At 69.1% G+C, this 57671-nt stretch carries 46 protein-coding genes (1 of these 46 only partly in view); 17 read left to right on the forward strand and 29 right to left on the reverse strand.

What is annotated here, in order from left to right:
- The 14 genes from lepA to K0H49_RS06140 form a co-directional block, all read right to left on the reverse strand.
- A protein-coding gene (gene lepA, locus K0H49_RS06075; RefSeq protein ID WP_219210298.1) for a translation elongation factor 4 crosses the window boundary here: on the reverse strand, positions 1-484 show its beginning. Its footprint begins 1328 nt before the window's first position; 484 of the gene's 1812 nt are visible here — the first part of the coding sequence; the start codon lies at positions 482-484; the stop codon falls past the left edge of the window.
- 522 nt (positions 485-1006) lie between these two features.
- The gene (locus K0H49_RS06080; protein WP_219213057.1) at positions 1007-2494 is read right to left on the reverse strand and encodes a DegQ family serine endoprotease; all 1488 of its coding nucleotides are present in this window, start codon (positions 2492-2494) and stop codon (positions 1007-1009) included.
- A 105-nt stretch (positions 2495-2599) separates the two neighbouring features.
- Complete coding sequence (locus tag K0H49_RS06085; RefSeq protein ID WP_219210300.1) at positions 2600-3628, reverse strand: MucB/RseB C-terminal domain-containing protein; 1029 nt, start codon at positions 3626-3628, stop codon at positions 2600-2602.
- 66 nt (positions 3629-3694) lie between these two features.
- Positions 3695-4402: a sigma-E factor negative regulatory protein gene (locus tag K0H49_RS06090; RefSeq protein WP_219213059.1), complete on the reverse strand. Its 708-nt coding sequence runs from the start codon at positions 4400-4402 to the stop codon at positions 3695-3697.
- A gap of 12 nt (positions 4403-4414) precedes the next feature.
- A complete protein-coding gene (rpoE, locus tag K0H49_RS06095; RefSeq protein WP_257624601.1) occupies positions 4415-5083 on the reverse strand; it encodes an RNA polymerase sigma factor RpoE in 669 nt (222 codons plus the stop codon).
- Complete coding sequence (locus K0H49_RS06100; RefSeq protein ID WP_219210301.1) at positions 5080-5577, reverse strand: hypothetical protein; 498 nt, start codon at positions 5575-5577, stop codon at positions 5080-5082. The genes rpoE and K0H49_RS06100 overlap by 4 nt, the downstream gene beginning before the upstream one ends.
- A 13-nt stretch (positions 5578-5590) precedes the next feature.
- On the reverse strand, positions 5591-6835 hold the full coding sequence (fabF, locus tag K0H49_RS06105) for a beta-ketoacyl-ACP synthase II (RefSeq protein WP_219210303.1): 1245 nt from the start codon (positions 6833-6835) through the stop codon (positions 5591-5593).
- A 96-nt stretch (positions 6836-6931) separates the two neighbouring features.
- Complete coding sequence (acpP, locus tag K0H49_RS06110; RefSeq protein WP_140843300.1) at positions 6932-7171, reverse strand: acyl carrier protein; 240 nt, start codon at positions 7169-7171, stop codon at positions 6932-6934.
- A gap of 100 nt (positions 7172-7271) precedes the next feature.
- A complete protein-coding gene (fabG, locus tag K0H49_RS06115; protein ID WP_219210305.1) occupies positions 7272-8015 on the reverse strand; it encodes a 3-oxoacyl-ACP reductase FabG in 744 nt (247 codons plus the stop codon).
- Positions 8012-8968, reverse strand: a complete 957-nt coding sequence (fabD, locus tag K0H49_RS06120; protein WP_219210307.1) for an ACP S-malonyltransferase — start codon at positions 8966-8968, stop codon at positions 8012-8014. The genes fabG and fabD overlap by 4 nt, the downstream gene beginning before the upstream one ends.
- 58 nt (positions 8969-9026) lie before the next feature.
- Positions 9027-10004, reverse strand: a complete 978-nt coding sequence (locus tag K0H49_RS06125) for a beta-ketoacyl-ACP synthase III (RefSeq protein WP_219210310.1) — start codon at positions 10002-10004, stop codon at positions 9027-9029.
- The gene (gene plsX / locus K0H49_RS06130) at positions 10004-11056 is read right to left on the reverse strand and encodes a phosphate acyltransferase PlsX (protein WP_219210312.1); all 1053 of its coding nucleotides are present in this window, start codon (positions 11054-11056) and stop codon (positions 10004-10006) included. The genes K0H49_RS06125 and plsX overlap by 1 nt, the downstream gene beginning before the upstream one ends.
- 97 nt (positions 11057-11153) lie before the next feature.
- Positions 11154-11336 carry a 50S ribosomal protein L32 gene (rpmF, locus tag K0H49_RS06135; protein ID WP_183024494.1) on the reverse strand — a complete coding sequence of 61 codons (183 nt, stop codon included), beginning with the start codon at positions 11334-11336 and terminating at the stop codon, positions 11154-11156.
- A 177-nt stretch (positions 11337-11513) separates the two neighbouring features.
- On the reverse strand, positions 11514-12062 hold the full coding sequence (locus tag K0H49_RS06140) for a YceD family protein (protein WP_219213062.1): 549 nt from the start codon (positions 12060-12062) through the stop codon (positions 11514-11516).
- Between the two features lie 38 nt (positions 12063-12100).
- Here K0H49_RS06140 and K0H49_RS06145 point away from each other — a divergent pair, with 38 nt between their 5' ends.
- The 3 genes from K0H49_RS06145 to K0H49_RS06155 are packed head-to-tail and all read left to right on the forward strand — an operon-like array spanning position 12101 to position 14602.
- A complete protein-coding gene (locus K0H49_RS06145; protein ID WP_219210314.1) occupies positions 12101-12682 on the forward strand; it encodes a Maf family nucleotide pyrophosphatase in 582 nt (193 codons plus the stop codon).
- Positions 12679-13461: an SAM-dependent methyltransferase gene (locus K0H49_RS06150; protein WP_219210317.1), complete on the forward strand. Its 783-nt coding sequence runs from the start codon at positions 12679-12681 to the stop codon at positions 13459-13461. The genes K0H49_RS06145 and K0H49_RS06150 overlap by 4 nt, the downstream gene beginning before the upstream one ends.
- A 1-nt stretch (position 13462) precedes the next feature.
- On the forward strand, positions 13463-14602 hold the full coding sequence (locus tag K0H49_RS06155; RefSeq protein WP_219210319.1) for an MFS transporter: 1140 nt from the start codon (positions 13463-13465) through the stop codon (positions 14600-14602).
- Positions 14603-14609: 7 nt separating this feature from the next.
- Here K0H49_RS06155 and K0H49_RS06160 read toward each other — a convergent pair whose 3' ends face one another.
- Genes K0H49_RS06160 through K0H49_RS06175 form a run of 4 tightly spaced genes read right to left on the reverse strand, consistent with a single transcriptional unit; the run spans position 14610 to position 17811 of the window.
- On the reverse strand, positions 14610-15650 hold the full coding sequence (locus K0H49_RS06160) for a S49 family peptidase (protein WP_219210321.1): 1041 nt from the start codon (positions 15648-15650) through the stop codon (positions 14610-14612).
- A 60-nt stretch (positions 15651-15710) separates the two neighbouring features.
- The gene (locus K0H49_RS06165) at positions 15711-16076 is read right to left on the reverse strand and encodes a Rieske (2Fe-2S) protein (RefSeq protein WP_219210322.1); all 366 of its coding nucleotides are present in this window, start codon (positions 16074-16076) and stop codon (positions 15711-15713) included.
- A gap of 38 nt (positions 16077-16114) precedes the next feature.
- Entirely contained in the window at positions 16115-16786 is a 672-nt protein-coding gene (locus K0H49_RS06170) for an HAD-IA family hydrolase (protein ID WP_219210323.1), read from the reverse strand.
- Positions 16783-17811, reverse strand: coding sequence for an RluA family pseudouridine synthase (locus K0H49_RS06175; protein ID WP_219210324.1), 1029 nt, complete (start codon positions 17809-17811; stop codon positions 16783-16785). Before K0H49_RS06175 ends, K0H49_RS06170 begins: the two co-directional genes overlap by 4 nt.
- A 543-nt stretch (positions 17812-18354) precedes the next feature.
- Here K0H49_RS06175 and K0H49_RS06180 point away from each other — a divergent pair.
- The 6 genes from K0H49_RS06180 (at position 18355) to K0H49_RS06205 (ending at position 27549) form a co-directional block, all read left to right on the forward strand.
- Positions 18355-21618 carry an Rne/Rng family ribonuclease gene (locus K0H49_RS06180; protein WP_219210326.1) on the forward strand — a complete coding sequence of 1088 codons (3264 nt, stop codon included), beginning with the start codon at positions 18355-18357 and terminating at the stop codon, positions 21616-21618.
- Between the two features lie 497 nt (positions 21619-22115).
- Entirely contained in the window at positions 22116-22730 is a 615-nt protein-coding gene (locus K0H49_RS06185; RefSeq protein WP_257624603.1) for a sugar transferase, read from the forward strand.
- A gap of 200 nt (positions 22731-22930) precedes the next feature.
- Positions 22931-23899 carry a GDP-L-fucose synthase gene (fcl, locus tag K0H49_RS06190; protein ID WP_219210330.1) on the forward strand — a complete coding sequence of 323 codons (969 nt, stop codon included), beginning with the start codon at positions 22931-22933 and terminating at the stop codon, positions 23897-23899.
- Positions 23900-23922: 23 nt separating this feature from the next.
- A complete protein-coding gene (locus K0H49_RS06195; protein WP_219210332.1) occupies positions 23923-24903 on the forward strand; it encodes a hypothetical protein in 981 nt (326 codons plus the stop codon).
- The gene (locus tag K0H49_RS06200; protein WP_219210335.1) at positions 24900-26267 is read left to right on the forward strand and encodes an O-antigen ligase family protein; all 1368 of its coding nucleotides are present in this window, start codon (positions 24900-24902) and stop codon (positions 26265-26267) included. Before K0H49_RS06195 ends, K0H49_RS06200 begins: the two co-directional genes overlap by 4 nt.
- 49 nt (positions 26268-26316) lie before the next feature.
- Positions 26317-27549, forward strand: a complete 1233-nt coding sequence (locus K0H49_RS06205) for a glycosyltransferase WbuB (RefSeq protein WP_219210337.1) — start codon at positions 26317-26319, stop codon at positions 27547-27549.
- Positions 27550-27627: 78 nt separating this feature from the next.
- Here K0H49_RS06205 and K0H49_RS06210 read toward each other — a convergent pair whose 3' ends face one another.
- The 6 genes from K0H49_RS06210 to hemC form a co-directional block, all read right to left on the reverse strand.
- The gene (locus tag K0H49_RS06210; protein ID WP_219210339.1) at positions 27628-29883 is read right to left on the reverse strand and encodes a polysaccharide biosynthesis tyrosine autokinase; all 2256 of its coding nucleotides are present in this window, start codon (positions 29881-29883) and stop codon (positions 27628-27630) included.
- A gap of 19 nt (positions 29884-29902) precedes the next feature.
- Positions 29903-31030: a polysaccharide biosynthesis/export family protein gene (locus K0H49_RS06215; protein ID WP_257624604.1), complete on the reverse strand. Its 1128-nt coding sequence runs from the start codon at positions 31028-31030 to the stop codon at positions 29903-29905.
- Positions 31031-31282: 252 nt separating this feature from the next.
- The gene (locus K0H49_RS06220) at positions 31283-32563 is read right to left on the reverse strand and encodes a heme biosynthesis protein HemY (protein WP_219210340.1); all 1281 of its coding nucleotides are present in this window, start codon (positions 32561-32563) and stop codon (positions 31283-31285) included.
- Between the two features lie 3 nt (positions 32564-32566).
- Positions 32567-33649: a uroporphyrinogen-III C-methyltransferase gene (locus K0H49_RS06225; RefSeq protein ID WP_219210342.1), complete on the reverse strand. Its 1083-nt coding sequence runs from the start codon at positions 33647-33649 to the stop codon at positions 32567-32569.
- Positions 33646-34410, reverse strand: a complete 765-nt coding sequence (locus tag K0H49_RS06230; RefSeq protein ID WP_219210344.1) for a uroporphyrinogen-III synthase — start codon at positions 34408-34410, stop codon at positions 33646-33648. The genes K0H49_RS06225 and K0H49_RS06230 overlap by 4 nt, the downstream gene beginning before the upstream one ends.
- 7 nt (positions 34411-34417) lie before the next feature.
- Positions 34418-35323, reverse strand: a complete 906-nt coding sequence (hemC, locus tag K0H49_RS06235; RefSeq protein ID WP_219210346.1) for a hydroxymethylbilane synthase — start codon at positions 35321-35323, stop codon at positions 34418-34420.
- 97 nt (positions 35324-35420) lie between these two features.
- Here hemC and ppc point away from each other — a divergent pair, with 97 nt between their 5' ends.
- From ppc to K0H49_RS30950, 3 genes are all read left to right on the forward strand, one after another.
- Positions 35421-38279, forward strand: a complete 2859-nt coding sequence (gene ppc, locus K0H49_RS06240) for a phosphoenolpyruvate carboxylase (RefSeq protein WP_219210347.1) — start codon at positions 35421-35423, stop codon at positions 38277-38279.
- A 170-nt stretch (positions 38280-38449) separates the two neighbouring features.
- Entirely contained in the window at positions 38450-38668 is a 219-nt protein-coding gene (locus K0H49_RS06245; protein WP_219210349.1) for a hypothetical protein, read from the forward strand.
- 3 nt (positions 38669-38671) lie between these two features.
- Positions 38672-46858, forward strand: coding sequence for a GH36-type glycosyl hydrolase domain-containing protein (locus K0H49_RS30950; protein WP_219210350.1), 8187 nt, complete (start codon positions 38672-38674; stop codon positions 46856-46858).
- Between the two features lie 43 nt (positions 46859-46901).
- On the opposite strand, the gene K0H49_RS06255 is transcribed toward K0H49_RS30950, so the two are convergent.
- From K0H49_RS06255 to K0H49_RS06275, 5 genes are all read right to left on the reverse strand, one after another.
- Complete coding sequence (locus K0H49_RS06255; RefSeq protein WP_219210352.1) at positions 46902-49082, reverse strand: TonB-dependent receptor; 2181 nt, start codon at positions 49080-49082, stop codon at positions 46902-46904.
- 277 nt (positions 49083-49359) lie between these two features.
- Positions 49360-50097 (reverse strand): tetratricopeptide repeat protein, encoded by a 738-nt coding sequence (locus tag K0H49_RS30895; protein WP_219210354.1) that lies wholly within the window; start codon positions 50095-50097, stop codon positions 49360-49362.
- Positions 50090-51325 carry an AI-2E family transporter gene (locus tag K0H49_RS06265; protein WP_219210356.1) on the reverse strand — a complete coding sequence of 412 codons (1236 nt, stop codon included), beginning with the start codon at positions 51323-51325 and terminating at the stop codon, positions 50090-50092. The genes K0H49_RS30895 and K0H49_RS06265 overlap by 8 nt, the downstream gene beginning before the upstream one ends.
- Positions 51322-52071, reverse strand: coding sequence for a LytR/AlgR family response regulator transcription factor (locus K0H49_RS06270; RefSeq protein WP_219210358.1), 750 nt, complete (start codon positions 52069-52071; stop codon positions 51322-51324). The genes K0H49_RS06265 and K0H49_RS06270 overlap by 4 nt, the downstream gene beginning before the upstream one ends.
- A gap of 33 nt (positions 52072-52104) precedes the next feature.
- On the reverse strand, positions 52105-53172 hold the full coding sequence (locus K0H49_RS06275; RefSeq protein ID WP_219210360.1) for a sensor histidine kinase: 1068 nt from the start codon (positions 53170-53172) through the stop codon (positions 52105-52107).
- Between the two features lie 49 nt (positions 53173-53221).
- Here K0H49_RS06275 and argH point away from each other — a divergent pair, with 49 nt between their 5' ends.
- The 5 genes from argH to K0H49_RS06300 all read left to right on the forward strand — a co-directional run bounded on the left by argH (position 53222) and on the right by K0H49_RS06300 (position 57563).
- Complete coding sequence (gene argH, locus K0H49_RS06280; protein ID WP_219210362.1) at positions 53222-54619, forward strand: argininosuccinate lyase; 1398 nt, start codon at positions 53222-53224, stop codon at positions 54617-54619.
- A gap of 7 nt (positions 54620-54626) precedes the next feature.
- A complete protein-coding gene (locus K0H49_RS06285) occupies positions 54627-55235 on the forward strand; it encodes a putative colanic acid biosynthesis acetyltransferase (RefSeq protein WP_219210364.1) in 609 nt (202 codons plus the stop codon).
- Between the two features lie 76 nt (positions 55236-55311).
- Positions 55312-55887 carry an RNA polymerase sigma factor gene (locus tag K0H49_RS06290; RefSeq protein WP_219210366.1) on the forward strand — a complete coding sequence of 192 codons (576 nt, stop codon included), beginning with the start codon at positions 55312-55314 and terminating at the stop codon, positions 55885-55887.
- A 10-nt stretch (positions 55888-55897) separates the two neighbouring features.
- A complete protein-coding gene (locus K0H49_RS06295) occupies positions 55898-56653 on the forward strand; it encodes an anti-sigma factor (RefSeq protein ID WP_219210367.1) in 756 nt (251 codons plus the stop codon).
- Between the two features lie 91 nt (positions 56654-56744).
- Positions 56745-57563, forward strand: coding sequence for an SGNH/GDSL hydrolase family protein (locus K0H49_RS06300; RefSeq protein ID WP_219210369.1), 819 nt, complete (start codon positions 56745-56747; stop codon positions 57561-57563).
- Positions 57564-57671: the final 108 nt, after the last annotated feature.

The following is a 57671-nucleotide window of genomic DNA, read 5'->3' on the forward strand; positions in this document are numbered from 1 at the left end:
AGCACAGGATCGCCTCGGTGGCATCGATGCCGATCACGTCTTCGATTTCCGACCTGGCGTTGTCGGGATCCGCGTTCGGCAAGTCAATCTTGTTGAGCACCGGCAGCACTTCGACGCCGAGGTCGAGCGCGGTGTAGCAGTTGGCCACCGTCTGCGCTTCCACACCCTGCGATGCATCGACGACGAGCAGCGCGCCTTCGCATGCCGACAGCGAACGACTCACTTCGTAGGAGAAGTCGACGTGGCCCGGCGTGTCGATCAGATTGAGGTTGTAGACCTGCCCATCACGTGCCTTGTAGTGCAGCGCAGCGGTCTGCGCCTTGATGGTTATCCCACGCTCTTTCTCGATGTCCATCGAGTCGAGAACCTGCGCTTCCATCTCGCGTTCCGCAAGGCCGCCGCAACGCTGGATCAGGCGGTCGGCGAGCGTCGACTTGCCGTGGTCGATGTGCGCAATGATCGAAAAATTTCTGATGTGATTCATCAACGGGAACGCTTAAGTACTTGAATTGCCTCGTGCGCAGAAGGCGACAGGCAAGAAAAAAGGGCGCGTCCGAAAGAGACGCGCCCTGAACCAACAAGCAATGGCAACTGCAGTAGTTGGGACTTCATTGTAGGCAAAAAGGGGCGCGCGTACATGTAGTGGCCAGGTCAGGAAGGCTCGTTGCAGGTCAGCAACAGGAAAGTTATGAACAGCTTGTTAACAGATAGGGTGGGCAACTGGCGGGACAACTTGTGGGTGATCTGTGGACCACCAGTGGACTGTCAGGGGACATACCGCATGGTGAACGCGTCCGATGCCTTTATGCCGTCCCAGCGTCTCAATCGCGGCCCATTCTACTAAAACAAGTCGTTAGTCTTACGGAAATGTTGGCTTTCACTAACTTATGAAGCCTCCGAAGCCGCCGAAAAAATCTTCGCGATGGGTCTTCGAAGCCCGTTCAAGCCCGGAAAAAAGGCCCCAAACCCGACTGCCGGGTGGGGCCACTTGACCGGCGTCCGAAGATCAGCGGGTGGGTCGGATCAGCGCGTACTGCGCCCACTCGCCGCGGCGGAACAGCACGCTCACGGGCTTGGACTTGTCGGCCTTGCCCAGGGCAGCGTCGAGTTCCTTGACGCTGGTCACCTCGGCATTGCCGAGCGCCAGGATCACGTCGCCTTCGCGCAGGCCGGCACGTGCGGCCGCGTCGGTGGCGGCGTCGATCTTCACGCCACCGCGCACCTTCAGCGCCTTCTTCTGCACCTCGGTCAGGTCGCTCACGGCGAGGCCCAGCGACTTGGCTGCCGCGGAAGCCGAGGACTTCGGTGCCGGCTCCTCGCGCTCCACGGCCGGGCGCGCCGGCTTGTCGGGCTCGATTTCGGCAATGGTCACATTCAGGTCGCGGAAGGCGCCGCGTCGGTACACGGTGATCGTGCTCTTCGTGCCCGGCTTGGTGTTGCCGACCAGCCGTGGCAGGTCGCGCGAGTTCTCGATGGCCTTGCCGTCGAACTTGGTGATGATGTCACCCGCCTCGACGCCGGCCTTCTCGCCCGGCGAGCCGGCCTCGACGCTGCGCACCAGCGCGCCCTGCGCCTTGCCCAGGCCGATCGACTCGGCGACATCCTTGGTCACCTGGTCGATGCTCACGCCGATCCGGCCGCGCGACACGCGGCCCGTGGCCCGCAGCTGTTCGCTCACGCGGATCGCCTCGTCGATCGGGATCGAGAAGGAGATGCCCATGAAGCCGCCCGAACGCGAGTAGATCTGGCTGTTGATGCCGACCACCTCGCCGCGCATGTTGATCAGCGGGCCGCCGGAGTTGCCGGGGTTGATCGCCACATCGGTCTGGATGAAAGGCAGGTAGTCGCCGGTGTCGCGCTGCTTGGCGCTGACGATGCCCGCGGTCACGGTGTTCTCGAGGCCGAACGGCGAGCCGATGGCCATCACCCATTCGCCCACGCGCAGCTTCGATACGTCGCCGACCTTCAGCGCCGGCAGGCCGGTGGCATCGATCTTCACGACCGCCACGTCGGTGCGCTTGTCGGCACCGATGATCTTGGCCTTGAATTCGCGCTTGTCCGGCAGCGTGACCAGCACTTCGGAGGCGTCTTCGACCACGTGCGCATTGGTCATCACGAAACCGTCGGCGCTCAGGATGAAGCCCGAGCCCACGCCGCGCGGCCGGCTTTCTTCCTGCGGCTCCTGCGGGCGATTGGGACGCGGCGCCGAACGCGGCGCGCCTGGGGCCGGCTGCCCGAAGAAGCGGCGGAAGAACTCCTGCATCTCCTCGTCCATCTCGCCGTTGGCGCCGCCACCGCGCTGGGTCACCTTCTCGACGGTACGGATGTTGACCACCGCCGGACCGACCTGATCGACCAGGTCGGTGAAATCAGGCAGGGTGCGGGTCTGCGCCTGCGCACTGGCCAGCGGCAGCAGGCCGCCGCCCGCCACCAAGACCAGCGCAGAAGCCAGCAGGCAGGCGCGGAGTTTTTTCCCCTCGGCTTTGAGCATCATCATTGGATTTCTTTTCATGGAAGAACAGCGAACAGTATCCAGCTATGAATGGGCAACGCCCATTTGGTTCAGCGCGCGCTGCCGCAGCGCCCCACCGGCCACAGGCTAGCGTGTGCGGACAAGATTCTGCGCAAAAGCCTGCAGCGTCTGAGGCGGTACTTCGCCGACGATCGTGAGCCACCAGTCGCCCCCCTTGTCGGTCATTCGACGGGTCAGCGTGTAGGTGGCACCGAGCGCCATCAGCGCTTCCTTCGACGCGCGCTGCGCGTCATAAGGCTCGACGAACAGCGAGACCGAAGCCAGGCCGTCGGAGAAAGTCCACTGCATGGTGCGCTCGGGCTTCGCGACGCCGTCGAGCGCGCGCCGGTAGCAGTTGACCGGCTTGAATCCGGGCACCGGCTCGCGCAAGGACCAGCCTTCGGCGGCGGCCGTGGTGCGCTCCAGCTCCGACTTCTCCACGCGGTAGCCCGCGGTGTTGCCCATCATCTGGGCCAGGGCCTGCGGCTTGATCGGCGCATCGAACTGAAGCTCGGAAAACGCCGATTGCTCGACCACCCGGCCATCGCCATCCACCGTCTGCAGGGCCACGACCAGGCCCGAGCGACGCTCGCTCCAGACGCGGTAGGCGAAGCGCAATCCGTCGCGGGGTGCGAGTTGCAGCACGTCGGCATCGAAACCGGCGACGCGGCCCTTGCCCAGCAGGTTCACGTCGTAGAAGTCGCCGACCGCCGCATCCGCGGCACCGCCGGGCAGGTTGGGGAAGAAGTCCAGGTTCTCGCGCTTCTCGCTGCGCACGACCTTGTCCTCGGGCAGGAAGGTCATGACGTGGTCGTTGCGACGGAAGGTCGAGCGCGGCGCGCCCGACAGCGCTTCGATGCGCTCCAGCAGCTGCTCGCCATCGGCCACATGCCAGATCCGCGAACTCGAGAGATTGCCGCTGGCCGCGGACACCACGAAGGTGCCGACGTAGGTGCGCTGCCGCGAAGCCGCATGCATGCGGCGCAGCCAGCCCACCGTGCCCAGGGACGACAGCTCGCCGGCCAGCGGCTGAGCCGGGCTCTTGCCGGCGACCGACGGCGCGCGCGTCTGTGCGACCGCCAACTGCCCCAGGCAGAGCACGGAAAGCAGCAGCATGGAGCGGCGAGCGGTCATCGGCATGAATCGGGTGAGGTCAGGGAATTCAACGAACAGTCGGGCGCGTCAACGCGCCGAACTTTCAAAGGTCGCATTGCGAAGGAAGCCCGAGGGCATCTGTGCCCCGCCTGCGGCCTGCCGATGTGCTTCGAGCAATTGGTCCAGGCGCGGATCGCGCAGCATCACCTGCGGGTTGCCGCTGCCACTGCCGACGATCACGCGGGTCGGCCCCATCGGACCGCCGAAGGTCGCTCCCCCCTGCTGGACCGCCGTCAACACCGAGCCTTCGGCCGCCTTCGCGACCTGGACCGAGGGCGCGGACTGCTGCTGCTGGGCCATTTGAGCGCCGGCCGGTGCCGCACCGGGGCCGACACCGACCCAGTTCCAGCCAATGGCCGCAGCCGCGACCAGCGAGGCGGCGCCCGCCACGAGTTTCCAGCGGAAGATCGGCTCGTTCGCGGCCTCCACCTGTCGCTGCACCGACACCGGCACGGCCACGGGCGTTGCCAGCACCGCCGCAGCCGCGACCGACACGACCGGCGCCTCTTCGGCGAGGCGCTGCTGGAACCGCGCCAGAAAGGCCGAGCTGTCGCTGCAGGCCGACGGGCGGCCCGTCCTCAGCACATCGCCGATCAGGTGATAGGCCTGCCATGTGGATTGCGATTCGTCATCGACGGCCAGCCGGTCCATGGCCTGCTTGAACGCATCGCCCTGCAACCGGCCGTCTGCCAAGGCGGAAATCTGTTCGCGCACTGACTCTGGGTTTTGTTTCATTTCATTCACCTCTTACCAACGCTTGCCGGACTGGTTGTCGAGCATCGGCTTGACCCGCGCGGAAATCGCCTCGCGGGCCCGGAAAATCCGGGAGCGAACCGTGCCGATCGGGCAATTCATCAACTCAGCAATCTCTTCGTAGCTCATGCCCTCGATCTCGCGCAACGTCACGGCCTGGCGCAATTCGGCCGGCAAGGCTTCCATCGCAGCTTCGACTGCGGCTGCGATCTCTTGCGCAGCCAGCACGGTTTCGGGGGTTTCGTCGCTGATTGGTTCGTTTCCGGGACGGTAAGTTTCATCGTCGTCCGACGAAGATGGCCGCAAGGCGCTTTCCGAGATCGTCGGATCGCGCTTCATGTCGACCAGCGCCTTCTTGGCGGTGTTCACCGCGATCCGGTAGAGCCAGGTGTAGAACTGGGCCTCGCCGCGGAACTGGTGCAGCGCGCGGTAGGCCCGGATGAAGGTCTCCTGCGCGATGTCCTCGACCAGGTCGACATCCCGCACCATGCGGCCGATCAGGCGTTCGATGCGGCGCTGGTACTTGATGACCAGCAGCTCGAAAGCCTTCTGGTCGCCCGCCACCGTGCGCTGGACCAGCTGGAAATCGACCTCGCCCGGGCGCGGCTCGGCCACGTCGGTCAGGCCGGCGTCCGGTGGCACGGGCGGAGGAGAAGCGGTCATGAAGGAGAAGACGGAGACGCAGCAAGCGCCGCAGCGTCGGCAGGCGCGCCCACCGGGGAGCTCGTCGGGGCGCGCGAATATACCGCACGCCGCAGATCCTGCCAGCGCGACGGATGCGCGCGCCGCTCGAGCCACAGCCATCGGTGCGGACGCCCGGGCTCGACCAGGCGCAGCAGCATCAGGAATTGAAGGTCCAGGCCGACCTCGGCACGCGCCGCGGCGAACGCGGGCGAGGACGTGGCCTCGTCCAGCGACCAATGCCGGCCATCGAAGCGCAATGCGCCGGAAGCGACGCCGCGGTCGAGCCACAGCGCCGCCGCGCCCGCGAACAGCACGCTCAACGCCAGCAGCGCGGCGCGGCCGCCCAGGATGTCGTCGAACTCGAGCATGGCGCCGCCCGCGCAAGCCGCGCCCAGGGCCCACAGCCCGAACAACAGCCGATCCGCATCGCGCGAACGCCCCACCGGATAAATCACCGCTGGGGCGCTGTGCATGGAAGGCTTCGCTTCAAGCGCGCTTGAACACCAGCGTGCCGTTGGTGCCGCCGAAGCCGAAGTTGTTCTTTACTGCAACGTCGATCTTCAGGTCCCGCGCCTCGTTGGCGCAGTAGTCCAGGTCGCATTCCGGATCCTGGTTGAAGATGTTGATGGTCGGCGGGCTCTTCTGGTGATGCAGTGCCAGCACTGTGAAGACCGACTCGATGCCGCCGGCGCCGCCCAGCAGGTGGCCGGTCATCGACTTGGTCGAGTTGACCACCAGCTTCTTCGCGTGCGCGCCGAAGGTGTTCTTGATGGCGTTGGTCTCGTTGATGTCGCCGATCTGCGTCGAGGTGCCATGGGCATTCAGGTACTGCACATCGTCGGCATTGACGCCGGCGTTGGCCAGAGCCGAAGCCATCGAGCGGCGCGGGCCGTCGACGTTGGGCGCCGTCATGTGGTACGCGTCGGCGCTCATGCCGAAGCCCGAGACCTCGGCGTAGATCTTGGCGCCGCGCGCCTTGGCATGCTCGTATTCCTCGAGCACCACCACGCCTGCGCCCTCTCCCAGCACGAAGCCGTCGCGGTCCTTGTCCCAGGGGCGGGACGCGGTCTTGGGGTCTTCGTTGCGGGTGGACAGCGCACGCGCCGCCGCGAAGCCGCCGATGCCCAGTGGCGACACGGTCGACTCGGAGCCGCCCGCGATCATCACGTCGGCGTCGCCGTATTCGATCATGCGTGCCGACAGGCCGATGGCATGCAGGCCGGTCGTGCAGGCGGTGACCACGGCGATGTTCGGGCCCTGGAAGCCGTACTTGATCGACACGTGGCCCGAGATCATGTTGATGATCGAGGCCGGCACGAAGAACGGCGACACGCGGCGCGGGCCACGGGCCACCAGTTCGGCGTGCGTGTTCTCGATCAGCGGCAGGCCGCCGATCCCCGAACCGATGTTGCAGCCGATGCGTGTCGCCTCTTCAGGCGAGAGCGCATCGTTGGTCTTGAGACCGCTGTCCTGCACCGCCTGCATGGCGGCGGCCATCCCGAGATGGATGAAGCGGTCCATGTGGCGCGCTTCCTTCTCGGAAATATATTGGGTGATGTCGAAGCCTTTGACCTCGCCTGCGAATTTGCAGGCGAAGGGGCTGGCATCGAAGGCCTTGATGGTGTCAATGCCCGAATTGCCGGCCAACAGGTTGGACCAGGATTCGGCCACCGTGTTGCCAACAGGGGCGATGCAACCGAGCCCGGTCACGACGACGCGGCGTTTGGTCATGCCGGCAAACCTTTCTGGGGAAGCACAGAAGCCCTCTCGCGAGCCACGCGGCGACGAAGCGCCGCGGACCGGAACGGGTTTTCCACGCGCGGCCGATCAGGCCTTTTGATTCTTGGAAGCGTAGTCGACGGCGTTCTGCACCGTGGTGATCTTCTCTGCGTCTTCGTCAGGGATCTCGATGCCGAACTCGTCTTCGAGTGCCATCACCAGTTCCACCGTGTCCAGGGAGTCGGCACCCAGATCGGCCACGAAAGCCTTTTCGTTGGTGACTTGAGACTCTTCCACGCCGAGCTGCTCGGCGATGATTTTCTTGACACGTGCTTCGATATCGCTCATTTGGTTCCCTCTGAGGGTTTATAAAGAATCGGTTGATTTTAGCCGTCCGGCCCAGGGCATTTGCCTCACGGTCCGTACGGCTGGGGATTGCGCCGGACGGCTACATGTGCATGCCGCCGTTGACGTGGAGCTCCTGCCCCGTCACATAACCGGCCTGCGGCGAAGCCAGGTAGGCTACCGCATGCGCGATGTCCGCGGGCTTGCCAAGGTGGCCCAATGGAATTTGCGACAGCAGCGCCTGCTGCTGTGCTTCGGGCAGGCTGGCCGTCATGTCGGTTTCGATGAAGCCCGGCGCGACGCAGTTGACCGTGATGTTGCGGCTGCCCAGTTCGCGTGCCAGGGCACGGGTCATGCCGGCCACGCCGGCCTTGGCCGCCGCGTAGTTGGCCTGCCCCGCATTGCCCGAGGCACCCACCACGCTGGTGATGCTGATGATGCGGCCGTAGCGCTGCTTCATCATCGGGCGGATCGCGGCGCGCGAGAGCCGGAAGACGGCCTTGAGGTTGGTGTCGAGCACCGCGTCCCAGTCGTCGTCCTTCAGGCGCATGGCCAGCATGTCGCGGGTGATGCCCGCGTTGTTGACCACCACGTGCAGGCCGCCGTAGGCCTTGACGATCTCGTCGACCAGCGCATCGAGCGCCGCGCCGTCGTTGACATTGAGCGCACGGCCGCGGCCGTCGAAGGCGCCGAGCGCGGAGGTGATCTTCTGGGCGCTCTCGTCGGTGGTGCCGGTGCCGATGACCTTGAGACCGCGCTGGGCGAGTTCCAGCGCGATGGCCGCGCCGATGCCGCGCGATGCGCCGGTCACCAGGGCGACCTGGCCTTCGAATTTGGGGATGCTCATGGGGTGTTCAGCAGTTGCCGGGTTTCGGCGAGTGTCGCCGGATCGTAGACCGAGGCCGCGGCCAGATCGGGGGCGATGCGCTTGGCCATGCCGGCCAGCACGCGACCCGGTCCGCATTCGACCAGCGCCGAGATGCCGCGCGCCTGGAGCGCCTGCACGCTCTCGACCCAGCGCACCGGGCCCGCGGCCTGGCGCACCAGGGCGTCGCGGATGCGATCGGCATCGGTCTCGACGGCCACGTCGATGTTGTTCAGCACGGGGATCTGCGGGGCGCCCAGTTCGACCGACGCCAGCTTCTCGCGCAGCGCCTCGGCGGCCGGCCGCATCAGGCTCGAATGGAACGGTGCCGACACGGGCAGCGGCAGCGCGCGCTTGGCGCCCTTGGCCTTGAGCACTTCGCAGGCCTTGTCGACGGCGGCCTTGCTGCCGGCGATCACGGTCTGCATCGGATCGTTGAAGTTCACGGCCTCGACCACTTCGATGCTGTCGGCACCGAAGCCGGCCGTGACCTCGGCGCAGCCGGCGATCACCTGCTCGGCCGCCATGCCCAGCACTGCGGCCATCGCGCCCACACCCACGGGCACGGCCTGCTGCATCGCCTGGGCGCGGAAGCGCACCAGCGGCGCCGCCTGGGCCAGCGTGAGCACGCCCGAAGCCACCAGGGCCGAATATTCGCCGAGCGAATGGCCGGCCACCACCGACGGCTTGGCGCCGCCTTCGGCCAGCCAGGCGCGCCAGGCGGCCACACCGGCCACCAGCATCACGGGCTGGGTGTTGGTGGTCAGCGCCAGCGCTTCCTTGGGGCCGTCGTGGATCAGCGCGGCGACATCTTCACCCAGGGCGTCGGAGGCCTCGCGCAGGGTTTCGGTGACGGCCGGGTGATCGCCCCAGGCGTCGAGCATGCCGACGGCCTGCGAGCCCTGGCCGGGAAAAACGAAAGCAAAGGATGTCATGGGTTTGTCTCTTGTGGTGTCGATGCCGGGCCGCCTCGGGCCCCGCCACATCTGGCAACTACAGGGTCAGGAGTACCGCGCCCCAGGTGAAACCGCCGCCCACGCCTTCGAGCATGACGGTGTCGCCCTTCTTGACCTTGCCACTGCGCACCGATTCGTCGAGCGCCAGCGGAATCGAGGCCGCCGAAGTGTTGCCGTGCTCGTGCACCGTCACCACCAGCTTGTCCAGCGAGAGCTTGAGCTTCTTCGCCGTGCCTTCCATGATCCGGATGTTGGCCTGATGGGGAATCAGCCAGTCGATGTCGGCCTCGGTCTTGCCCGCCTTGGCGAGCGTGGTGCGGGCGGCCTCTTCGAGCACGCGCACCGCCAGCTTGAACACCGCCTGGCCGTCCATGTGCAGCAGCGGCGTGCCCAGCACGTTGCCGCCGGACACGTGCCCGGGCACACAGAGGATGCCGACGTGCTTGCCATCGGCATGCAGGTCGCTGGCCAGGATGCCCGGCTCGTCGCTGGCTTCCAGCACCACGGCGCCGGCGCCATCGCCGAACAGCACGCAGGTGGTGCGATCGTTGAAGTCGAGGATGCGGGAGAACACTTCGGCGCCGACGACCAGCGCGCAGCGGGCGCTGCCGGTCTTGATCAGCGCGTCGGCCACCGTCAGCGCATAGACGAAGCCGCTGCACACCGCCTGCACGTCGAAGGCCGGGCAGCCGGCAATGCCGAGCTTGTGCTGGAGGATCGCCGCCGACGACGGGAACACCATGTCGGGGGTCGAGGTGGCCACCACGATCAGGTCGACTTCGCTGGCCTGGCGGCCCGCGGCTTCCAGCGCCCGCTTGCAGGCCTCGAGACCGAGGTCGCTGCTGGTGACGTCCGGCGCGGCGAAGTGCCGGGCCCGGATGCCGGTGCGCTCGACGATCCACTGGTCGGAGGTTTCGACGCCGCGTTCGGCCAGTTCACGGGCCAGGTCGTCGTTGGTGACTCGGCGCGGCGGCAGATAGCTGCCGGTGCCGGTGATACGAGAAAAGAGGGTCATCAGGCGTGGAGCGAGGGCGCGTCGGCTGGCACCGCCGATTCCGACCGCGCTAGCAGCGGCGCGGCACGGGCGATACGAGCCCGCACACGCTCGAGCAGGTTGTTGCGAGCGGCATCATAAGCGCGATCCAGCGCATAGCCGAAAGCCTCCTCGTCCGCCGAGCCATGGCTCTTGAACACCAGCCCGCGCAGGCCCAGCAACGCCGCACCGTTGTAGCGCCGGTGATCCAGGCGCTTTTTAAGCGCTTTTAGCACCGGATAGGAAACGATCGCAGCAAACTTGCTGAACAGACCGTTCGAATATTCGATCCGCAGGAAGTCCACGATCATCGAAGCCACGCCCTCGGAAGCCTTCAATGTGACGTTCCCGACGAAACCGTCACACACCACGATGTCGGTGGTACCTTTGAAGATATCGTTGCCTTCGACGTTGCCGTAGAAGTTCAGATCCTTGGATTTGGCAGCAGCTCGCAGCAGAACGCTGGCTTTCTTGATGGTTTCGCTGCCTTTGATGGCTTCCTCGCCTACATTGAGCAAGCCCACCGAAGGCGTCTCGTTGCCAGTGAGCGCCGAAACCAGCGCGGAACCCAGCACGGCGAACTGCAGCAGGTCCTCGGCGTCGCAATCGACATTGGCCCCCAGGTCGAGCACGGTGGTGGCGCCGCCGGTCCTGTTGGGCAGTTGCGGCGCAATGGCGGGCCGGTCGATGCCGTCGAGGGTTTTAAGCAGATAGCGCGCGATCGCCATCAATGCACCCGTGTTGCCGGCAGAAACCGCCGCCTGGGCGGAACCGTCCTTGACCTGCTGGATCGCCACCCGCATCGAAGAATCCTTCTTCTTGCGCAGCGCAATCTCGATCGGATCGTCCATCGCGACCACCTCGGTCGCGCCGATGACCTTGGCCCGGGCGTGCGAAAACCCGCTCATTGCGGCCGGCAAACCGACCACGAGCAGATGCGCTTCGGGGTGTCGCTCCAGGAATGCGCGGCACGCCGCGAGCGTGACGCGGGGTCCGTGATCGCCACCCATGCAATCCACGGCAAGCGTGATCACAGAGGGTGCAGGAGCAATGGTGGGAGAGATGACCATCAAAACAAAGGCCCGACGCTACAAGGATAGTAGCTTCGGGCCTCGGCCTTGGGTTCGGAGATCAGGAGTCCGACTTGGTCTTCAGAACCTTGCGGCCACGGTAGAAACCGTTGGGGCTGATGTGGTGGCGCAGGTGGATTTCGCCGGTGGTCGGCTCGACGGCGATACCGGGCACGACGAGTGCGTTGTGCGAACGGTGCATGCCGCGCTTGGAAGGCGACTTCTTGTTTTGCTGAACGGCCATGATGGCTCCTGGAATTCGGTTAGGTGAGCGGGCAAGCGGGGCGGCATCGACCTGGCGTCTTCTGCAAATCTCAAGCAAACCACGAGAAATTCTGCAAAAAGGTCGACGGCGGCGCGCGCGAAGCCCTCGATTATAGCGCGGTCGATCCGGCTGCGCCAGAGCAGCGTGTTCGGGGCACTATCCGCCCTTGGGCTTCTTGAGTCCGCCCAGCACCGCGAAGGGGTTGGGCCGGGCCTCGTTGGCCTCTTCGAAATCGTCATCGGCCGCAGACAGCTGCACCGGCTCGGGGCACACCTCATGGCGCGGGGTGACGGGGATCTCCATGAGCAGTTCGTCCTCGATCAGGCCCTTGAGGTCGAAGTCCCGGGCGGCCACCAGAACGTCTTCGTCCGACTCTTCGTCTTCGATCGCAGCGGCCTCTTCGTCGGCCGCAAAGCGGAACCAGCGATCGACCTCGAGGTCGATCGACACCGGCGCCAGGCAGCGCTGGCAGACGAAGGGCAAGGTCGATTCGGCATGCAGATGCAGCCAGGCGACGGGCTCACCCTCGCTGCCGGGGCGGTTTTCACCCTGCACCGTCCAGCGCACCTGCGCCTCGGATGCAGGCTCGGCGAGTTCGGCGCTCAGGCGGGCGTAATCAGCGACCGGATCGCTGCCACTCAAAGTGGCGGCGGCCTCGGCGAAGCCGGTCACATCGAGGCGGGAAGGCACAAATTCTCTGTTCATCCCGGTCAGTCTAAACCGGTCACGCACAATCACGCCCCATGCAACGCCCGCTGATCCTCGCCTCGACCTCGCGCTATCGCCGCGAGCTGCTCACCCGCCTTCGCCTGCCCTTCAGCGTCGAATCGCCTGAAGTGGACGAAACGCCGCTGCCGGGAGAAAACTCGCTGGACCTGGCGCAACGCCTGGCGCTGGCCAAGGCCCAGGCCGTGGCGGCCCGTTTTCCGAATGCCGTGGTGATCGGCTCCGACCAGGTGGCCGACCTCCATGGCGAGCCGCTTGGCAAGCCCGGCGACCACGCGCGCGCCACCGCGCAGCTGCAGCGCATGCGCGGGCAGACGATGGTGTTCCAGACCGCCGTGGCGGTGGTTTGCCGCGAAAGCGATTTCGTCGCCCACGACGTGGCCCCGGTGCGGGTGGTGTTCCGCGACCTGAGCGACGCGGCCATCGACAGCTATCTGCATGCCGAGCAACCCTATGACTGCGCCGGCAGCGCCAAGAGCGAAGGCCTGGGCATCGCCCTGCTCGAGTCGATCGACAGCGACGACCCGACGGCGCTGGTCGGCCTGCCGCTGATCCGCACCTGCCGCATGCTGCGCGCCGCCGGCGTGGACCTGCTGTGAGCGCCGCGGACGCGCCGGCGAACACCCGCGGCAAGCTCTACCTGATCCCGGCCCCGCTGGATTTCGGCTGCGACACGCAGGCCCCGCTGCAGGACGCGCTGCCGCTGGGCACGCTGCAGACCGCCGCCCGAATCACCCACTGGGTCTGCGAGAACGCCAAGACGGCACGCGCCTACCTCAAGCGCATCGACGCCGTCGTGCCGCTGGCCCAACCGCTGCAGGCCCAGCAGATCCAGGAACTGCCGCGCGAGGTGCACAAGAAGGGCGACCACGCAGGCCAGTTCGACGCCCGCCCGCTGCTGGCGGCGGCACTGGAAGGCCACGACATCGGCCTGATGAGCGAGGCCGGCATGCCGGCCGTGGCCGATCCGGGCTCGTCGGTGGCGCGCGCCGCGCACGATCTCGGACTCGAGGTGGTGCCGCTGATCGGCCCGGTGTCGCTGCTGCTCGCGCTGGCGGCCAGCGGCCTCAACGGCCAGAACTTCGCCTTCGTCGGCTACCTGCCGCAGGACGCCGACGGCCGCGTCCAGCGCATCCGCGAGCTCGAGGCGCTGGCCTTGAGAACCGGCCAGACCCAGCTCTTCATCGAGACGCCCTACCGCAACGCCGCGTTGCTGCAGTCGCTCACGCAGACACTGCAACATCACACCCGCCTCGCCGTGGCACGCGGCCTCACGCTGGCCAACGCCAGCGTGCGCAGCGACACCGTGAAAGCCTGGCGCGCCAAACCGGTGGCCGCGGAGGAGCGGCTGCCGGCCGTGTTCGCCATCGGCCGCTGAAATGGGCGCGACCTCCCGTGGCAATCGCTGGGCGACCCGTACCCAGTTCTTCTGCTCCGGCTTCATTTTCGCGACCTGGGGCGTGCACGTACCGACGATCAAGGCCCACTACGGGCTCGACGAGGCGCAACTGGGCTTCGCGATGCTGGCGGCGGGCGTCGGCGCGCTGCTGGGCATCACGCGCGCCAGCCGCTGGATCGGCCGCCATGGCGCGCGGCAGGTGGCCGGCTGCGCGGGCACGGTCTACGCGTTGCTGATCGCCCTGCTGGTCCTCATGCCCGGCTACCTGGCGCTGCTCGGCCTGCTGGCCGCCTTCGGCCTGGTGACCAGCCTGTTCGATGTGGCCATCAACACCGATGCCGCGCAGTTGGAAGCGCGTGAAGGCACGCACCTGATGAGCGGCATGCACGGCATGTTCAGCCTGGGCGGCATGGTGGGCGCGGTGAGCGGCGGCGCCGCCCTGGCCACCGGCCTGGGCGTGCAGGCGCATCTGCTGGCCGTGGCCGCCGTGATGGCGCTTGCCGTCGGCAGCTCGTCGATCCGCATGCTGCCCAAGCCCGCCAGCGTCGTCGGCGATGCCGACACGCGCTTCCGCCTGCCGCGCGGCGCGCTGGTCGTGATGGGGGTGCTGGCGGCGCTGGGCCTGATCGCCGAAGGTGCGATCTACGACTGGAGCGTGCTCTACCTGAACCAGGAACTGGGGGCACCGCAGCAACAGGCCGCGCTGGCCTACGCGAGCTTCTCCGCCGCCATGGCCGCCGCGCGCTTCGGCGGCGACGCGCTGCGCGCCCGCTTCGCGCCGGCGCAGCTGCTGCGCGCCAGCGCGCTGCTGGCCGCGGCCTCGATGACCCTGGTATTGCTGACCGACTTGCCCTGGCTCGCGCTGGTGGGCTTCGCCGGCGTGGGCGTGGGCTTCGCGAACGTGGTGCCGATCCTGTTCGCGGCCTCGGCCCAGGTGCCGGGCGTGGAACCCTCGCGCGGCATCGCGGCGGTGTCGGCCGCGGCCTACCTGGGTTTCATGGCCGGCCCGCCGGTGATCGGCCTGCTGGCGCGCGTCAGCTCGCTGACGATCGCGCTGTACACGGTGGTGGCCTTCGCGGTCGCGCTGGCCGCCTCGGCACGCTACGCGAACGCGCGCTGAATGCGGTTCAGCGCAGTGCTGGCGCGCTGCGCAGCGCGCTCACCGAGGCATTGCCCATCGCGGCGCCGAACTTCTTGGCCAGCTTTTCCGCCACGTTGTCACGGCGCGTGTAGTCGATGACGTCTTCGGCCTTGATCACTTCACGGGCCACGTAGTCGACGTTGCCGAGGTGGTCGGCCAGCCCCAGGTCCACGGCCTGCTGGCCGCTCCAGAACAGGCCGCTGAACAGGCCCGGCGTGTCGAGCTTGAGGCGGTCGCCGCGGCCGGCCTTGACCACGTTGATGAACTGCGTGTGGATCTGGTCGAGCATCTGCTGCGCATGGGCGCGCTGCGGCTCGCTCATCGGGCTGAACGGATCGAGGAAGCCCTTGTTCTCGCCAGCGGTGAGCAGGCGCCGCTCCACACCGAGCTTTTCCATGGTGCCGGTGAAGCCGAAGCCGTCCATCAGCACGCCGATGCTGCCCACGATGCTGGCCTTGTCGACGTAGATCTGGTCGGCGGCGGCCGCGATGTAGTAGGCGGCCGAGGCACAGGTCTCCTCGACCACGGCATAGACCGGCTTGTTGTGCTTGGCCTTGAGGCGCTTGATCTCGTCGTTGATGATGCCGGCCTGCACCGGACTGCCGCCCGGCGAGTTGATCAGCAACACCACGCCTTTGGCGCCCGCATCCTCGAAGGCCGTCTTCAGAGCCGCGACGACGAATTCCGCGCTGGCGTCGGAACCGTTGGCGATTTCGCCCTTGATCTCGACCACGGCGGTGTGCGCCGTGCTCGCGGTGGTACTCGCCGAGGTGCGCGACATCGCGAACCAGACCAGGAAGATGAAGAAGGCCAGCCAGCTCAGGCGCACGAAGGTTTTCCAGCGGCGCGTGGCCCGCTGCTCGCGCAGCGCCGAGAAAGCGAGCTTCTCGAGCGTGGCACGCTCCCAGCCGGGTTGCGAAGTAGGGTCGTTCTTGGACATGGTGGGGGCCGGTTGCGCGGAGGAAAGCGGCGCGGGCCGCTCGAAGGGCTCGAAACCCTGGGGTTCCGTGCGGGTGGGATCGGTCATTTGAATGTGCGCAGCCCGCGAACGAACGACAGCTGCGAGAGGAAAGGAAGGGAGGGCATCCTAGAAAACGAGCGGCAGCAGGTTCCAGTCAGTATGCCAGTGCACCACGCCGTCGTGCTCGCTCAGGGCGATCTTCACCAGTCCGCCACGGCAAGGGCCGCCGGCACAGTCGCCGGTGTCGGGCTGGTAGGCGGCGCCGTGCGTGGCGCACAGCAGCCATTGCCCGCTGTCGTCGAAAAAGCGGTCGGGCTGGTAGTCCATCTCCATCGCCACGTGGGTGCAACGGTTCAGATAGGCGTGCGGCTGGCCCTCGAAGCGGATGGCGAAGGCGCGCAGGCTCTCGCCCTGGTGCACCACATCGAAGGACACGGCCCGCCCACCCTCGACCAGGTCGGCGGAATTGCACAGGGGAATGATGTCGCTCATGGCTGCTCGTCGATCAATCGATGCGTGGAGGTTGGCGGTCAGGCATTGTCCCGCAGCCAGTCCGACAGTTCGGCGACGGAGTGGGCCACGTGCAACGGCGACAGCGCCTCGAAGCCGGCCACCTCGTGCGCGCCGTAGCCCACGCCCACGCCCGCGCAGCCGGCATTGACGGCCAGCTGCAGGTCGTGCGTGGTGTCGCCGATCATCAGGGTGCGCTCGGCCGGCACGTCGAGTTCCTCCATCAGTTCGAGCAGCATGCGCGGATGGGGCTTGCCGTGCGTTTCGTCGGCGGTGCGCGAGCCGTCGAAACGCCCGCGCATGTCGCGCGCGGCCAGCGCCTCGTTGAGGCCGCGGCGTGATTTGCCGGTGGCAATGGCCAGCAGGTGGCCGCGGGCCTTGAGGGCGTCGAGCATGGGCAGCACGCCGTCGAACAGCATCACGTCGTCCTGGTGCTGCAGGTAGTGGAAGCGGTAGCGGGCGCCGAGCTCGGCGTACTTCTCGCGCGGCACGTCGGGCGCGGCGCGGGCCAGCGCCTCGGCCAGGCCCAGGCCGATGACCCAGGCGGCGTCGCGTTCGTTGGGCCGGGCGCCCCCCACATCGACGACCGCCTCCTGGATGCAGCGTGCGATCAGGCGGGTGGAGTCGTAGAGGGTGCCGTCCCAATCGAAGACGATCAGGTCGAAACGGCGGGCGGAAACAGCATCGGTCATGGGGAAGCGGGCGAAAGAGGGGTGGCGAGGGAAGCCAGGGCTTCGGGTGGCAGGAACGCCAGGAGTTCCGGCGGCAGGTCGGCCTGCAGCGCCATGCGCTGGCCGAGCGCCGGGTGATTGAACTGCAGCCGCCAAGCATGCAGGAACATGCGCTTGAGGCCGCGCTTCTGCAACTGGCGGTTGCGCTCGAAGTCGCCGTACTTGTCGTCGCCGGCGATCGCGTGGCCGGCCGAGGCCAGGTGCACCCGGATCTGGTGCGTGCGGCCGGTCTTGATGGTCACGGCCAGCAAGGAGGCTGGCGCGGCATCGCCGGGCATGGCAAAGCTCGCCAGCACGCGCACCAGCGTCACGGCGTGCATCGCATCGGGATGGTCCTTGGCCACCACCCGGACGCGGCGTTCGCCGTCCGGCAGCAGGTATTTGGCCAGGGGCGCGTCCAGCACCTTGCGGTTGGCGGGCCAGCGGCCTTCGACCAGCGCCAGGTAGGTCTTGCCGGTTTCACGCTCGCGGAACTGGTCCTGCAGCGCCAGCAGCGCGCTGCGCTTCTTGGCCACCAGCAGGATGCCCGAGGTTTCCCGGTCGAGCCGGTGCACCAGTTCGAGGAATTTGGCGCCCGGGCGCGCCGTGCGCAACTGCTCGATCACGCCGAAGCTGACACCGCTGCCGCCGTGCACCGCAGTGCCCGCGGGCTTGTCGATGGCAAGGACGGCATCGTCTTCCAGCAGCACCGGGAACTCGCGCGCCGGCGCGGGCGGGGTGGCGCCCTCCTCCGCGCGCGGCGAAATCCGCACCGGTGGCAGGCGCAGCACGTCCCCCACTTCGATCCGGGTCTCGGCCTGCGCCCGCCCCTTGTTGATGCGCACCTCGCCCGACCGGATGATCCGGTAGACATGCGTCTTGGGAACGCCCTTGAGATGGCGGAACAGGAAATTGTCGAGTCGCTGCCCGGCCGATTCTTCATCGACCGTCAGAAAACGGACTTCGGCCGCTTCGGGGCCCGGCTTCGCACCTATAATGTTTTTCACCAGCGCGGTCTTGTAAGTGCTTGATTAAGCAGAAGTTTAGAGCACCACCGAAAGCGCTGTGAGGTCGATGCCGTTTGGGCGCCGAGTCCGCAAACCCCGCGCTGAAGCGCAAAGTGGCAGACGAGACGCCCCAGCCAAGCCGACGCCCACGAAACACCGATACGGAATACCCAGCCGGCAGGCTCCAAGCTGCCGGCGGATCGAAGCGAGCCCACTTGTGTTGATGCTGCTGATTCAAATTTGCCTGCGCCCGCTGATGCCAGCGGCCTCCGGCATGGAATTGTCCGCAGCGCGCGCCACCCCTGCGCAATCCGCCATGACATCCATGGCGACTCGACACCGTCCCGGGCTCGCCCCCATCCATGCGCCCCCTCGCCTGCTGCCGTTGAGCTGACGCTCGACAACGGCCGGCCGCGTTCGCGCGGCGGCCAGGCAGCCGGAGTGTTAGCGGCAATTCCCCCTCGTTTCGCGAAGCGTCGTCCGTGCATCGTTGGCCCGTCAGGGGCCGGTTCGAACGCATATATCTATTAAGGACAACGCATCATGAAGCGGATGTTGATCAACGCCACGCAGCCGGAAGAGCGCCGCCTGGCCATCGTCGACGGGCAGAAGCTCCTCGACTACGAAATCGAAATCGAAGGGCGCGAACAGCGCAAGGGCAATATCTACAAGGCCGTCGTGACGCGCGTCGAGCCCTCGCTCGAAGCCTGTTTCGTCGACTACGGCGAGGACCGCCACGGCTTCCTGCCCTTCAAGGAAATCTCCAAGCAGTACTTCGCCGAAGGCGTGTCGGCCAGCCAGGCCCGCATCCAGGACGCGATCCGCGAGGGCCAGGAACTGGTCGTGCAGGTCGAGAAGGAAGAGCGCGGCAACAAGGGCGCGGCCCTGACCACCTTCGTCTCGCTGGCCGGCCGCTACGTCGTGCTGATGCCGAACAACCCGCGCGGCGGTGGTGTTTCGCGTCGCATCGAGGGCGACGACCGCGCCGAGCTCAAGGAGGCGATGGACCAGCTCGAGTACCCGAAGGGCATGAGCATCATCGCGCGCACCGCCGGCATCGGCCGCTCGGCGCCCGAACTCCAGTGGGACCTGAACTACCTGCTCAAGCTCTGGACCGCCATCGACGGCGCGGCCAAGGGCGCCAAGGGCGCCTTCCTGATCTACCAGGAATCGAGCCTGGTGATCCGCGCGATCCGTGACTACTTCAATCACGACATCGGCGACATCCTGATCGACACCGACGACATCTACGAGCAGGCCCAGCAGTTCATGGCCCACGTGATGCCGGAGCATGCGGCCCGCGTGAAGCGCTACCGCGACGACGCGGCGCTGTTCAGCCGCTTCCAGATCGAGCACCAGATCGAGTCGGCCTACGCCCGCACCGTGCAGCTGCCCTCGGGCGGCGCCATCGTGATCGACCATACCGAAGCGCTGGTGTCCATCGACGTCAACTCGGCGCGCGCCATCAAGGGCGGCGACATCGAAGAGACCGCCACCCGCACCAACCTCGAAGCCGCCGACGAAGTGGCCCGCCAGATGCGCCTGCGCGACCTGGGCGGCCTGATCGTCATCGACTTCATCGACATGGACGAGTCGAAGAACCGCCGCGAGGTCGAAAGCCGCCTGCGCGACGCGCTGCGCCAAGACCGCGCCCGCGTGCAGTTCGGCTCGATCAGCAAGTTCGGCCTGATGGAAATGAGCCGCCAGCGCCTCAAGCCGGCGCTCAGCGAAGGCTCGTCGATCCCCTGCCCGCGTTGCGGCGGCTCGGGCCACATCCGCGACACCGAATCGAGCGCGCTGCAGATCCTGCGCATCATTCAGGAAGAGTGCCTCAAGGACAACACGGCCGCCGTGCACGTCCAGGTGCCGGTCGAAGTGGCCTCGTTCCTGCTCAACGAGAAGCGCCCCGAGATCGCCAAGATCGAGCTCAAGCAGCGCGTGACCGTGCTGATGGTCCCCAACAAGACCTTCGAGACGCCGCACTACAAGCTCGAGCGCCTCAAGCACGACGACCCGCGCCTCGACCACATCCAGGCCAGCTACAAGATGGCCGAAGAGGTGGAAGACCCGACCTCGGTCACGCGCCGCTCGCAGGAACCCACCAACAAGCAGACGCCGGTGATCAAGGGCGTGCTGCCCGACGCACCGGCCCCGGTCGCCGTGCCCAAGCCCGAACCGGTGCGCCCGCCCGTCGCGGTGCAGCCGCCCGTGGCACCGCCACCCGCAGCCCCGGTGGCCGCGCCGGCCGAACGCGGCTTCTTCGCCTTCATCAAGCGCCTGTTCGGTGCCGAAACGCCCGCGGCCAAGCCCGCACCGGCCTCCAGCAACGGCACCCCCGCCAGCGCCATCCCGGTGGAAGCACCGAAGCCACGCCGCGACGGCCGTGGCGGACGCGACGGCGAAGCCCGCTCGGCACGCGACGGCGAACCACGCCGCGGCGGCCGCGGTGAAGGCCGTGGCGGCCGTGATGGCGAAGGCCGCAACGGTCGCGACGGCGAGCGCCGCGGCGGACGCGGTGGCGAACGTTCGGGCGAACGCGCCGGCGAACGCCAACCGCGTGAAGCCCGGACCGAACTCCGCGCCGACGCACCCGTGCGTGAAGCACGCGAACCGCGCGAACCCCGTGAGCCCCGTGAAGGTGGCCGCGAAGGCCGCGGTCCGCGCGACGGTGAGCGCCGCAACGGCGGCCGTGGCGAACGCCGCGATGCCGACCGTCCAGTGACGCTGGAAGGCACCGAAGGCCAGCAGGAAGCGATTCAAAACCCGGCCCCTGCCGTCGACGAGAACGGTGCCCCGATCGAGCGCGCACCGCGCGCCCGCCGCGAACGCGGCGAGCGTGGCGAACGCGCAGAGCGCGGCGAACGTGGCGGCGAGCGCAACGGCGAGCCGCGCGAACGCAGCACTGCCGATACCCCCGCACGCTTCCTGAACGGCGACGCACCGCCGGCCGACAGCACGACCGAACGCAATGAACGCGCACCGCGTGAAGAGCGTGCACCACGTGAGGAGCGTGCGCCGCGTGAAGACCGTGCACCGCGCGAGGACCGCGAGCCCCGCGGCGAACGCGCCGGCGAAGGCCGCCGTGAACGCCGCGACGGCGCGCCGCGTCCGGCCGAGTCGACTCCTGAGACGGTCACTGCAGCGAACCCCGAAGCCCTGGAAGGTGCAACCGACAACGGCGCACCGACCGAGCAGGCCCCTCGCCAGGACGGCGACGAACGCCGCGGCCGCTCGCGTGACCGTTACGGCCGCGATCGTCGCGAGCGTGCACCGCGCGAAGGTGACGAAACCGCGACCAGCGCGGGCGCCGAGCCGATCGCCGTGGAAGCGGTCGCAGCAGCACCCGTCGTCGCACCGGCCCAGCCGGTGGCCGCAGCGGTCGTGCCCGTCGCGGCGCCTGTCGCGACGCCCGCGCCTGAAGTCCAGACCGTGACGGCAGCAACCGCCCCGGTCCGTACCGAGCGCGCGCCTCGCCCCGCCGCAGCCGCGCCAGCGGTGGCGAACAGCCAGCCGACCAACGGCCGCGGCGCCCTGCCGAAGGTTCAGCCCTTTGAATTGCCCCTGGCACAGCTCGCCCAGGTGGCGGAAGGCTCGGGACTGCATTGGGTGAACTCCGACGCCGAGCGCGTGGCGCAGGTTCGGGATGCCATCGCGGCGGAAATCAAGCCGATCCACGTGCCCCGCGAGCGCCCGCCCGTGCAGGTGCTGAACGAAGGCCCGCTGGTGCTGGTCGAAACGCGTCGGGACCTGGCCGCCACGGTGCTGCCTTTCGAACGCGCCGTGCACGAGGGCGACGCCGCCCGCTGACCGTCGCTTGCAGGGGCACCCGCGTGGGGTGCACCCCTATGCCGACCCGGACGTCGGCCGCCTTCACCGGCGGCCGACGTTTTTTTTTGTTTCGCCGCCAGCCGACGATCGGAACTCACAGCGCCGTCGCCACACCCTTCGGGAAACATGTAGCAACAAGGTACTCAGTACTCTTGATGCGTCTTCGTACAAAAGTTCTACAAACGTATTTAGAATGTTGCATCGCACAACGTGTTGTCGGACGTGAAATAGTGCCGGTCCTCGGTCTCCTTACAAAATGAGTACCGTAGACTTACAGGACATACTAGAACAAATGTGTTCAAATTCTTTCCTGTAGTATTAAAGCGTTACACTGCCACGCCGTAGGCAGAAACCCCAAGGGGATTCACATGTTTCGTACCGATTCGACTGCGCAAGGCCAACTGCTCAGGCACCGCTCCTCCGGGCGCGGGGAGCCTGCACCCACGCCCATCGCCGCACAACCGAAGGGTCTGACGTTGCTGCAACGCGGCGTCAAACGAAGCGTCGACATCCTCGCGGCCCTGACCTTCTTCACCCTGTTCGGACCCATCTATCTGTGCGTGGCCCTGGCCGTCGCCATCAGCATGGGCCGACCGGTGCACTTCTTTCAAACCCGTCTGGGCGAAGGCGGCCAGCGCTTCAAGTTCTACAAGTTCCGTTCCATGGTGCGCAACTCCGAGAACATCCTCGACGAGTACCTGAGCAAGAACGACGTGGCCCGCACCCAGTGGGAGACCTTCCAGAAGCTCGAAGTGGACCCGCGCATCACGCCGCTGGGCCGCCTGATCCGCAAGCTGAGCCTGGACGAGCTGCCGCAGTTCTGGAACGTGCTCAAGGGCGACATGAGCCTGATCGGCCCGCGCCCCTGCATGGAACGCCAGCGCAGCCTCTATGGCAAGCACTGGGATCACTATTGCGCGATGCGTCCCGGCATCACCGGCCTGTGGCAAGTGAGCGGCCGCAACCGGCTGTCCTATGCCCAGCGCGTCGAGCTCGATGCGCAGTACGTGAACAACTGGTCGCTCTGGCTGGACATCAAGATCCTCGCCAAGACCGCAACGGCCGTGATCTCGGGCGAAGGCTCGCGCTGAACGGACCCGGGTCCGAAACTGCGGCTCGGCCAGGGGCCGCAGCGCATATCGCTTCCGGCCTTGCGATAAACGAGGGATGATGCGGCGCAAGGCCCGTACCAACGGGTCGGACGGAGCGGTCGGTGCACTGCCCGGACCCGGTCCTTCCAAACCTTCTTTTTCCGACGACGGCCTCACAGCCAACCTATCTCAGAGACTCCATGAACGCGCTTCGCAAAGGCATCTACGTGGCTGGCCATCGCGGCATGGTCGGGAGCGCCATCGTGCGCGCGCTCGAAGCCCGCGGGCACGAACGCATCATCACGCGCACCCACGCCGAACTCGACCTGACAGACCAGGCTGCGGTGCGCGACTTCTTCGCCACGGAAAAGCCCGACGCGGTGTACCTGGCCGCGGCCAAGGTGGGCGGCATCCATGCCAACGCCACCTACCCCGCGGAGTTCCTCTACACGAACCTGATGCTCGAGGCCAATGTGGTCCACGAGGCCTGGCGCAGCGGCGTGACGCGGCTGCTGTTTCTCGGCTCGAGCTGCATCTATCCGCGGCTGGCGGCCCAGCCGATGGCCGAGGACGCATTGCTCACCGGCAAGCTCGAACCCACCAACGAGCCCTACGCCATCGCCAAGATCGCGGGCATCAAGCTCTGCGAGAGCTACAACCGCCAGTACGGCACCGACTACCGCAGCGTGATGCCGACCAACCTCTACGGGCCCGGCGACAACTACCACCCGGACAACAGCCACGTGCTGCCGGCGCTGATCCGCCGCTTCCACGAGGCACGGGAGGCCGCAGCGCCGTCGGTCGTGATCTGGGGCACCGGCACGCCCAAGCGCGAGTTCCTCTATGTGGACGACATGGCCGCGGCCTGCGTGCACGTCATGGACCTGCCGCAGGACCGCTACGCGGCCTGCACCGAGCCGATGAACAGCCACATCAACGTCGGCAGCGGTGAAGACCTGTCAATCGCCGAGCTGGCGCAACTGGTCGGCGACGTGGTCGGCTACGGCGGCCAGATCCAGTGCGACGCCAGCAAGCCCGACGGCGCGCCGCGCAAGCTGCTGGACATCTCGCGCGTCCGCGCGCTGGGCTGGGCCCCACGCGTCGGCCTGCGCGAAGGCATCGCACGCGCCTACCAGGACTTCCTGGCGCACGAGCGCGTGGCCGCCTGATACAGCCACGCCCCTGCCCGTCCATGCACGCAGCCACCTCGCTCTCCCTGATCCCGCCCGGCACCGGCGGGGTGCGCGACTACGCCGCCATCGTCGGCGGTTCGATCCGTGCACCGGTGCGCGAGCTGTCGGCCCAGACCGACACGCGCGGCTGGTCGGGCGACGTGCTGCTGCTGCACTTCAGCGGCTACGGCTATCACAAGCGGGGCGTTCCCTCCTGGTTGCTCGAGGAGCTGACGAGCCTGCGCGAGCGCTTTCGCGTGTTCGGCGTGGTTTTTCACGAACTCTATGCGTCCGGACCGCCCTGGCGCTCGGCCTTCTGGCTGAGCGGCATGCAGCGGCGCATCGCGCGCGAACTGGCCGGCCAGGCCGACTTCTGGCTCACCAACCGCGAGCTCGCGGGGCAATGGCTGCGCGAACAGGCGCCCGAGGCACCGCACCGCGTGCTGCCCGTGTTCTCGAACGTGGGCGAGCCCGCCGCGGCCGACCATGAACGCGAAGCATCCATTGTGGTCTTCGGCAGCGCCGGCATCCGCGCGCCGGCCTATGCCTGGAACGACGGCGAGATCTTCCGCTTTGCCAAACGACATGGCCTGCGCATCGACGACATCGGCGCCCCGCTGCAGGACGCGGCGCTGTCGAGTCGCCTGGCCCAGGAAGGTGTGCGCGTGCGCGGCATGCTGCCGGCCGCACAGGTCAGCCAGGCGCTCTCGAACGCGCGCCACGGCGTGCTCGCCTATCCGGCCGACTACGTGGGCAAGAGCGGCATCTTCGCCGCCTACGCATCGCATGGCACCTGCCCGATCCTGCTCTGGAAAGGCCTGGCGCCCCACGACGGCATGCAACCCAACGTCGAGTACGCCGCCGGCTTCGACGCGCTGGAGCGCCGCCCGGCGCTCGACCCGCGCGCGATCGGCCGCGCGGCACGCCTCTGGTATGAACCGCACTGCATCGCAGCCCATGCCGCGGCCCTGCAGGCATTGAGCAGCGAGACCCGCGCATGAAACAGGCCGCCCTGCCGTCGATGCCGATGCCGGCCCGCGTGGCCGCTCGCCCTGCGAGCCGGTCGGCCGCGCTCAGCCCCGTCGGCCGGATGTTCATCGCGGTGCTGCTGATCGTCGTGTTCGAAGGCGCGATCCGCAAATGGGTGGCGTCCTCGGCCACGCTGCCGCTGATCCTGTTGCGTGACCTGCTGGCGCTGGCCGTGATCGTCCATGCGACCTGGGCCGGCCATCTGCATCGCTTTGCCAAGGTCACGGTCCCGCTGCTGATCTGGTCCTGCTGCGTGATCGCATGGGGACTGGTGCAGATGGTGGCCGGCGAGAGCTCGCCGATCGTATTCGTGATCGGCATGCGCTTCTGGCTGCTCTACCTCTGGTTCGGCGTGGCCGCCGCCGCGGCGATGAACGCGGCCGACTACCGCGCGGCCGTGCGAATGGCGGTCATGACCCTGCTGATACTCACGCCACTGGCCGTGCTGCAGCACTATTCGCCGCCAGGTGCCACCATCAACCGCCAGCTCGACGGCGACGAGAACTCGGTGTTCGTGGTGATTGCCGGCGTGGTGCGGACCACAGGCACCTTCAGCTTCACCTCCGGCTACGCGACCTACCTGATCATGATCGCGCCGCTGGTCTTCGGCCTGATGGCCGCAACCAAGCGAAACAAGCGGCAACGCCTCTTCAGCCTCGCGGGCTTCGGCGCCTTCCTGGTCTGCAGCATGGTGAGCGGCTCGCGTGCAGCGGTGCTCTCGGCAGGCTTCATGCTGGCCGCCTACCTGGGCGCACGGTTCCTGTTCGCCAAAGGCCGCGACAAGCCCGCGGCGCTGGGCGAGGTGCTGGTGGCCTGCATGCTGACCGCCGTCTTCGTCTTCTTTCTTTCGGATGCGGTGCAGGTGACGCAGCAACGCTTCGAACAGGCCGCCGGCGGCGAGGACTTCTTTGACCGATTGCTGGCGACCTTCGTCGGCGAGCCGAACGTGCTGCGTGCCGGGACTTGGCTGGGCAGTGGCCTGGGCGCGGGCTCGAACCTCGCGGCATCATTGAAGTCCGGTGCGGACAATTTCGGGCTGGCCGAATCGGAGACCGGGCGCATCCTGCTCGAAGGCGGCCTGCTGGGCTTTGCCTTCATTGCCCTCAAGGTGCTGGTGCTGGCGGCCTGTTTCTACCACAGCGTGCGCCTCTCGGCCCGGCGCCACTCACCTTTCCCGGTGCTGCTGTGGCTCACGCTGGTGATCGCGCTCATGACGTGGCAAGCCATCGGCCAGCTCACCGCCAATGCCTTGCTGGGCCTGTTGATCGGTTACTTCCTGCTGGTGTTCCGTTACCCTTCGAACGACTTCTTCCCGATGCGATCGCCCTCCCAGTGAGTTGCTGCCGCGACGGATGCCGACCCGGCCTGTCCCTTCCTTCGCACCGATGAAACTTCTCGTCTACGGCATCAACTTCGCACCCGAACTCACTGGCATCGGCAAATACAGCGGCGAAATGGTGGCGTGGCTGACCGCCCGCGGGCACGACGTGCGCGTGATCACGGCACCGCCCTACTACCCCGAGTGGAAGGTGCGCGAAGGCTACAGCGCGACGCGTTACACCCGCGAGACATGGCACGGCGCGCAGGTGTTTCGCACGCCGCTGTGGGTGCCCACCAAGGTCAATGGCCTGCGCCGCCTGCTGCACCTGGCCAGCTTCGCGCTGGCCAGCGTTCCCGCCTTGCTGGCCCAGTGGCGCTGGAAGCCCGACGTGATCTGGATGACCGAGCCACCGCTGTTCTGCACCCCGGCCGGCCTGGCCTTCGCGCGGCTGCGCTCTGGCAGGGCCTGGCTGCACATCCAGGACTACGAGGTCGATGCAGCCTTCGAACTGGGGCTGCTCAGGGGCGCACGGCTGCGGGCCTTCGTGAGCGGCGCCGAACGCTGGCTGCTGGGCCGCTTCGATCGCGTCTCCACCATCTCCCAGCGCATGCTCGAGCGCGCCAGCGCCAAGGGCGTGCCGGCCACGCGCCTGCTGTCCTTTCCCAATTGGGCCGACATCTCGGCCGTCCGGCCGCTGGCGAGCCCGAGCCCCTACCGCACCGAGCTCGGCATCGCCGACGATGCCGTGGTCGCGCTCTACGCGGGCAACATGGGCGCCAAGCAGGGCCTCGAACTGCTGGCCGAACTCGCACTCCAGTTGCGCGCACGGCCCGATATCGTGTTCGTCTTCTGCGGCGGCGGTGCCGGGCGGGACGCGCTGAGGGCGCGTTGCGCCGGGCTCGACAGCGTGCGCTTCATCGACCTGCAACCGGTCGAGCGCCTGGGCGACCTGCTGGGGCTGGCCGACGTCCATCTGCTGCCGCAGCGCGCCGATGCGGCCGACCTGGTCATGCCCTCGAAGCTCACCGGCATGCTCAGCAGCGGCCGGCCGGTGCTCGCCGGCGCACGGCCCGAGACGGAGCTGGGCCAGGTGGTGGCGCAATGCGGGCGCATCGTGCCGCCCGAAGATGCGCCGGCTTTTGCCGAAGCCCTGCTGCAGTTGGCCGCAGACCCCGTGCTGCGCCGCGAACTCGGCCTGCGCGCCCGTCGCTATGCCGAAGAACGCCTGGACCGCGATGCGGTGCTCGCGCGTTTCGAACGTGACCTGCAGGACTGCATCGGCCCGCGCAAAGACTGACGGCCTTGACCCATGAAAAAACCGCCCCGAGAGGCGGTTTTTTCATTCGCGTCGATGGGGCATGTCGCCCCTCGCGTCTCACTGCTCGTCGGGCAGGATGCTGTCGTAGTTGTAGTTGGTGTAGCGGTAGCGCCCGTACTTGTAGGGCGTGTAGGCGCGACGTTCGACGTCCATGGCGTTGAGCAGCACACCGGTCGCCGCGCGGCCGCCGAGGGCCAGGCGACGCGTGCTCTCCTTCAATTCGCCCATGGTCGACTGGTCGGCGCGCGCCACCAGCAGCACCGTGCCGGCATGCATCGCCACCGTCATCGTGTCGGCCGCCACCAGCACCGGCGGCGTGTCGATCACGATCAGGTCGTAGAGCTCGGAGAGCTTCTCCAGCGTGGACTTGAACGACTCCGACACCAGCAGTTCCGACGGATTCGGCGGCAGCTGGCCGGTGGCCAGGAAGTCGAGATCGGGCACCACCTGGCGGTGCACGGTCTGCTGCACCGTCAGGCTGCCGGCGATCAGTTCCGACAGGCCGCCATGGCGCTGCAGACCGAAGTACTGGTGCGCATGGCCGCGCCGCAGGTCGGCGTCGATCAGCAGCGTGCGCTTGCCCGCGGCCGCCATCAGGGCCGCGAAGTTGGCCGTGACGAAACTCTTGCCCACGCCGGGCGTGGCGCCGGTGATCAGCACCCGGTTGTTGGGCGACTCGAGCATCGCGAACTGCATGGCGGTACGCAGGCTGCGCAGGCTTTCCACCGCCGGATCGTCCGGGTGCTCGATGGCCAGCAGGCGCACGCCGGTGGCACCGGTCAAGCGGCGCTTGGCGATCGCGTCCTGTGCGCCGCTCAACGGAATGGTGGAGAACACCGGCAGCCCGCTGTGGCTCTCGACCTCATGCGGATCGCGGATGCGCTGCTCAATGAAGGCATTGCGCAGGTAGGCGGCCACGATGCCGAGGAACAGGCCCAACGCCAGCGCGGCACCGACGATGACCGAGCGACGCGGCTTGACCGGCAGGGTCGGCACCAGGGCCTCGTCGAGCACGCGCACGTTGCCGACCTTGCCTTCCTTCACCAGGCGCAACTGCAGTGCGTTGTTCAGCAGCGACTGGTACAGCTCGGTGTTGACCTTGACGTCGCGCTCCATGCGCACGGCTTCCTGCTGGATGGCCGGCAGCCCCTTGATGCGGGTCTGGATGTTGCCGATGTCGCGCTGCAAGGCGGCGATCTGCGCATCGAGCGTCTGCACCGAAGGATGCTCGGCGGTGAAGCGGCTCTCGAGCTCGCGGCGGCGCTGCTGGGCTTCGAGCAACTTGCTCTGGCGGTCTACCGCTTCACCCAGCACGGCCGTCGCTTCTTCGCCGAAGGCGACGGTGGCCTTCTGGTTGCGAAAGCGGTTGTAGATTTCTTCGGAGGCTTCGAGCTGGCGCTTGAACTGCGGCAGTTGCACGTCGAGGAAGGTCAGCGTCTTCTGTGCCTCGGCCGCCTTGCGCTCGATATTCTGGCGCACGTACTGGGCGCCGACGGCGTTGAGCACACGCGTGATCTGGAACGGGTTGGCGCCGCGCGTCGACACCTCGATGATGCCCGACTGCTTGCCGCGCTCGGTCAGCGCCAGGCCGGCCTGCACCTCGGCCACGATGCCGGATTTGCGATGACGGACCAGGTCGAACTCCGCACCCGCCTTGCCGGACAGCCGGTCGATCATGAGCTCGATCGCGCCCTCATCGGTCTGGGCCTTCAGCAACGTGCCGACGGTGCCCTCGAGCGGCGTCGCCAGGCGTGGATTCGTCAGGCTGTACTGGCCGCCGCCCTGGGCCGTCACGCGGAATTCCGAACCCTCCATCGCTTCGGGAACGTCGAAGCTCGAGGCGACGATCTGCTCGGTGCCCGAGACATAGCCCTTCATGCCCAGGAAGCCCGGGTCCGACAGCCCGTTCGAGCGGCGCGCCATCCAGCCGCCGATGTAGGGAATGTAGCGCGGGGCGCTGGTGATGTAGAGCTTGCTCGCCTCGACCGCGGGGGCCACCACCATGCGCGAACGGATGATCTCCATCTCGGCGCTGGTCGGCGTGCGCAAGTCGAACAGGCCGGCCGCTTCGTTGAGCACACCCTTGGAGTTGTTTCCACTGCCATCTTCGACCTGCACCACCACGGCGGTCTCGTAGACCGGCCGCGCCAGCAAGGCATAGACGATGCCGATGCCCAGCACCACGAGCGTGATCGCGAGGATCATCCACTTCTGCGTGCGCAGCACATCGACGTAGCGACCGAAGTCCGCATCGCCGCCGCCCTCGCTGGCCATCGGCAGATCGGTGTTGGAATAGGGAGTGGGGGAATTCATCGGCTGGATACTCTGGAAATCAGCGCGTCGACGGCTGCGACAGGTCGCGCACCGAGGTCGCGGTCGTGGTCGAGGGCAGGATGAGATTGATCACGCGGTTCCACTGCACCAATGGCACCGGATCAACGTAGACCACATCCCTCGGCCGCAGCGCGAACTGGTCGGCCAGCGCCAGCGCCGTGGGCGTGCGCGCATCGAGATGGAACAGCGACTGCCCGCCCGTGGGCTCGTTGCGCACCACGTAGATCTGGCGCGGATTCGCCGATGTCAGGTTGACGCCGCCGACCTCGCTCAGCGCTTCGTTGAGGCTCAGGCGGCCGTTGCGCATCGGGATGGCGGCCTGTTGGAGGACTTCGCCCATCACCGTGACCTTGCGCTCGTCGCGTCCGCGCACCATCACCATGTCGCCGTTCTTCAGCGGAATGCGGGTCGGGTCCACACCCACGCCCGCCAGGCCGACCAGGTCCAGCGTGGTGGTGACGCCGTTGCGCGTCAGGGTCACGAAGGAACGGTCGCCGTTGGGCAGCAGCCCACCGGCGCGATTGAGCGCTTCGGCCAACGTCATGGGAATGTCGGTGAACACCAACAGGCCCGGCGTGCGCACTTCGCCCTCGACATAGGCGCGCTTGCTGCGGAAGGCGGTCACGCGCACGCTCAGCTGGGGGTTCTTGAAAACGCGCGACAGGCGCTGGACCAGCGTGTTCTCGATCTGCTGCACGGTCATGCCGGCGGCATTGAGCGGACCGGCATAGGGGAAGGTCAGCTGGCCGGTGTCCGAGACGATGAAGCCAGGTGCCGGCGAGATGCTGGCCGGGTCGGCCACGGTGGTCGCCGGCGTGCTGCTGAAGGCGATCTCCGGATGGTCGTAGACCACGATGCCGATCACGTCGCCCGGGCCGATGCGATAGGCCTCGGGGTTGCCGATCAGGGCCCGCACCTCGGGGCCGATGCCGACCGACGCGGCCTTGTTCTGTGCATGAATGAGTTCCGGCGTGATGGCCGTCAGCGCACCGGCGGGTGGCGGGTCGTCATTGGGGCCCGCATAGCCCGACGGCGACACGGCCTTGGCGGCCTCGCCGCTGGCGGAACTGAAGCCGGGGGCGAGCGGTGCGCACCCCTGCAGCACCAGGGCGGCAGCGGCAAACAAGGCGGCGTGTACTACAAAACTTTTCAAACCGGACTCCACAGAAACCAAAATGAATACTTTTGGAAACAGTTGCGACTGTACAGCAGGTCACATGTTTCATTCAAATTGTTTCTCAAGGTATCCCCGACCGCGACGGGCCAGATCGTGCACAAGGTCACGATGGCGAGGTCGAAAGTGCAGAAACGGCGCCCCTCGAAGGCGCAGCGCGATGGCGGCGCGCGCCTCGTCGGCTTGCGCGAAAACCAGGAAACCCTAAAGGTTTTCGGTCTGGGCCGCGCGCTTCCAGGCCGCCAGAGCCTGCGGCGCATCATCGCGCGCTTCGGCCAGCTGGGCCAGCGCCAGCCAGGCGCGACGGTAGAGCTCGGTGTCCTGCAGGCCGAGACCGGCCTGGGTCAACAGCTGCTGGGCCTTGCCCCAGAGCTGCCGCTTCATGCAGGCCATGCCGGCCAGGTATTGCAGGTTGGCGTCGCGCGGGTTGTTGCGCTGGGCCGATTCGATGCGCGCCAGCCAGTCGGCATCGACCGAGTCCAGGCCCGCCTCCAAAGCCCGCGTCAGCCGCACGCGCAGGCCATCGCCCAGGCTGCGCGGCTGTTCGACCATTCGCTCCCACACCGGCAGCAGCCAGCCGCGGGCCAACGCCAGGTCGCCATTGAGCGCGACCATGCGCTGGGCGGCCTGGATCGCGACCTCGGGCATCTCACGCTCGTTGCTTTCGAGCGCGCTCCAGGCACGCAGCAGCTGGGCCGCGTCGTGGGAATCCGCCAGCACCTCGGTCGCCAACCCGCGCACGATGCTCTGCGCGGCCGCATCGGAGAAGGCCCGATGCTTGGCCAGCAGGCGCGCCGTCTGCAAGGCTTCGAGAGTGCGGCGCTCCTGCCGTGCGGCCTTGAGATGCAGGCGCAAGGCCAGCGTGCGCCGCTGGACGCCCTGCGGCAGCTCTTCCAGGCGCGCCAGGGCGGCGGCCGGATCGCGGTCTTCGAGCGCCCAGCGGGCCGACCGCAATTGCACGCCTTCGCGGGTCTCGGGGCTGAGCACGCCGCGCTCGGCGCTCTCGTTGAGCGCCAGTTGAAGATGCGCATCGCGGGCCGGCCGGTCCTGCAGGGATTGCGCGCTTTCCGCGGCCAGCAGATGCGACAGCACCCGCAGCTGGCGTGCCTGCGGCAGGGACACGTCGAGCCCCTCGAGCGCACGCTCCTGCGCCAGCGCGGCCAGCGCCGCCTTGCGGGCACGCGAGAAACGCCCGGCGATCAGCTGCACCATGGCATCGAGCAACGCCGAATGCAGGGCACGTTCCTTCTGCTGCACCCGCCATTGGCGCGCCTGGTGCGGCAAGGACAGCAGTGCCGCCAGCGCGCGCAGGGCGGCATACAGCAGCACGAAGGCGCCGGCCAGCAGCAGCAGCACCAGATTGAGCGACAGGTCGACCCGCCAGGGCGGCCAGAACACGGTGACGGTGCCCTGGTTGTTGCCGGCGAACAGCGCGACCGCGGCCGCAATGCCGAACAGCGCGAGTAGCCAGAGTGCAGCGCGCATCGCTCAGCGACCGGCCGCCGCCGTGGCCAGCGCGGCAAGGGTTTCGTCGACCCGCGGCGGCTCGGCGGTGCGCACCTGCAACTGCAGTTGCTGCAGCAGGGTGGCGGCCATCTGCACCCGGCGCGACGCAGGATCGAAGTAGCGGTTGAGCGAGCCGGCCACCAGCGTCAGTTCGCTGCGGGCAGTCTCGGCCTGGCGCGACAGCAGCGCGAGGCGGATGTTGAGCAGCTTGAGCTTGAGGTTCTCACGCAGGAAGAAAGTCTGGTCGGGCGCCAGCAGCACCGCCTCGGGCCGCTCGATGCGCCCTACGCGCACCAGCGAACGCGCTTCGCCCCGCACCGTGAGCAGCAGGCGCTCCCACCAGGGGGCATCGGCCGGAATCGGTTCGGGCTGCCAGGGGTTCGCGCCGCCGCGGCGCACCGCCACGGCATTGAGCGTCGGCAGGTCGTCGACGCCGCGCATCAGTTCGTCGAGCTTCTGCAGCGCATCGCCGCCGTCGCTGCTGGCCGTGGCGCGCAGCCGGTCGGCGTCGCGCTGGATGGCGCGCTGCAGCGGCGCCAGCCGCGGTTGCGCGGCGCGCGTGATGCGCACGTCGGCGGCCTTCAGCGCCGCCAGCAGCGGTTCGACATTGCCGGTGGCCTGCGCCTGCTGCAGCGCCAGGCGCAGCGTCGATTCGATGTCGACCACCAGGTTCTCGTCACGCGAGCGCGACAGGCTCTGCATCAGCTCCTCGAGCTGCGAGCGCTGCAATGCCACCTCGGCCAGGCGGCCCTCGGCCAGCGCCAGCCGCGCGGCGGTGTCGCGCACCGTCTCGTTGGCCTGACGCGCCAGCGTGCGCGCCTCGAGCGACTGCGCCAGGGAGTCGCCGCTCTGGCGCGCGAGCTGCTCCTGCATGCCGCCGACCTTCTGCCACAGCACCAGCACCAGCACCAGTGCGATGAGCGTCAGCAAGGCAAGCAGGCCGAAGAAGATGCGCGACAGCACCAGCGCGCCGAGCGCGGCCGAGCCATGCGCGGCCACCGGCACCACGATCCGCGGCGCGGCATCGGGCACGCGTTCTTCGGGGGGCGGCAGCGCTTGACTCATGCGAACGATTCTATCGACGCGTTCAAGGCGGCCGAACCGGATGGCGCGACCCGCACCGAACCGAAACCGGCCGCGCGCGCGGCGTCGCCGATGCGCGGATGGGTGGCGACGGCGCGGGCCTGGTCCCAGCGCAGCCCGGGCAGCGCGGCGCACAGGTTGGCGATGGCCTCGCCGCTGCTGAACAGCCAGACGCTGCCGTCGGTTGCGGCAGCGGTCGCCAACTGCCGCTCGCTTTCCCCCAGCGACGGCGCCAGCCGGCGGTAGGCCACCACGGTGTCGATCTGACCGCCCGCAGCCTCGATCTCACGGGCCAGCCAGCCGCGGCCGATGGGTTGGCCCGCGGCATTGCCGCCGCGCACGATCAGCACCCGCGTGCCCGGCCCGACCTGCGCGCGCACGTCGGCCCACAGGGTTTCGGAATCGAACTGGGCGGCCTCGGCCGACGGTGCATCGATGCCCGCCGCGGGCACACCGGCCTCGCGCAGGCCGCGCACCGTGCCGGGCCCGGTGGCCCAGCAGCGCGGCAGGCTGTCGCCGAGCGTGACGCCCTCGAAGAAATTCGCGGCCGCGGCAGCACTGACGAACATCAGCGCCGACCAGTCGGCCAGGCGTTCGCGCACGGCGCGCAGTTCGGCGTCGTCCGCGACCGCGTCGATCACGATCAGCGGCAGCGCCACGGCCTCGACGCCCGCGCCCTGCCATTCGGCGATCCAGCGCCGCGCTTCGCGCGCGGGGCGGGTGACGATCACGCGACTCGGCATGGCCCGGCTAGCGCGCGCCGGCGGCACGCAGCTGTTCGGCCACCGCCACGCCCAGCGCCTCGGCCTGGGCCGGGTCTTCGGCGGTGCCGGTCGCTTCGGTCTGCAGCAGGGCGCCCGACCCTTCGGCATCGCCCCAGGCGGCTTCGATGCGCAGCCGGCCGTCGGGCTGCCAGCGCGCATGCGCGGCCAGCGGCATCGAGCAGCTGCCGCCCATGGTGCGGCTCACGGCGCGCTCGGCGGCCGTGGCCAGAGCGTCGCGGCGGTGCGCCAGCGGTGCCAGCAGTTCGAGCAGGTCGGTGCGGTCGGCACGGATCTCGATGCCCAAGGCGCCCTGCCCCGCGGCCGGCAGCATGGTCTCGGGCGCGAAGGCGGTGCGGATGCGCTCGGCCAGGCCCAGCCGCATCAGGCCGGCGGCCGCGAGGATGATCGCGTCGTAGTGGCCTTCGTCGAGCTTGCGCAACCGGGTGTCGAGGTTGCCGCGCAGCGGTTCGATGCGCAGGTCGGGCCGCAGCGCGCGCAGCAGCACCACGCGGCGCAGGCTGGAGGTGCCGACCACCGCGCCCTGCGGCAGTTCGTCGAGCGTGGCGTAGCGCGGCGAGACGAAGGCGTCGCGCGGGTCCTCGCGCTCGAGCACGCAGGCCAGCGCGAAGCCCTCGGGCAGGTCCATCGGCACGTCCTTGAGCGAATGGACGGCGATGTCGGCGCGCCCTTCCTCGAGCGCGAGTTCGAGTTCCTTGACGAACAGTCCCTTGCCGCCGACCTTGCTCAGCGAGCGGTCGAGGATCTGGTCGCCGCGGGTGGTCATGCCGAGCAGGCTGACGGTGTGGCCTCGTTCTTGCAGCAGGGCCTGAACATGTTCAGCCTGCCAGAGGGCCAGACGGCTTTCGCGCGTCGCGATCACGATGTTGCTCAAAGCCGATATCCAGTGATGAAGATGACCTGCGGGATGCTAGCATGTTGCGCCGCAGCAACGCTGTCGGCCTACCCGTTCCACCGAGGAGAAAACGCGAATGACGACAGGCAAGAAAGCGCCGGCCCCCGCACCCCGACGCGCACGCAGTGAAGACCAGCCACTGATCGACGACATCCGGCTGCTGGGACGAATTCTTGGCGACGTCATTCGCGAACAGGAAGGCAAGGAGACCTACGAGCTGGTGGAGAAGGTCCGCACGCTGTCGGTCTCGTTCCGGCGCGATGCCGACCAGGCCGCCGACCGCGCGCTGAAGAACCTGCTCAAGGGCCTGAGCGCGGCCGAGACGGTGCGCGTGATCCGTGCCTTCACCTACTTCAGCCACCTGGCCAACCTGGCCGAGGACCGGCACCAGATCCGCCGCCGCGCCGAGGAAGACCGCGCGGGCGAGAGCCCCGACGGCAGCCTCGAGACCGCGCTGGCGCGCATCCGCAAGGCGGGCGTGTCGCCGGCCGCGGTGGTCGAGTCGCTGGCCCAGAGCTATGTCTCGCCGGTGCTGACCGCGCACCCGACCGAAGTGCAGCGCAAGAGCATCCTGGATGCCGAGCGCGCGATCGCGCAGTTGCTGACCGCGCGCGACGAGATCGGCTGGCGCCAGCAGGCCTTCGCGGGCAAGAAGGACGCGCTCTCGCCGCGCGAGTACGCCGAGAACGAGAGCCAGATCCGCATCCGCGTCACGCAGCTCTGGCAGACCCGCCTGCTGCGCTTCTCCAAGCTCACGGTGGCCGACGAGATCGAGAACGCGCTGAGCTATTACGAAGCGACCTTCCTGCGCGAGATTCCGCGCGTCTATGCCGAGCTCGAACGCGCGCTGGGCCACGACGGCATCGCGCCCTTCCTGCGCATGGGCCAGTGGATCGGCGGGGACCGCGACGGCAATCCCAACGTGACGGCCGAGACGCTCGAATACGCGCTGCGCCGCCAGTCGGAGCTGGTGCTGCGCCACTACCTGACCGAGGTCCACTACCTGGGCGGCGAGCTGTCGCTGTCGGCCACGCTGGTCGACGTGTCGGTCGAGATGCAGGCGCTGGCCGAAAGCTCGCCCGATGCCAGCGAGCACCGCATCGACGAGCCCTACCGGCGCGCGCTGACCGGCGTCTATGCGCGCCTGGCGGCCACGCTGCGCGAACTGACCGGCGGCGAGGCCGCGCGCCATGCGGTCGCGCCGCAGAACCCCTACCCCCACGCCGAGGCCTTCCTGGCCGACCTGCGCACCATCGCCGAGTCGCTGACCGACAAGCACGGTGCCGCGCTGATCGCGCAACGCCTGGGCCCGCTGGTCCGCGCGGTCGAGGTGTTCGGCTTCCACCTGGCCACGGTCGACCTGCGCCAGAGCTCGGACAAGCACGAGGCCGTGGTGGCCGACCTGCTCGCGCAGGCGCGCATCGAACCCGACTACGCGGCGCTGGCCGAGGACGCCAAGCAGACGCTGCTGCTGCGCCTGCTCAACGAGGCGCGCCCGCTGCGCGTGCCCGATGCGCAGTACGCGCCGCTCACGCACAGCGAGCTTGCGATCTTCACCGCGGCGCGCGCCTCGCGGGCGCGCTACGGTGCCGCCGCGATCCGCCACTACATCATCAGCCACACCGAGACCGTCAGCGACCTGCTGGAGGCGCTGCTGCTGCAGAAGGAAGTGGGCCTGCTGCGCGGCACGCTGGACGACAGCGCGGTGCACGACCTGATCGTGGTGCCGCTGTTCGAGACCATCGAGGACCTGCGCAACGCCGCGCCGATCATGCGGGCCTTCTATGCGCTGCCGGGCATCAAGGCGCTGATCCAGCGCTCGGGCGCGCTGCAGGACGTGATGCTGGGCTACAGCGACAGCAACAAGGACGGCGGCATCTTCACCAGCAACTGGGAGCTCTACCGCACGGGCCTCGCGCTGGTGGCGCTGTTCGACGAACTCAACGCGCCGGCCGCGGGCAGCAAGAAGAACGCCGTCACGCCGATCCGCCTGCGCATGTTCCATGGCCGCGGCGGCACGGTGGGCCGCGGCGGCGGCCCCAGCTACCAGGCCATCCTCGCGCAGCCGCCGGGCACGGTGCGCGGCCAGATCCGGCTGACCGAACAGGGCGAAGTCATCGGCTCCAAGTACGCCAACCGCGAGATCGGCCGGCGCAACCTCGAGACGCTGGTCGCCGCCACGCTGGAAGCCACGCTGCTGCCGGCCGGCAAGGCCGCGCCCGCGGCCTTCCTGGGCGCGGCCGCCGAACTCTCGGCCGCCAGCATGGCGGCCTACCGCAAGCTGGTGTACGAGACCCCGGGCTTCGGCGACTACTTCTTCAGCGCCACGCCGATCCGCGAGATCGCCGAGCTCAACATCGGTTCGCGGCCCGCGTCGCGCAACCCCAGCCGCAGCATCGAGGACCTGCGCGCCGTGCCCTGGAGCTTCAGCTGGGGCCAGTGCCGGCTCACGCTGCCGGGCTGGTACGGCTTCGGCTCGGCGATCGAGCAGTTCGTCGCCGGCGCGCCCAACGCCGCGGCCAAGAAGGAACGCCAGGCGCTGCTGCAGCGCATGTACGTGCAGTGGCCCTTCTTCCGCACGCTGCTGTCGAACATGGACATGGTGCTGGCCAAGAGCGACCTGGCACTGGCCTCGCGCTACTCGGAGCTGGTGGCCGACCGCAAGCTGCGCCAGAAGGTGTTCGGCATGATCGAGGCCGAGTGGCATCGCACCTCGGACGCGCTCACGCTGATCACCGGCGCCAAGCAGCGGCTCGAAGGCAATGCCGAGATGCAGCGCTCGGTGCGCCATCGTTTCCCCTACATCGACCCGCTGCACCACCTGCAGGTCGAACTGATGCGGCGCTACCGCGCGGGCGAAGGCGGCGAGCGGCTGCAGCGCGGCATCCACATCTCGATCAACGGCGTGGCCGCGGGGCTGCGCAACACCGGCTGACATGCCACGACGGTCCGCGTGCAGGGCATGTGGGCCGTCTCCTACACACGGTGTCGAAAGTCACCGCGATGCGGCGGGCTTGACATAGGGAGTACCCTGTCCCCTACGTCAGTGGCTTTCGCTCTCTCTCGCGCGGTGGTTGAAACAACGTCCTCACAGGAAACCGTGTCATGTCTTACCCGCACTCCCTCGCCCCGTCGAAGATCGACTTCGTCCGCACCGACGTGGACGCGCTGGCGTCCCACATGCATCAGTGCGCGCGGGCACAGGGTCGCTGGTCCGCGGTGCGAGGCCATCTGCAGCACGTTCGCGCGATGGCCGCCGGGCGCATCGTCACCCTCGCCTGCGTGGCGGTCGTCCTCGGTATCGGATTCGCTGTCGCAGCCTGATCGGTGACCGCCGCCGCGGTGATCGCCCGCCTCGCCACGCTCAGCACCTACGCCACCCACCTCCTCCAAAGACCGCACGCACCGGTCCAGCCCCCCATCCGGGCCGAACTCTTCGGCAACCAGCGCTTCAAGCAGCATGGGCGCAGCTTGGCCCGCGCGCAAGGAGTGCAGACGGCCGATGCCGCGCGCGTGGGCGCGCCCTTCTTTCCACGCGTCGACGAGAACCTGGCCTCGCTGCGCAGTGCCTTCGACTACATCGCGCTGATCTCGCAGAGCGGGCGCTACGTCTCGCCCGCGGCCGAATGGCTGCTCGACAACTTCCATCTGGTCGAGGCCCAGCTGCAGCAGATCCGCGAAGGCGTGCCGCGCAGCTACTACGCGCGCCTGCCCAAGCTGGCCGATGCGCCGCTGGCCGGCCTGCCACGCGTCTACGGCATTGCCTGGGCCTACGTGGCCCACACCGACAGCGTGCTCAACAAGGAGCTGTTCACCGCCTTCCTCGATGCCTACCAGGACATCGACGAACTCACGCTGGGTGAACTGTGGGCGCTGCCCACGACGCTGCGCGTGGTGCTGCTGGAAAACCTGCGCCGCGTGGCCGAGAGCATCGCCGAGAACAAGGTGGCGCGCGAGTTGGCGCACGCGGTCTGGGATGCGGCCGACACGCTGTCGACGGCGCAGCTCGACCTGCTCTACGCTGCGGTCTGCGAACGTGGCCTGCAGGCGAGCTACTGCATGCAGCTGTGGCAGCGGCTGCCCGTCGAGCGCGGCGCACGGCCGCCGGCGCTCGTCGCCTGGACCGAAACCAACTGCCCCAACGGGCCGCTGCTGATCGACCAGGCGCAGACGGCCCAGGCCGCCGCCAACCTCACGGTCGGCAACATCATCACCACGCTGCGCATGATCGGCCAGGTCGACTGGGTCGACCTGATCGAACCCGTGAGCCGCTCGCTGCGCGTGCTGCGCGAACTGCCCAGCTTCGCGGCCGAGAGCGAACTCACGCGCCAGCAGATCACGCATGCGATGGAACAGGTCGCGCGCACCAGCGCACGCACCGAGCGCCAGGTGGCCGAAGCCGTGCTGAAGCTGGCGCGCAAGACGCCCGTGGCCAAGGGCCAGCGCTCCGGCGTGGAGCGCACCGCGGGCTACCACCTCTTCGGTCTGGGCCGACCCGCGCTGATGGCGGCACTCGCCTCCGCAGGACCGGGCCAGCCGCCACGCCATGCCGCGGGCGCACGGCCCCGGGCGGAACGCCACTGGCGGCTGCCGCTCTACCTGGGCTGCATCGCGCTCGGGACCGCCCTGCTGCTGGCGCTGGTTGTGCATGGCCTGCACCGCATCGGGCCCGACGATCTCGGCGTGGCCGCGATCGTCGCGCTGCTGCTGATGGCCTGGCCGCTGTCGGAGGTCGTGATCGCGCTGCTGCATCGCATCGTCGCGGAATCGGTGCGTGTGCAGGCCCTGCCGCGGCTGGACTTCGCCACCGGCATCCCGGCCGCGCACCGCGTGCTCGTCGTGATCCCCACGCTGCTGAGTTCGACCGAGTCCAATGCCCAGCTGGTGCAGCGCCTCGAACTGCACTGGCTGGCCAATCGCGAGCCCTATGCGCAGTTTGCGCTGCTCACCGACTGGGCCGATGCGGTGCAGGCCGTGCAGCCCGGCGACGATGCGCTGCTGGCCGACGCGCTCCAACGCATCGCCGCGCTCAATGCCTTGCACCCCGCCGCCGAGGGTGCCGTGCCACGCTTCCTGCTGCTGCACCGGCCGCGCAGCTGGTGCGAGACCGAACAGCGCTGGATCGGCTGGGAGCGCAAGCGCGGCAAGCTCGAGATGTTGCTGCGCCTGCTGGCCGCCGGCGATGCCAGCGGTTTCCTGCCGCTCGCACCCGGGCTGCGGCTGGCCGCGCCCATTCCCTATGTGCTCACGCTCGACAGCGACACCGGCCTGCCGCCGGGCATGCTGCGCGAACTGGTGGCCATCGCGGCCCATCCGCTCAATGCACCGCAACTCGATGCCGGCGGCCGGCGCGTGGTCGCGGGCTTCGGCATCCTGCAGCCACGCGTGGTCACGCCCCTGCCCACGCGCGAGGAGCGCTCGGCCTTCCACTGGATGTTCGCCGGCCAGTGCGGCATCGACCCCTACAGCAGCGGTGCCTCCGACATCTACCAGGACCTGTTCGGCAGTGGCTCCTTCACCGGAAAGGGCCTGCTCGACGTGCGTGCGGTGCACGCCACGCTCGACCGCCGCCTTCCCGACGGCGCGGTGCTGAGCCACGACCTGCTCGAAGGCGCGGTGGCGCGCTGCGCGGTCGTGAGCGATCTGGTGCTGATCGAGGACCATCCGCACCATGCGGGCGTGGCCGCCTCGCGCAGCCACCGCTGGACCCGCGGCGACTGGCAGCTGCTGCCGCTGATGCTGCGCGCGCGCCGCTTCGGCATCGACGCGCTGGGCCTCTGGAAGATGAGCGACAACCTGCGCCGCGCGCTGGTACTGCCGGCCTCGACCGCGCTGCTCGTGCTGGCGGTCTTCAGCCAGGCGATGCCGCTGCGCTGGGCCTTCGCGGCCGTGGTGGCGGCGCTGGCCTTCGGGCCGCTGCTGGGCGCGCTGGCCGGCCTGGTGCCGACGCGGCGCTCGATCGAGCTGCGCCATTTCTTCGACGTCGGTTTCACCGAGCTCGTGCGGGCGCTCACCGGCGCGCTGTGGCAGTTCAGCCAGCTGGCCACGCAGACCCGCCTGCTGCTCGATGCCACGCTGCGCGCGGTCTGGCGCCTGACCGTGAGCCGCCGCCGGCTGCTCGAATGGACCACCGCCGCCCAGGCGCAGGCCCAGGCGCGCTATGGCCTGTGGGCCTTCGTGCGCGCTTCGGCGCCGCTGAGCCTGCTGTGCCTGGTGCTGGCCGTCGCGGCGCTGTGGAGCCCGCACCCGCTGGCAGGCGTGCTGCTGTTCGGCCTGTGGGCGCTCGCGCCGCTGGCCGCCTGGTGGGCCAGCCGCGTGCCGGACAGCGCCGGCGCGGCACTGCCGGCCGACCAGCGCGCCTACCTCGACACGCTGGCGCGCGACACCTGGCGCTTCTTCGAACATGCGGTGGGCGCCGAGGACAACCACCTGCCGCCCGACAACCTGCAGCTCGAGCCCGAGACGACGACCGCGCACCGCACCTCGCCCACCAACATCGGCATGTACCTGCTGGCGAGCTGCTGCGCGCGCGACTTCGGCTGGATCGACGACGCCGCGCTGGCCAACCGCCTGGGTGCGACGCTGGACAGCGTGGACCGGCTGGCCAAGCACCGCGGCCACCTCTACAACTGGTACGACACGCAGACGCTGGCGACGCTGCAGCCGGCCTACGTGTCGAGCGTGGACAGCGGCAACCTGGCCGGCCACCTGCTCGCGGTGGCGCAGGCCTGCCGCACGTTCGCATCGCTCGCCGACGACCCCTCGCGCACGGCGCTGCAGGGCCTCGCCGCACGCTGCGAGGTGCTGTGCCACGGCATGGACTTCCGCGGTCTCTACGACCCCAAGCGCCACCTGTTCCACATCGGCCTGCGGGTCGACGACGACGTGCTCGATGCCAGCTACTACGACCTGCTGGCCTCCGAGTCTCGGTTGCTGAGCTTCCTCGCCATCGCCAAGGGCGATGTGCCGCGCCGCCACTGGATGGCGCTCGGCCGGCCCTTCCTGTCGGTGGGCGCGCAATCGGGCCTGAAGTCCTGGTCGGGCTCGATGTTCGAGTACCTGATGCCCGCGCTGGTGATGGCCGAGCCCGACGACGGCCTGCTGCAGGTGGCCAACCTCGCGGCGGTGCGCGAGCAGCAGGCCTTCGGCAAGGCGCAGGGCCTGCCCTGGGGCGTGTCCGAGTCGGCCTACTTCGCACGCGACCATTCGCTGGCCTACCAGTACTCGCCCTTCGGCGTGCCGCGGCTCGCGCTGCGCCGCACGCCGCCGACCGACCGCGTGGTCGCGCCCTATGCCAGCGCGATGGCCGCGCAGGTCACGCCGGGCGACGCGGTGGCCAACCTGCGCCGGCTCGAGGCGATGGGCGCGCGCGGCGACTTCGGCTTCTTCGATGCCGTCGACTTCACGCTGTCGCGCCAGCCCGAGGGCGAGCCGCTGACCGTGGTGCGCAACTTCATGGCACACCACCAGGGCATGTCGCTGGTGGCACTGTGCAACGTGCTGCGCGACGGCGCGCCCCAGCGCTGGTTCGGCAGCGCGCCGCTGGTGCAGGCGCATGTGGCACTGCTGCACGAACGCACGCCGCGCCAGATCATCGGCAGCGCCGACCCGCGTCCGCCTCCCGAGCCCAGCGTGGCCGACGCGGCGCCGGCCCACCAGCCGCGCCTGGTCGACCCGATGCTGCCGGGTTTCCAGCCGACGCACCTGCTGTCGAACGGTCGCTACACCGTGGCGCTGCGCGCCAGCGGCGCGGGCGTGAGCCGCTGGCGCTCGTTCAACGTCACGCGCTGGCGCGACGATCCGCTGCGCGACGGGCACGGCACCTTCTTCTACGTGCGTGACGAGCACAGCCCGGCACTCACCTCGCTCACCTCCCTGCCCGCGCCCGGCAAGGGCTGGCAGTACCGCACGCGCTTCCTGGCCGACCAGGCGCATTTCGAGGCCGCCGGAGCCGGGCTGCAGACGCGCATCACCGTGCTCATCAGCCCAGAGGACGACACCGAGTTGCGCACCGTCGCGCTGCACAACACCGGCACCGAGGCGCGCACCATCGAGTTGCTCTCCTACTTCGAGCCGGTGCTGTCGAACCCCAAGGCCGACGAGGCCCATCCCGCCTTTGCCAACCTGTTCGTCGAGACGCGCTGGGAACCTGCACTGCGCGCGCTGCTGCTGTCGCGCAAGCCGCGGCTGCACGGCGACGCGGTGGTGGCGGCGGCGCACTTCCTCGCCTCCACCGACGCCCATGTGCTGGGCGTCGACTGCATGGCCGACCGGCGCGCCTTCCTCGGGCGCAACCACACGCTGGCCACGCCACGGCTCGATGCGCAACCGGTCGACGCGGCCGGCGCACCGGTCAACGGGCTCGACCCGATCGCCTGCCTGCGCGTGCGGCTGCGCATCGCGGCCGGCGCTACCGCGTGGCTGACCTTCGCGACCAGCGCCGACCTCGACCTCGAGACGCTGATGCCGCGCATCGACCGCTACCTGCAGCCGATGCACGTCGAGCGCGCGATGCGCATGGCCGCCACGCTGGCGCAGGTGCGGCTGCGCGACCTCGCGATCGACCCGGTCAAGACCCGCGCGCTGCAGGACCTGACCACCATCCTCACCTACACCACGCCGCGCGTGATGAGCGACCGCGGGCAGATCGACCTGCGGCAGATCTGGCGCTTCGGCATCTCGGGCGACAAGCCGATCGTGCTGGTGCACATCCATTCGATGATCGGCATCGGGCTGGTCAACACGCTGCTGCGCGCCCAGCCCTGGTGGGGCTTCGGTGGGGTGGCCTGCGACCTGGTGGTGCTCAACGGCGAACCCAATTCCTACCTGATGCCGCTGCAGCGCGAGATCGAGGCGCTGCGCGCCCGCGTGGCGCACGAGACGCAGAACAGCTTTCCGCGCAACGATGCGGCCGGCTTCTACCTGCTGCGCGATGCCGAGGTCGCCGCTTCGGAGAAGGCCGCGCTGTCGACGCTGGCCCGTGCGGTGTTCAGCGCCGACGGCCGTTCGCTCGAAGCGCAGGTGGGTGCGTTGCGCGACGCCGCCGTGCCCGCGGTGGCCGACGCCGCGGTGCCGCACACGCCGCTCGCGTTGCCGCCCGTGCCGGCGCAGGTCGACGCCGCCGCACAGGCACCGCAAGGCGGCTTCGATGCCGAGAGCGGCGAGTTCCGCTTCGAGGTCGATCTCAACCGGCGCACACCCAAGCCCTGGGTCAACGTGATCGCCAACGCGTCCTTCGGCTTCCAGGTCTCGGAGTCGGGCACCGGCTACACCTGGGCCGTCAACAGCCGCATGCACCAGCTCACGCCCTGGTCCAACGACCCGGTGCAGGACCCGGCCTTCGAGCACTACCTGCTGCAGGACCTGGACACGCGCGAACTGCTGCCGCTCACGCCCGCGAGCCGCGGTGGCAGCGCCGCGCGGCACCGCGTGCGCCATGGCCAGGGCTACACCGTGTTCGAGTGCCTGCACCACAACATCGTGCTCGAGACCACCTTCTTCGCCGACCGCGACGAGCGCATGAAGCTGGTGCAGGTGGAGGTGCGCAACGAGGGCATCGGCCGACGCCGCCTGCGCGCGCTGGCCATGGTCGAGTGGCAGATGGGCGCCGCGCGCGGCGAGCGCCGCACCGTGCACAGCTGGAAGGGCGAGGACCTGCCCGTGGTGTTCGGCCAGCAGCGCGAGTCCAGTGCCGGCTTCGGCGGCAGCACGGCCTTCGTCGCGCTCGGCGGCCTGCCGGGCGCGGTGCAGTGGACCTGCGAGCGCAGCGAGTTCTTCGCCGGCCATGGCGGCATCGAGGTGCCCGACACGCTGGGCGAACGTGCCGGCAGCGGGCTCGATGCCTGCGCCGCGATCGGCGCCACCTTCACGCTCGAGGCCGGCCAGGGCCAGCGCTTCAGTTTCATGCTGGGCCAGGCCGACGATGCCGAGGCCGCCACGCAACTGGCACGCCGCTGGCAGACGCGCGATGTGGCCGAGGCGCTGTTGCTGGCGCGCGGCTTCTGGGACGAGCTGCTGGGCCGGCTGCAGGTGCGCACGCCCGATCCGCTGTTCGATGCCATGGTCAACCGCTGGCTGGTCTACCAGACGCTGGTCTGCCGGCTCTGGTCGAAGGCCGGCTTCTACCAGGCCGGCGGCGCCTTCGGCTTCCGCGACCAGCTGCAGGACGCGATGGCCTTCGCACTGACCGACCCGGCACGGCTGCGCGAGCAGATCGTCGTCAACGCGGCGCGCCAGTTCCCCGAGGGTGACGTGCAGCACTGGTGGCACATGCCCGGCGGCGCCGGCGTGCGCACGCATTTCTCCGACGACCTGCTGTGGCTGCCCTATGCGGTGGCGCACTACGTGGAGGTGTCTGGCGACACGACGGTGCTCGAACACACCGTGCCCTTCATCGACGGCCCGGCCATCCCCGAAGGCGCGGAAGACGCGTACTACGCGCCGCAGACCAGCGCGGAAAGCGCCAGCGTCTACGAGCATGGCGCGCGCGCCATCGACCACAGCCTGGCGGTCGGCGTGCACGGCCTGCCGCTGATGGGCACGGGCGACTGGAACGACGGCATGAACCGCGTCGGCCACGAGGGCCGCGGCGAATCGGTGTGGCTCGCGTGGTTCCTGTGCAGCGTGGTCGAGCGCTATGCGCCGATCGCGCAGTCGCGCCACGAACACGCGCGCGCCGAACGCTGGCTGGCCGCGCGCCAGGGCTGGATCGCCGCGCTGCACGACGCAGGCTGGGACGGCGCCTGGTTCCGTCGCGCCTTCTTCGACAACGGCGCGCCGCTGGGCTCGTCGGCCAACGACGAGTGCCGCATCGACCTGATCGCACAGGCCTGGTCGGTGCTGTCGGGTGCGTCCGATGCGGCCCACACGCGACCCGCAATGGCGTCGATGAAGGCCCAGCTGCACGACGACGCCGCGGGCCTGCTGCGGCTGCTGCATCCGCCGCTCGCGCATTCGGCCAACAACCCGGGCTACATCCAGGCCTACCCGCCGGGCGTGCGCGAGAACGGCGGCCAGTACGCGCACGCGGCCGTATGGGCGCTGATGGCGCAGGCGCTGTCGGGCGACACCGAGGCCGCCTGGCAGAGCTTCGAGGGCCTGAGCCCGGCGCACCGCGCGCGCCATGCGACGCGCGGCCCGCTCTACGAGCTCGAGCCCTACGTGATGGCCGGCGACATCTACGGCGCCGCGCCTTATGTGGGCCGTGGCGGCTGGAGCTGGTACACGGGTTCGGCCGCCTGGCTGCACCGCGCCGCGATCGAGACCCTGCTGGGGCTGGTGGTGCGCGGCGACCGGCTGTCGATCACGCCGCGCGTGCCGGCGCACTGGCCGGGCTTCGAGCTGGTGTTGCGGCTGGACGGCCGGGTGGTCACGCTGCAGTACGGCGATGCGCGCACGCAGGGTGTGGCGCTCGCGGCCGGCGCGTGGATCGACTGGCGCCAAGCGACGATAGGAGACGCGTCAACGGCCGATGCGTCGAGCGCCGTCTGGGTGTCGATCCCCCCCGCGGCCTGAGCTCGACCGCCTCCCCCGAGGCCGGTCGAAGGGATGCCGCGACTCAGAAGTCGATCGCGGCCGACAGCATCAGCGTGCGCGGCGCGCCGACGGTCACGTAGGTGCTGGTCACCCAATAGGCCTTGTCGGCCACGTTCTCGAGGTTGGCGCGCAGGGTCAGGGGCTTGCCCGCCACCTTGGTGACGTAGCGCGCGCCGATGTCCAGGCGTGTCCAGCTGGGCATGCGCAGCAGGTTGGCGGCGTCGTAGTAGGTCGACGAGGTGTTGATCACGCGGCCGTTGAGGCTCAGGCCCGGCACCCACGGGGTGTCCCAGTCGAGGCCGACGTTGAAGGTGCGGTCCGGCACGCCGTTGGCGTCGTTGCCCTGGTTCACGCCGCCTTGCGTGCGGGTCAGCTTGGCGTCGTTGAACGAGGCGCTGGCCATGGCACGCAGGCCACGCTGGACCTCGCCGTACATCGTCAGCTCCAGGCCGCGGTTGCGCTGCTCGCCGCCGAAGCTGTAGATCTGGGTGACGGTGTCGGTGGTGGCGTTCGGCCGGGTGATCTGGTAGAGCGCGGCCTGGGTGGTCAGCGTGCCCCAGTCGGCCTTGACGCCGACTTCGTACTGCTTGGACTTCTGCGGTGCGAACACCTCGCCACGGTTGGCGGCCGTCGGACCGGCAACGCCACCTTGCTGCAGGCCCGCGGTGTAGTTGCCGTACACCGAGATGTTCTGCTGCGGCTTGAACACCAGGCCGACCAGCGGCGTGATGGCGCTGGCGTCGTAGGCGGTGGAACCGTTGACGCTCTTCTGGTTGATGGTCTGGTCGCGCAGGCCCAATGTCAGCAGCAGGCGGTCGCTGAGGAAGGACATCGTGTCGGCGACCGCGATGCTGTGCAGTGCCAGGTCACCCGTCTTGCTGGGCTCGCCGCGCGCGAAGTTGATCGCCGGCAGCGGCGACGGGTTGTAGAGGTTCGACGCCACGGGCGTGGTGGTCAGCTGGTAGAAATAGCCGGTCTCGCGCGACAGGGTGTTCGCCGCCAGCACCAGCGAGTGGCCGACGGCGCCGGTCTTGAAGCGCGTGCGCAGGCCGATCTCGGCCGACGTGGTCTTGTTGTACTCGTCGTAGTAGCCGTTGTTGACCGAGAAGTTGCCCTGGGTGTTGGGGCGCAGGTCGACCGGGCGGGTCACGGCGGTCGGGAAGTTCTGGTCGGTCGAGACGTCGCTGTAGCCCACGCCGCCATAGACGGTGGTGTCGCTGTCGATGTCGAACTCGAGGCGCGACATCACGGTCTTGGCCTTGTCCGTGAGTTCGGCGCCCGGGTAGAAGCTGGCGCGGTTGTCCGGCACGGCCGGGACCTGGGTGATGCCGCCGCGGAAGGCGATCTGCGGGCGGAACTCGGTGGTCTTGCCGCTGGTGGTGAGCGCGTCCAGCGACCAGCGCAGGCGGCTGCCCGCGTAGTCGATGCCCACCGATCCCAGGCCCAGGCGCTGGCGGCCGCCATCGACGTTGCCTTCGCCGTTGCGCCACACGCCGTTCACGCGCACGCCCCACTGGTTGTCCTCGCCGAAGCGGCGGCCCACGTCCAGGTGGGTGCCGAACTGGGCGTCGCTCATGTAGGTGGTGCTCAGGCGCGTGAGCGGCACATCGGCGGCGCGCTTGGTCACCACGTTGATGCTGCCGCCGATGCTGGCGTTGGGTCCGATGCCGTGGGTCAGCGCGCCGGGACCCTTGAGCACTTCCACGCGCTCGATCATCTCCAGCGGGATGCGGGTGGCGGGCGCCAGGCCGTACAGGCCGTTCATGCCGACATCGCGCGAGCCGACGGAAAAGCCGCGGATCTGGAAGTCGTCGCCATAGCCGCCGCGGGCGGCGAGCGTGCGCACCGAGGCATCGTTCATGACCACGTCGGCGATGGTCAGCGCCTGCTGGTTGTCGATCAGCTCCGAGGTGTAGTTGGTGGTGCTGAAGGGCACGTTCATCAGGTCGGTGATGCCCAGGATGCCCAGGCTGCCGCCGCGTGCGAACTGGCCGCCCGAGTAGGTCTTCTGCAGGCCGCCGATGGCCTCGGCCTGGTCGGTGACCACCACTTCCTTGAGCTGGCTGTCCGTGGTCTGCGCGCCGGCACCCGCGGCGGCCAGCACCAGGCAGGCGCCCAGGGAATGGCGCAACAGGCGCGCCAGCGGGGTGGGAGTGAAACGGAATTCAGCGCGCGACGAGGAGGAACCGGAGAACGAATGCATGGGAGCGGAAGGGGGAAAAAGGCGAACGGAAACCGGCGGTGCCGGAAGAATCGTGCGGCCCGGCGTGGCACGGCGACGCGGGTCATGCGGTGTGTCGGTGCAATTCAAAAGCGAAACGCAATGACAACGATTCTCATTATAGTTTTCTGTGTAACCAATCTTGTCATTCGCCACGCGCCGAGCCACAAACGTCAATCAACTGTTGTTTCAGCGAGACGACGGCAGGCGAAGGCGGCGTTCCGGGCGGCCAGCGGCGCCGAGGCCCCGACGTGCCGCCCTACCGCGTCGCGGCGAGCCCCTCTTCGGCGCGCACATAGCCCGGCTGCAGCAGCAGCGCACGCCGGTAGTCGGCCTTCGCGTCGGCGGAGCGGCCGGTCCGGGCCAGCAGGTCGGCGCGATTGCAGAGGATCTGCGCGCTGGGCGGCTGCGCCGCGATGGCCGTCCCATAGGCGGCCAGTGCTTCGGGTTCGCGCCCGAGGTCGCTCAGCAGCCCGGCGCGCAGGTTGTGCGCGAGGCTCCAGCCGGGCGCGCGCACGATGAGCGCATCGACCGTCGCCAGCGCGTCGGCCAGGCGCCCCAGTTCGGCCTCGATGCCGACCTGGCGCACCGCGAACCAGCGGTTGTCGGGCGCCAGCCGCGTCGCGCGCTGCATGTGGGCCAGCGCGTCAAACAGCTGGCCGTCGCGGGCCAGGAGCGAGGCGATGAAGTTCTGCACGTCGGCCTGCTCCGGATAGGCCGCATCGAGCTCCTGCGCGCGTTGCAGCGCCAGGGCCAGGTCGCCCTCGCGCACCGCCTGCCCGATGCGCGCATTGCGTTCGCGCGCATCCGGGGGCAGCACCCGGATGCGCGCGGCCAGCGCCCGCTGCTCGGCCTGCATCTCGTGGCGGTAGGCGTCGTCGAGATCGGCCGTGCCCGGCGTGCGCGGCTGCGCCGATACGGCGGCCATGCCCAGCAGCGCGGCCGCCAGCAGCTGCACTCGGCCCACGAGGCCCAGGCGGCGCACCGCTTCAGTCACCGAGCAGTTCGCCGATGGGTTGCAGGTCCTCGACGCGGTCGCAGATGGACTTCACGACCATCATGATCGGGATGCCCAGCAGCAGGCCCCAGATGCCCCAGAGCCAGCCCCAGAAGATCACGCCGATGAACACCGCCACCGGGTTCATGCGGCTGGTGCGGCTGGTGAGCCAGGGCACCAGCAGGTTGCCCACCAGCGTGTGGATCAGCAGCGAGGTGCCGCCCACCCCCAGCGCCATCTCGACGCCGTTGAACTGCAGGAAGGCCACCAGCGCCGAGGCGCCCATCACGATCACCGACCCCACGTAGGGGATCAGGTTGGTGACCGCCGCGAGGATGCCCCAGACCGCCGCGTTCTCCAGCCCGATGGCCCAGAAGGCCAGGCCGGTGGCCACGCCCACCAGCGCGCTGCTGGCGATCTGCACCAGCAGGTAGCGCTGGATGTGGCCGGTGATGTCGTCCAGCACATGCACCGTGACCCGCTTCTTGCTGAGGCTGTTGCCTGCGATCTTCACCAGCTTGCGCCGGAAGGTGTCGCCCGAGCACAGCGCGAAGAAGGTCAGGAAGGCCACCAGCGTGAGCTGGCCGGCCGCGGTCATGAGGCCGACCGTGCCGCTCCAGAGGTAGTCGCGCACATTGAAGGGCGGGCGCTCGACGATCACCCGCTGCACGCCGCGGCGCGCGGCCGGCGCGGCCTGCGCGGCCTGCTCGAGCTGGGCTGCGGCCTTCTGCACCGTGTCGAGCGCACTGGCGTTGTCGCGCGGCCCGCGCAGCATCGCCAGCCGCAGCTTCTGCGCGGCCACCGGTAGCGAATCGACCAGTTGGGCCGCGCTGCCCGACAGGGAATAGCCGGTCCAGCCGAAGGCGCCGCCGATGGCCAGCAGGATGACGGCCGCGGCCAGCGCGCGCGGCACATGCCAGCGCACCAGCCGGTTGACCACCGGCGCCAGCGCATAGGTCAGCAGCAGGCTCAGCATCAGCGGGATGAAGACCGCCGCGGCCCAGTGCAGCGCGAACACGCTGGCCAGCACCGCGAGCACCACCAGCGAGGCGCTGCGCACGTCGACCGGCATGTGGAGCAGCACGCGGTCGCGGGCCTCCTGGGCCGCCTCCTGCATGACTTCGCGCACCACTTCCGGCGCCGGCGCGGGGACCTCGGCGGCAGGCGAAGGCTCGGGCTCGGGCGCCGCCTCGACCGGCGTGCCCTCGGGGGGATGGATGGCACTCATGGTGTTTCCTTCAATGCTTCGCGCACACAAGCCAACTGCCGACGCGACACCACCACCGGTTCGCTGATGCCTTCCAGGCGCAGCGCCCAGCCCTCGGCGTCCTCGCCATCGTCGTATTTCTCCAGCGCGCGGATCGCGGCCCGCGCCACCAGCGCGTTGCGGTGCACGCGCACGAAGTGCTGCGGATAGCGCGCCTCGAACTCGGCCAGCGAGCCGTCAAGGATGTGGCTGCGGGCGGCCGTTCGCACCGTGAGGTACTTGTATTCCGACTTGAGGTAGAGCACGGCGGCCAGCGGCACGCGCTCGGTCCGGCCCCGGTCCTGGATCAGCAGATGCGGCTGCGCTGGCGCCTCCTTCGGCGGCGCGCGCCGTTCCTTGAGATGGCGCTCGGCCTTCTGCAAGGCCTGCTGCAGGCGCTCGATGCGCACCGGCTTGGTCAGGTAGTCGACCGCATCGAGCTCGAAGGCGGTCACGGCATGGGCCGCGTGGGCGGTCACGAACACGATGGCCGGCGCGTCGGGTCGGCCGCGCAGGCTGCGCGCGAAGGCCATGCCATCCATGCCCGGCATGTGGATGTCGAGCAGCACCAGGTCGAGCGGCATGCGCTCGACCTGCTCGCGCGCCTGCTCGGCATGCGCGGCCTCGGCCACCACTTCCGCGCCGGGCGCGCGACAGTCGCCCAGCAGCGTGCGCAGGCGCGACCGCGCCAGGGCTTCGTCATCGACGATCAGGGTTCTCAACGTCATTTTTTTCTCCTCCCTCCAACCCGTGGTTCGTCATCATGATCCCAGCGGGACCACGATGCGCACACGGTAATTCTTCTGCTCCAGTCCGGCGCTGAACTGGGCCTGTACGTCGTGCAGCAGGCGCAGCCGGTCGCGCACATTGGCCAAGGCGATGCCGTGGCCGCGCGGCAGCGGCTGGTCGGCCCAGCGCAGCGGCGGCAGGCTGTTGGTCACCTCGATCACCACCAGCGCGCCGCGCCGCTCGGTGCGGATGCGCAGCTGCGCGCCCTCCGGACTGGGCTCCACCCCATGCTTGACCGCATTCTCGACCAGCGGCTGCAGCAGCAGCGCGGGCAGCCGCGCGCCGCTGGCGGCCGGATCGAGGTCCCAGCGGACCGCCAGCCGCTCGCCGAAGCGCACCTGCTCGATCGCCAGGTAGTGCGCGGCCAGCGCGATCTCGTCGGCCAGCGTGACCGATTCGCCCGGATCGGCCAGCGCGCGGCGGAACAGCTCGGCCAGGTCTTCGAGCATGGCCTCGGCCTTGGCCGGTTCCTCGCGCACCAGCGCGATCGCGGTGTTGAGCGTGTTGAACAGGAAGTGGGGCCGGATGCGGGCCTGCAGTTCTTCCAGCCGCGCGGTGGTGGCCGCCGGCGTGCGGCCACGGGCGCGCAGCACCAGCCCGGCCATGATCAGGCCCGCGAACATGACGCCGGCCGCCGCGCTGGCGACCCAGGGCGCGGACGCCACCACGCCGGTGAGCCAGAGCAGCGCACAGCCGTAGAGCGCGGCCATCGCACCGAGCGCCGCGCCGGCCGCATACTGGGCCGGGCGCGACAGCCGTGCCAGCAGCTTCTTGAGCGCACAGGCCAGCACCAGCCAGAGCAGCGTGGCGGGCAGCGCACCGCCGGTGACCGTGGCGGCGAGCATCAGCCAGTCGGCCGGCGAGCGGCCCACGAACAGCGTGGCGACCCCCACGACGGCCTCCACCAGCAGCACGGCGCGCAGCACCACGCCGATCTGGCAGGCGTCGAACAGGCCGCCCGAAGCCACGCGCGCCGACCCTCGCGCCGGGGTTCGCGCGAGTGTCGAAGGGGTGGCCGATAAAATCGCCGGATTGCGCATCACAGACACATCGGGTTATCAACCCATTATTGCCTTGCCTAGGCCTCCCATGACCCAAAACCAACTCGACAAGAAATCCGAAGCCTGGTCGGCCCTGTTCTCCGAACCCATGAGCGATCTGGTGAAGCGCTACACGGCCAGCGTGTTCTTCGACAAGCGACTCTGGCAGGCGGACATCGAGGGCTCGCTGGCGCATGCCGGCATGCTCGCCGCCCAGAAGATCATCGGCGCGCAGGACCTGGCCTCGATCCAGGGTGGGATGGCGCAGATCCGCGCCGAGATCGAATCCGGCGCCTTCGACTGGAAACTCGACCTCGAGGACGTGCACCTCAACATCGAGGCCCGCCTCACGCAACTGGTGGGCGATGCCGGCAAGCGCCTGCACACCGGCCGCAGCCGCAACGACCAGGTCGCGACCGACGTGCGGCTCTGGCTGCGCGGCGAGATCGACCTGATCGGCGAGCTGCTGGTCGCGCTGCAGAAGGCGCTGGTCGAGCTGGCCGACAAGAACGTGGAAGTGATCCTGCCGGGCTTCACCCACCTGCAGGTGGCCCAGCCGGTGAGCTTCGGCCACCACATGCTGGCCTATGTCGAGATGTTCAGCCGCGACGCCGAGCGCCTGCTCGACGTGCGCAAGCGCGTGAACCGGCTTCCGCTGGGCGCCGCCGCGCTGGCCGGCACCAGCTACCCGCTGGACCGCGAGGCCGTGGCGCGCGCGCTGGGCATGGACGGCGTCTGCCAGAACAGCCTGGACGCGGTGAGCGACCGCGACTTCGCGATCGAGTTCACCGCCGCCGCTTCGCTGGCGATGGTCCACATCAGCCGGCTGAGCGAGGAGCTGGTGCTCTGGATGAGCCAGAGCTTCGGCTTCATCGACATCGCCGACCGCTTCTGCACCGGCTCGTCGATCATGCCGCAGAAGAAGAACCCCGACGTGCCCGAGCTGGCGCGCGGCAAGACCGGCCGCGTGGTCGGCCACCTGATGGGCCTGATCACGCTGATGAAGGGCCAGCCGCTGGCCTACAACAAGGACAACCAGGAAGACAAGGAGCCGCTGTTCGACACCGTCGACACGCTCAAGGACACGCTGCGCATCTTCGCGGAGATGGTCGGCGGCATCACGGTCAAGCCTGAGGCGATGGAAAAGGCCGCGCTGCGCGGCTACGCCACCGCCACCGACCTGGCCGACTACCTGGTCAAGAAGGGCCTGCCCTTCCGCGACGCCCACGAGACCGTGGCCCATGCGGTGAAGGCCGCGATCTCGCACCAGGTCGACCTGTCGGAGCTGCCGCTGGCGGTGCTGCAGCAGTTCAACCCGAACATCGAGAAGGACGTCTACGACGTGCTGAGTTTGCGCGGCTCGCTCAACGCCCGCGACATCCTCGGCGGCACCGCACCGGCCCAGGTGCGCGCGCAGGTGGCACGCCACCGCGCCCGGCTGGGATAAGCCCCCCATGAGCGCCGTCCGCCCACCCGAGGACACCGGCAAGTCCGAGATCCTGGACGCGCTCGCCTCGCGCCCCTCTTTCAACGGCCCGAGCTTCTCGCTGCGCAACCGGCTGCTGCGCGCGCTCTTCATCGTTGTGTGGGCCGCCACCGCCGCCTGGACGCCGCGCCAGCTCGCGCCCTGGCGGCGCCTGCTGCTGCGGGCCTTCGGCGCCTCGATGGCGCCGCGCAGCGACGTGCGCGGCAGCGCCAGGGTCTGGTACCCGCCCAACCTGGTGATGCACGAGGGCGCGGTGATCGGCCCGCGGGTCAATTGCTACAACCTGGGCCCGATCACGATCGGGCGCCGGGCGCTGATCTCGCAGGACGCCCACCTGTGCAGCGGCACGCACGACTTCGACGACCCGCACTTCCAGCTGCAGGCGCGCGCGATCGTCATCGGTGCCCAGGCCTGGGTCTGCGCCGAGGCCTTCGTCGGGCCCGGCACCCAGGTCGGCGAAGGCGCGGTGGTCGGCGCTCGCTGCGTGGCCTTCGGCGAACTCGCCCCCTGGACCGTGTACGCGGGCAACCCAGGCCGGGCGGTGCGCGAGCGCAAGCGTTTCGAACCGCTGCCCTGAACCGGCGCCGGGCTGAATCCGGCGAGGCCTGCAGGCCGTACCCTTGGGATGGCCACTGCTGCCCCACAATGTCTTCATGACAGATCCCAGCCCCGACACCGAACTGATGGCGCTGATCGACCGCGTCGGCCAGCGCGACGAAGCCGCGCTGCGCCAGCTCTACGACCGGACCTCGCCGCGCCTGTTCGGGCTGGCCCTGCGCGTGGTGCGCCAGCGCGAATGGGCCGAGGACGTGCTGCAGGAAGCCTTCATGACCGTCTGGCGCGTGGCCGGCGACTACCGAGGCACGCTGAGCCCGCCGCTGGCCTGGCTGGGGCTGATCGTGCGCAGCCGGGCGCTCGACCTGCTGCGCCGCCGCACCGCCGACCGCGCCCAGCTCACGCAGGAGTTCGACGAGGTGATGGCCGAGACACTGGAGTCCGGTGCCCCCAACCCCATGGACATGGCCGATGCCGGCGAGCAGGCCTGGGCGCTGCACCAGTGCCTGCAGCAGCTCGAGGGCAGGCAGCGCGAGGTCGTGAGCCTGGCCTACCTGCGCGACCTGAGCCATGGCGAGCTGGCCGAGCAGCTCAAGCTGCCGCTGGGCACGGTCAAGACCTGGATTCGCCGAGGGCTGGAGAAGCTGCGCGTCTGCATGGGCCGCTTCGCGTGAAGGACGCATCATGAACATTTCCACCCCCGCCGAACGACTCGAACTGCTGGCCGCCAGCTATGCGCTGGGCACGCTGCGCGGTGGCGCCCGCCGCCGCTTCGAAACCCTGGCGCGCGAGCAGGCGCCGGTGCGCGCCGCGGCGCTGATCTGGCAAGGCCGGCTCGCCAGCCTGACCGAACTCGAGGCCAGCACGGTGCCCGACGCCGCGGTCTGGACCCGCGTGCGAAACCAGATCGAGGTCGAGAAGCAGGAACAGGCGCTGGCGCGCCAGCGTGCCGCTGCGGCGCCCGCCGCCGCGCCGCCGCCGCGCGGCTGGCTGCGCAGCCTGGCGCTGTGGCGTGGCGCCACCGCCGCGGGCGCGCTGGCGACCGTGCTGGCGGTGGTGGTGGGCGTGAACCTGCGCGACGAGCTGCGCAACGCCCCCAACGTGCGCTACGTGGCCGTGCTGTCCGACGACAAGGCCGCCGCCTCGATGCTGGTGACCTTCGACCCGACCAAGCGCCAGCTGACGCTGCAGCGGGTCGGCGAGTACAGCGAGGGCGAGGACAAGTCGCTCGAGCTCTGGGCGCTGCCGCCCGGCGGCGCGCCGCGCTCGCTGGGCGTGCTCGACCGCGCGCCCGCGCTGCGGCTGGCGGTGGCGGAATCCGAGGTGCGCGAGGTGCCGGCGCTCGCGATCTCGCTCGAACGCAAGGGCGGTGTGCCGCGCGGCCAGGGACCGGCCGGACCGATCGTCTTCAAGGGCGCGCTGATCGAAAAGATGCTCTGACGGGGAACAATCGTTGCGATTTTTCGCTCGCACGGCATCTGTCTGCCAACCGCGCGCGGCTGCCGTGCGTTGTGTGGACTCCATGCCGTCGATGAAATTTCCCCTCTTCGTCCTGTGCCTGGCGCTCGGCCTGAGCGCTTGCGGTGCCGCCAGCGCCCAGTTGCCCGCCGGGGCGCCACCCGCCGCGCCACCGGCCCTGCCCTCCGCGACCTCCCCCGACTACCTGGCCGCCATGAACCGCTGGCGCAGTTCGCTGAGCGCCTTCGCGAGCGCCGACAAGGAAAAGCTGCCCGCCACCGACGGCGTGCTGTTCGTGGGCAGTTCCACCATCCGCATGTGGACCCACCTGGCGCAGGACTTCCGGCAGTCGCCGGTGGTCATCAACCGCGGTTTCGGCGGTTCGACCATGGCCGACTGCAGCCTGTTCACCCATGAGCTGGTGGTGCGCTACCGTCCGCGCCATGTGCTGGTCTATGCGGGCGACAACGACCTGGCCGAGGGCCGCACGCCGCTGCAGGTGCTGGAGAGCTTCGCCCAGTTCGCCAACACGGTGCGCGAAACGCTGCCCGAGGCGCGCATCAGCTACATCTCGATCAAGCCCAGCCCCTCGCGCGAGGCGCTGATGCCCAAGATCCGCAGCACCAACGACATCATCGCGGCCTACGTGCGCACCATGGCCAATGCCGAGTACATCGACATCTTCACGCCGATGCTGGGCGCCGACGGACGCCCGCGCGCAGAGCTCTTCCTCGGCGACCGGCTGCACATGAACGAGACCGGCTACCGGCTCTGGCAGTCGGTGATCTCGGCCCACGTGACCGCCCCCGAGACCCTGGCAGCCAGCCCCGCGCCGCGGCCGGTGCAGTCCGGCCCGGGCACGCCCTCCGGGCTGTTGAGCGCCGCGCCCTGAGCGGGCGCAGCGCCCCCGATCCCCCGCTTTTGCGCCGGCCCGACGGCCGTCGACCCGACCCGCCGTCAAGACCTTCCTGCCCGGCCCGGCGGCGCCGTGGCACGCGAA

This window comes from Variovorax boronicumulans (genome assembly GCF_019352895.1).
In the GTDB taxonomy this organism is placed as follows: Bacteria; Pseudomonadota; Gammaproteobacteria; order Burkholderiales; family Burkholderiaceae_C; genus Variovorax; species Variovorax boronicumulans_A.

Bases quoted from the DNA above. Each gene is read 5' to 3' on its own strand.
- K0H49_RS06205 (WP_219210337.1), top strand. From the start codon at position 26,317: ATGAAACTTCTCGTCTACGGCATCAACTTCGCACCCGAACTCACTGGC.
- K0H49_RS06085 (WP_219210300.1), bottom strand. From the start codon at position 3,628: ATGCTGCTGCTTTCCGTGCTCTGCCTGGGGCAGTTGGCGGTCGCACAG.
- K0H49_RS06270 (WP_219210358.1), bottom strand. From the start codon at position 52,071: ATGACGTTGAGAACCCTGATCGTCGATGACGAAGCCCTGGCGCGGTCG.
- K0H49_RS06225 (WP_219210342.1), bottom strand. From the start codon at position 33,649: ATGAGTCAAGCGCTGCCGCCCCCCGAAGAACGCGTGCCCGATGCCGCG.
- K0H49_RS06265 (WP_219210356.1), bottom strand. From the start codon at position 51,325: ATGAGTGCCATCCATCCCCCCGAGGGCACGCCGGTCGAGGCGGCGCCC.
- K0H49_RS06090 (WP_219213059.1), bottom strand. From the start codon at position 4,402: ATGAAACAAAACCCAGAGTCAGTGCGCGAACAGATTTCCGCCTTGGCA.
- K0H49_RS06230 (WP_219210344.1), bottom strand. From the start codon at position 34,410: ATGCCGAGTCGCGTGATCGTCACCCGCCCCGCGCGCGAAGCGCGGCGC.
- fcl (WP_219210330.1), top strand. From the start codon at position 22,931: ATGAACGCGCTTCGCAAAGGCATCTACGTGGCTGGCCATCGCGGCATG.
- K0H49_RS06195 (WP_219210332.1), top strand. From the start codon at position 23,923: ATGCACGCAGCCACCTCGCTCTCCCTGATCCCGCCCGGCACCGGCGGG.
- K0H49_RS06300 (WP_219210369.1), top strand. From the start codon at position 56,745: ATGAAATTTCCCCTCTTCGTCCTGTGCCTGGCGCTCGGCCTGAGCGCT.
- rpoE (WP_257624601.1), bottom strand. From the start codon at position 5,083: ATGACCGCTTCTCCTCCGCCCGTGCCACCGGACGCCGGCCTGACCGAC.
- K0H49_RS06255 (WP_219210352.1), bottom strand. From the start codon at position 49,082: ATGCATTCGTTCTCCGGTTCCTCCTCGTCGCGCGCTGAATTCCGTTTC.
- K0H49_RS06080 (WP_219213057.1), bottom strand. From the start codon at position 2,494: ATGATGCTCAAAGCCGAGGGGAAAAAACTCCGCGCCTGCCTGCTGGCT.
- K0H49_RS06275 (WP_219210360.1), bottom strand. From the start codon at position 53,172: ATGCGCAATCCGGCGATTTTATCGGCCACCCCTTCGACACTCGCGCGA.
- fabF (WP_219210303.1), bottom strand. From the start codon at position 6,835: ATGACCAAACGCCGCGTCGTCGTGACCGGGCTCGGTTGCATCGCCCCT.
- K0H49_RS06125 (WP_219210310.1), bottom strand. From the start codon at position 10,004: ATGACCCTCTTTTCTCGTATCACCGGCACCGGCAGCTATCTGCCGCCG.
- K0H49_RS06100 (WP_219210301.1), bottom strand. From the start codon at position 5,577: ATGCACAGCGCCCCAGCGGTGATTTATCCGGTGGGGCGTTCGCGCGAT.
- K0H49_RS06200 (WP_219210335.1), top strand. From the start codon at position 24,900: ATGAAACAGGCCGCCCTGCCGTCGATGCCGATGCCGGCCCGCGTGGCC.
- K0H49_RS06180 (WP_219210326.1), top strand. From the start codon at position 18,355: ATGAAGCGGATGTTGATCAACGCCACGCAGCCGGAAGAGCGCCGCCTG.
- K0H49_RS06295 (WP_219210367.1), top strand. From the start codon at position 55,898: ATGAACATTTCCACCCCCGCCGAACGACTCGAACTGCTGGCCGCCAGC.
- fabD (WP_219210307.1), bottom strand. From the start codon at position 8,968: ATGACATCCTTTGCTTTCGTTTTTCCCGGCCAGGGCTCGCAGGCCGTC.
- K0H49_RS06285 (WP_219210364.1), top strand. From the start codon at position 54,627: ATGAGCGCCGTCCGCCCACCCGAGGACACCGGCAAGTCCGAGATCCTG.
- ppc (WP_219210347.1), top strand. From the start codon at position 35,421: ATGACGACAGGCAAGAAAGCGCCGGCCCCCGCACCCCGACGCGCACGC.
- acpP (WP_140843300.1), bottom strand. From the start codon at position 7,171: ATGAGCGATATCGAAGCACGTGTCAAGAAAATCATCGCCGAGCAGCTC.
- K0H49_RS06145 (WP_219210314.1), top strand. From the start codon at position 12,101: ATGCAACGCCCGCTGATCCTCGCCTCGACCTCGCGCTATCGCCGCGAG.
- fabG (WP_219210305.1), bottom strand. From the start codon at position 8,015: ATGAGCATCCCCAAATTCGAAGGCCAGGTCGCCCTGGTGACCGGCGCA.
- argH (WP_219210362.1), top strand. From the start codon at position 53,222: ATGACCCAAAACCAACTCGACAAGAAATCCGAAGCCTGGTCGGCCCTG.
- K0H49_RS06290 (WP_219210366.1), top strand. From the start codon at position 55,312: ATGACAGATCCCAGCCCCGACACCGAACTGATGGCGCTGATCGACCGC.
- K0H49_RS06160 (WP_219210321.1), bottom strand. From the start codon at position 15,650: ATGACCGATCCCACCCGCACGGAACCCCAGGGTTTCGAGCCCTTCGAG.
- K0H49_RS06170 (WP_219210323.1), bottom strand. From the start codon at position 16,786: ATGACCGATGCTGTTTCCGCCCGCCGTTTCGACCTGATCGTCTTCGAT.
- K0H49_RS06155 (WP_219210319.1), top strand. From the start codon at position 13,463: ATGGGCGCGACCTCCCGTGGCAATCGCTGGGCGACCCGTACCCAGTTC.
- rpmF (WP_183024494.1), bottom strand. From the start codon at position 11,336: ATGGCCGTTCAGCAAAACAAGAAGTCGCCTTCCAAGCGCGGCATGCAC.
- K0H49_RS06210 (WP_219210339.1), bottom strand. From the start codon at position 29,883: ATGAATTCCCCCACTCCCTATTCCAACACCGATCTGCCGATGGCCAGC.
- K0H49_RS06165 (WP_219210322.1), bottom strand. From the start codon at position 16,076: ATGAGCGACATCATTCCCCTGTGCAATTCCGCCGACCTGGTCGAGGGT.
- K0H49_RS06220 (WP_219210340.1), bottom strand. From the start codon at position 32,563: ATGCGCGCTGCACTCTGGCTACTCGCGCTGTTCGGCATTGCGGCCGCG.
- K0H49_RS06140 (WP_219213062.1), bottom strand. From the start codon at position 12,062: ATGAACAGAGAATTTGTGCCTTCCCGCCTCGATGTGACCGGCTTCGCC.
- K0H49_RS06245 (WP_219210349.1), top strand. From the start codon at position 38,450: ATGTCTTACCCGCACTCCCTCGCCCCGTCGAAGATCGACTTCGTCCGC.